The following is a 56564-nucleotide window of genomic DNA, read 5'->3' on the forward strand; positions in this document are numbered from 1 at the left end:
TCTCGATGTGTTTGGCTCCGCCAAACGGCGCTGCGCGCCCACCCCCGGATGAATCCCTCCACTCAGCCTGCCGAAGGGGCCGGCACGTCAAGAGCGGTACTCGAGCTAACGCTCATTGTGTTGAGTGGTGGAAAGCCAAAGCAGAAGCGGATGTGTGCTTTTTTAAAACTTGAGTTCACCTTGGTATTTCACGTCGGCGTACCTCTCCCAAACAACTCGGTCAGTTCCCTCTCCCTCTGGGAGAGGGCTAGGGTGAGGGGGTTGGCGCCCTCCGCATCACCCCATTTTTCAGGCCGGCCAATTCAATTCGCCACTCGAACCCCCGCCAGACTCCCGCTCATCTCATAAGCCGCCAATTCCGCCTGATGCCCTGCCAGAATCTCCGGCAACGAACCACGCAGATATTCAACCCAGGTCTTGATCTTCGCATCCAGATACTGCCGCGACGGGTAGATCGCATACAGGTTCAGTTCCTGCGAGCGGTAGTTCGGCATCACCCGCACCAGCGAACCGTTGCGCAAGCCTTCAATCGCGGCATACACCGGCAATACACCGACACCCATCCCACTGGTGATCGCGGTTTTCATCGCGTCGGCGGAGTTCACCAGAAAGGGCGAGCTGTTGATGGTGACCATTTCCTGGCCTTCCGGGCCGTCGAAGGCCCATTTTTCCAAGGGGATCACCGGGCTCACCAGGCGCAGGCAGGCGTGGTTCAGCAGGTCGCTGGGTTTTTGTGCGCAGCCGTTGGCTTTCACGTAGGCCGGGGAGGCGCAGACGATGCTGTAGGTGATGCCCAGGCGTTGCGAGACGAAACCCGAATCCGGCAGTTCGCGGGCGAGGACGATGGACACGTCATAGCCTTCGTCGAGCAGGTCCGGTACGCGGTTGGCCATGGTCAGGTCGAAGGTCACGTCCGGGTGGGTCTTGCGGTAGCGGGCGATGGCGTCGATCACGAAGTGCTGGCCGATACCGGTCATGGTGTGCACTTTCAGTTGTCCGGCCGGGCGGGCGTGGGCTTCGCTGGCTTCGGCTTCGGCCTCTTCGACGTAGGCGAGGATCTGCTCGCAGCGCAGCAGGTAGCGTTTACCGGCTTCTGTGAGCGCGATGCGCCGGGTCGTGCGGTTGAGCAGGCGGGTTTGCAGATGGGCCTCAAGGTTGGAGACCGCGCGCGAGACGTTGGCGGTGGTGGTGTCGAGTTGCACGGCGGCGGCGGTGAAGCTGCCCGCTTCGGCCACACAACTGAAGGCGCGCATGTTTTGCAAAGTGTCCATGGGGTGCTCTCAAGGGAGATGGCAAATTGTGACACGAAGTTTCAGGGGCTGAGACCCCCGACCAAGGGATTATCTCGTTAACGGTAACAAAGATTCACAGGAATCCCAGCTTATCGCCGTAAGGGCGCCCCCCTAGAATTGCGCCCACCTCGAAACATCCCCCACCTCAGGAATTCGCAGCAGTGCCGCGTCGCATCAACAGAGCGCTTTTGCCGCTCAGTGTTCTGGCTTTTACGTTAGGTCTCAGCGGCTGCATCGGAACCGGAGGGATTGCCCCGCAGGGCAAGGCTCTGGAGGCCAATGAACTGGCCACCGACGAAGCCATCGCCCACGCCGCCCGTGACGCAAACTGGCCCACCGCCCAATGGTGGCAAGCCTACGGCGACCCGCAACTCAATCGCTGGATCGACCTTGCCGTGCAAGGCAGCCCGACCCTGGCCATGGCCGCCGCGCGAGTGCGTCAGGCCAGGTCGATGGCCGGCGCTGCCGAAGCCGCCGAGTCGTTGCAGATCAATGGCGAGTCGACCCTCAAGCGCCACAACTGGCCGACTGACCAGTTCTACGGTCCCGGTGAGCTGGCCAACAGCACCACCTGGGACAACAACGCCGCGCTGGGTTTCAGTTACGCCCTCGACCTCTGGGGCCGTGAAAGCAACAGCACCGAGCGGGCCGTCGATCTGGCGCACATGAGCGCTGCCGAGGCGCGGCAGGCGCAGCTCGAGTTGCAGAACAACATCGTGCGCGCCTACATCGAACTCTCGCTGCATTACGCCCAGCGCGACATCGTCGCGGCGACGCTCAAGCAGCAACAGCAGATTCTCGAGCTGGCGCAGAAACGCCTGAACGGTGGGATCGGCACGCACTTCGAAGTCAGCCAGGCCGAAACGCCGCTGCCGGAAACCCATCGGCAACTGGATGCGCTGGACGAAGAAATCGCCCTGAGCCGCAACCAGATCGCTGCACTGGCCGGCAAAGGCCCAGGCGCCGGCGCGCAATTGCAGCGTCCGACCCTGTCCCTCGGCGCGGCGCTGAAACTGCCGTCGGCATTGCCCGCCGAATTGCTCGGTCAGCGTCCGGACGTGGTCGCCAGTCGCTGGCAAGTGGCGGCGCAGGCGCGCGGGATCGATGTCGCGCATGCCGGGTTCTACCCCAACGTCGATCTGGTCGGCAGCCTCGGCTACATGGCCACCGGTGGCGGGGCGCTGGAGTTCCTGACCGGCAAGAAGCTCAACTACAACGTCGGGCCGGCGATTTCGCTGCCGATTTTCGACGGCGGGCGACTGCGCGCTGAACTGGGTGAAGCCTCGGCGGGTTATGACATCGCCATCGCGCATTACAACCAGACCCTGGTCAATGCGCTGAAGAACATCTCCGACCAGTTGATCCGCCGCGAGTCGATGGACAAGCAGCAGTCGTTCGCCGCCGAATCGGTGGCCACGGCGCAGAAGACCTACGACATCGCGATGATCGCCTACCAGCGCGGTCTCACCGATTACCTCAACGTGCTCAACGCCCAGACCCTGCTGTTCAAGCAGCAACAGGTTCAGCAGCAGGTGCAGGCGGCGCGGTTGAGTGCCCACGCGGAACTGGTGACGGCATTGGGCGGTGGTCTTGGCGCGGGTAAAGACGTACCGACCGCCGAGCAGACCGCCGCACCGAAAACCCCGGCCCTTCTTCAAGCCCTCGACCACTGAGCAAGATTCAATGACTCCCTTGCCCGCACCTTTGCGCTGGCTCTACTCCCTGGAATGGCGCCGGGGTTTCTTCGACTGGGCACGTAGCGACGGCGTGACCTGGGTCTACATCTTCAAGGTGTTGATTGCCGCGTTCCTGACCCTGTGGCTGGCTATGCGCCTGGAACTGCCGCAACCGCGCACGGCGATGATCACCGTGTTCATCGTCATGCAGCCGCAGAGCGGTCAGGTGTTCGCCAAGAGTTTCTATCGCTTCCTCGGCACCCTGGCCGGGTCGGCGATGATGGTCACGCTGATTTCACTGTTCGCCCAGAACACCGAACTGTTCCTCGGTTCGCTGGCGATCTGGGTCGGCATCTGCTCGGCCGGCGCCGCCCGTTGCCGCAACTTCCGCGCCTACGGTTTTGTGCTGGCCGGCTACACCGCCGCGATGGTCGGTCTGCCGGCGCTCGCCCATCCTGACGGTGCGTTCATGGCGGCGGTGTGGCGAGTGCTGGAAATCTCGCTGGGGATTCTCTGCTCGACGCTGGTCAGCGCCGCGATCCTGCCGCAAACCGCCAGCGCCGCGATGCGCAACGCCTTGTATCAGCGCTTCGGTGTGTTCGCTCTGTTCGTCACTGATGGCCTGCGCGGGCGCAGCAAACCGGAGTCGTTCGAGGCCAGTAACGTACGCTTCATCGCCGAAGCGGTGGGCCTGGAAGGGCTGCGCAGCGTGACCGTGTTCGAAGACCCGCACATGCGTCGACGCAACGGTCGGCTCAGTCGCCTGAACAGCGAGTTCATGGGCATCACCACCCGTTTCAACGCCTTGCACCAGTTGCTTGAACGCCTGCGCCGCAACGGCGCCGATCATGTGGAAGCGGCGATCAAACCGGGCCTGCAGGATCTGGCCGAAGTGCTCGACGGCTTCAGCGGCCGCGCCCTGACCAGCCCGGATGCGGCGCGCCTGGTGCTGGCGCTGACGGCGTACAAGGAAGGCTTGCCGGCGCGGGTGCGCAGCCTGCGGGCGATCTTCCAGGAGAGCGAGCCGAGCGACGCCGAGCAACTGGATTTCCACACCGCGTATGAGCTGCTCTATCGCTTCGTCGATGACCTGCACAGTTATGCACAGACCCACGCCTCGCTGGCCGATCACAGTCACGAACGTGAACGCTGGGACGAGCCGTTTACCCCGCAAACCAGTTGGTGGGCGGCGGCGGCTTCGGGGATTCGTGCCACGTTCATCCTCGTCGTACTCGGCAGTTACTGGGTCGCCACCGCGTGGCCGAGCGGTGCGACCATGACCCTGATCGCTGCCGCCACCGTGGGCTTGTCGGCGGCGACGCCGAACCCGAAACGCATGGCGTTCCAGATGGCATGCGGCACGTTCCTCGGGGCGCTGATCGGCTTCGTCGAGATGTTTTTCATCTTCCCGTGGCTCGACGGTTTTCCGCTGCTGTGCGTGATGCTCGCGCCGGTGATCGTGCTCGGTTCGTTCCTCGCGTCGCGGCCGCAATACGCCGGTGTCGGCCTCGGTCTGCTGATCTTTTTCAGCACCGGTTCGGTGCCGGACAACCTGACGATCTACAACCCCTACACCTTCATCAACGACTACATCGCCATGGTCATGGGCATGCTGGTCTGCGCGGCAGCGGGCGCGATCATTCTGCCGCCGAACAGCCGCTGGTTGTGGCGCCGCCTGGAGCAGGACCTGCGCGGGCAAGTGGTGTACGCGATCAGCGGCAAACTCAAGGGCCTGGCGTCGAGTTTCGAAAGCCGTACGCGCGATTTGATGCATCAGGCTTACGGCCTCGCGGCCGGTCAGCCGCTGGTGCAGAAAAACCTGCTGCGCTGGATGTTCGTGGTGCTGGAAGTCGGCCACGCGATTATCGAGTTGCGCAAGGAACAGGCGATCCTGCCGGTGCACCCGGCGTATGCCGAATCCCAGCCGTGGCGTCAGGCAATCCGGGTCATGGGGCGTTCGCTGGTGCGGCTGTTCCTGCAACCGAACTCGAGCAATCTGGAACGCGCACTGGTTGCGGTCGATCACGCGATCAGCCGTGTCGCCGCCACCGACGAGCCGTTCGCGCCGCACTTCGATACCTCGGCACTGCGTCGGGTGAAAAGCTACCTGCACTTCATCCGCACCTCGCTGCTCGACCCGCAATCGCCACTCGCTGCCTACGCCATCGCCAAGCCCGAAGGACTTGCCCATGCCTCGTGAAATCGCCTTCCACGGCGTGTACATGCCGACCATGACCCTGATGTTTTTTGTCGCCGCAGCACTGGCCTGGGCGCTGGACCGGTTTCTGTCGGGGTTCGATCTGTACCGCTTCTTCTGGCACCCGGCGCTGCTGCGCCTGAGCCTGTTTACCTGTCTGTTCGGCGCGATGGCGCTGACTGTTTACCGTTGAGTCTGAGAATTGTCCCGATGAAAAAGTTTTTCAGCCTGCTCGCGACCCTGCTGGTGTTGGCCCTGGCGCTGTGGATCGGCCGCACGTTGTGGGAGCACTACATGAACACCCCGTGGACCCGCGACGGTCGGGTGCGCGCCGACATCATCAACGTCGCTGCCGACGTCACCGGTGAAGTGGTCGACGTGCCAGTGCGTGACAACCAATTGGTGAAGAAGGGTGATCTGCTGATGCAGATCGACCCCGAGCACTATCGCCTGGCGGTGAAGCAGGCGCAGTCGCTGGTCGCATCGCGCAAGGCCACGTGGGAGATGCGCAGGGTCAACGCCCATCGCCGCGCTGATATGGACGCATTGGTGATCTCCAAGGAAAACCGCGACGACGCCAGCAACATCGCCGACTCGGCACTGGCCGATTACCAACAGGCCCAGGCGCAACTGGAAGCCGCCGAACTCAACCTCAAACGCACTGAAGTGCGCGCAGCGGTGGATGGCTACGTGACCAACCTCAATGTGCATCGCGGCGACTATGCGCGCATCGGCGAAGCGAAAATGGCTGTGGTCGACATGAACTCGTTCTGGGTCTACGGCTTCTTCGAAGAAACCAAGCTGCCCCACGTGCGCGTCGGTGACAAAGCCGACATGCAGCTGATGAGCGGCGAAGTCCTCAAGGGCCACGTGGAGAGCATTTCCCGCGGCATCTACGACCGTGACAACCCGGAAAGCCGCGAGCTGATCGCCGATGTGAACCCGACCTTCAACTGGGTGCGTCTGGCTCAACGGGTACCGGTGCGGATTCACATCGATGAAGTGCCGGAGGGTGTGCTGCTGGCGGCGGGGATTACCTGCACCGTGGTGGTGAAGCAGGACGCTGTCGAGTAACCCCTGTGGCGAGGGAGCATGCTCCCTCGCCGGATTGGCTCGTTGTCAGCCTTGGCAAAACGTCTCGTGCAGATGCCGCCAGATCACCCGCCCGGATTCGGTTTTTTCAAACACCACAGTCGAACGTCGATCCGTGTGCAACCCGCTCGCATCGGTCTGCTGTTCGCGGTAACTCACCGTTGCACCCCGCTCATGCAGGGCAATCCCACAAAGCTCGCGGAGCTCGATCCTGAACCCGCTCTTCTTCCCGCCCGCCATTTGAAACAGCGCACGCAACGCCTCGAAATCCAGCACGCGCCCCAACGGCGTCACCATGGAGAACCGTGGCGAAAAACGCGTCAGCAATCGTTCCAGCGCAGCCTCGTCTTCCTCCACGGCAAACCATCGTTCGATGGCCTCATGGGCCTGGATCACTTCGTCAAAGTAGTCGGTGTAGTCAGTCATGTGGATTTTTCCTGAAGGTGAGGTGAGTGCAAAAGGGCGAGCACGTTCGATGAGTCGAAACGCAGCACGGCGGCCATCGGCAACAGCGTCAGCAACGCGGCGGCGAGAAAGCAGTATTTGAAACCGTTGGCGCCCAACGCGCCCAGCAATGAACTGAGCAACGCCGCGCCGAGGCAGAAGCCGAGTTGCCGGTTGATGTTCCACAGGGCGCTGGAGTGGCCCATTTTCTCTGGCGTGATGCCGACAAATGCCAGCGTCTGCGCGGTGACGCTGCACAGACTGCCGCCCAGCCCCATCAAGGCGTAAGCGAGGATCAACGGGACGCTTGCGGGCTGGTCGATCTGCATCAGCACGACGATGCCAAGGCATTGCAACAGCATGCCGGCGATCAGCAATGGCTTGGGACCGGTCCGGTTGAAACGGCGTTTGCCAAGCATGATCGCCACGCCCGAAGCCGCCGCCCAGGACAGCATCAGCGCCCCGGTGTGTGCTGCGCCGAAACCGAGGTCATGCAGGTACAACACGGCAATCATGTTGGTGCCGGTGAAGATGCCGGGCACAAACAGGTAGATCAGCATTGCCAGGCGCAGGGACGGGTTTCTGATCAGTTGCAGATCCAGGACGGCACCCGGTTTGCCCCAGCCATCGCGCAGGTAGATCCACAGGGTCACGGCGCTGAGCAACAACACACCGCCTGCGAGGTGACGGGTTTCGGGTTCACTCGCCAGGCTGACGGCAATCAACAACAGACTCAGGGCCGACACCGCCAGCAGCAGGCCACGTACGTCCAGTGTCGGGCGTTCGCTCGTTGCCTGATCCGGTTTCAACCAGAGCAGGCCCAATCCGAAAGCGAAAAGCGCCACCGGCAGGTTCAGGTAGAAAATCCAGCGCCACGACAACGCTTCTACGATCAAACCGCCCGCCGCCGGCGACAGGGCCGGCACCATTAGCGCCACCAGCAAAACCACACCCGTGAAGTGCGCGCGCTGAGTCGCTGGAAACTCTCGATAGGCCAGCGCCTGACCGACCGGCAGCAACAATCCGCCACCCAGCCCTTGTAGCAGTCGCCAGCCGATCAGGCTTTCAATCGAACTGGCCTGAGCGATGAGCCCGGAGGCGATCCCGAACACCAGCAACGAACCGAGGATCAACCGCCGCTCGCCCATCCGTGCCGCCAGCCACACGCTCATCGGAATGATCAGCGTCAGTCCGAGCATGTAGGCGTTGGTGATCCACGCCAGTTGCGTCACCGAGGCGTGCAACTGCGCGGCGATGTCCGGGTAGGCGATGCTCGCGGCGAACATGTTCAGCAGGTCGAGGGCGAACCCCAACAGATACACCAGCGCGACTTTCGAGCGATAGGCCATGGCAGCTTCCCTGTGATGAGGCGTGCAGGGTAGGGCGCTTGTGGCGATAGAAATACGCTGGTTTGGCTGCTAGTTTGTCAAAATTATTTTGACAGTGGGCGCAGCGAATATGGTCAGCCTGGATCGATTCGATACTTTCAAAGCTGTGGTCGAGGCCGGCTCTCTGACTGCGGCCGCCGATACGCTGGGACAGACGCGGGCGGTGGTGAGCTTCAATCTCAAGCGGCTGGAAGAAGAGTTGGGCGTCACTTTGCTCACCCGCAACACCCGGCAATTGGCCCTGACCGATGCCGGCGAGCGTTTTTACCGACGCTGTCTGCGCACCCTGGACGAAGCGCGGTTGGCGATCGAGGAAGCGCGTTCGGAGCATTCACAGCTCAAGGGCACGCTCCGCATCACCACGACCGTGGAGTTCGCGCTGGCTCAGGTGGTGCCGGCGCTGGAAGTGTTTCGACAACAGCAGCCGCAACTGAATATCCACCTGTCCACGTCCTCGACCCATGCCGATCTGATCTCCGAACGGTTCGACCTGGCGATCCGCCTGGGCCGCATGCACGACTCCAATCTGCGCGCGGTGCAGTTGTCGACGTTCGAGGTGTTTGCCGTGGCGGCGCCGGGGCTGGTCGAGGGTTTTACTCCGGTAAACACCTTGGCGGTGCTGGAGTCGATGCCGACACTGGGACATGGGCGAGTGCCGGAAATGACGGTCACCGACCCGGCCGGCACCGAGCATCTCTACCAGCCGAAACCGGGAACCACAGCCATTGTTGCCGACAACTCGGCAACCCTGCGTGCCTTTGCGTTGACCGGGCAAGGCGTGGCGATTCTGCCGCAATGGTTGATTCAGGAAGACCTCGACGCCGGGCGATTACAGCGTCTGTTGCCGGATTACCGTTTCGCCCAACAAGGCGTGTACGCACTGTACCCGGACACCCGGCACCTGCCATTGAAGGTGCGGGCGTTCATTGATTTCATGAAGGGCTGGGGCTGAGATTTTGTGTTGGCCGTTCTGGCCCTTTCGCGGACAAACCCGCTCCCAAAGAGAACCTCTGCCGTTGCGAGGATTCCTGTGTAAGCGGGTCCGTCATGGAAAGCATCGACGCAATCTGTTTCGCGAGAGACCTCAGCGCCCTTGATTGCAAAGTGCAAGTGACGCTTTATTTGTAAAACTTGCTGACCACCAACAGGCCGGACTCGATGGTTTCGTCGACCGATAACTCTTCATCTTCCATGAGGGTAACAATGCGCTGGTCATTCGCGATATTCGCATCAGGTTTTTTCAGCAGCGCGGCGCGATTGATCACGATGTAGCTCATCACATCCCCACGACTTTTGGTGAACGGCTGCTCGATAGCGGTAAGCATGGTTTGCTTCACGTAGTCGTAGCGCTCTGCTGACGACAGACCTTTGAAGGTATCCGGATAGTGCTGATAGATATCGGCGGAATAACGGCCGACATCTTCTTCACGCGCTTCATCTCGCAAAGTTTTCTTGCTGGTGACCTGTGTGAGGAGTTCGCTGTAGAGCTTGTCGCCCTCAGCGATCTGTGCAGCGGTCATCTTCGCTTTCAGGTCATCGCCAGACGTGGCGTCTTCGGCCTTGGCCATGATTCTGGTCCAGGCGTAGGCGGCGCTCAGGTTGTCCTGCTGTGTGTATTGCTCGATCAATATCTGCTGGGATTCGGCATAGCCGTGCAGCGAGGATCGCTCCAGCCAGCGAGTGGCGAGTGCAGTATCTTGCTTGGCCCCGACCCTGCCGTATTTGTAGCTTTCATACATACCGTATTCCGCGCACCAGTCATTCTGCAGCGCCGCGTAAGCCATGTAGTTGAAGGCTTCGCTGTTACGTTGATCGACGGTCAGGGTTTCGTCATAACGGGCAATCATCGACAGGTAGCAAAATGCGCGCGTGTGTTTCGGGGCTGCCATGACCATGCAGGTTTTGGCGTCCTTGAACTCTCCCTCCTCGTACAACTGGTAGCCGATGCCATACACAATGTCGCTGTCTATCTGTGCGTTGCAGTGCTCGTTGGCAGTGACGGTCGGCAATACGCTTTGCAGGGTCAGTTTGGGCAGCGTGTCATTTAGAGAAGGGGCTTGAGATGCGCAGCCTGCCAGCAAAGTGAACAGTGCCAGTGGCAGTACGTTGAAGACTTTCAAAAGGTGTTTCCTGATCTGAATTGAAGCGTGTGAGCAGGGCTCGCGTCAGGCAGGTCAACAAAGCAGCGATGGCTCCGGGCGGGAACAATCGAGAGAGGGGAGATAAAAGTTCAGCAAATCCCTTGCTTGGAAGCTTGCCCCGGCGACTCCATGCGCTAGCGGGCTCACTTGAAGCGTCGGACGCTTTAAGTGCGGGGCATTCTACGTGGATCGACCGAATTGGCAATTTCACCGCTTGTAATCAAAGTTGCCCGCGCAACCCGAACCGCTTCATCAACGTCGACTCCAGCAACCCTTTCGGCAGCAAGGTCGCCAGCAATGGCAACGCCCGGCTGCCATTGCCGATGCGGATCAGTCGTGGCGGCTTGCTGTGTTGCACAGCCTTGAGCAACTCGGCGGCAAATTCGCTGGCCGGTGTGGGTTTGTCCTGGGACGCCTTGGCCCGTGCTCGAATGCCTTCGCGCAGGGGAAACCACGGCGATTGTTCGTTGATCAGTTGTTCGGCCTCATGGCCGGCATTCTTGGCGAAGCTCGATTGAATCGCCCCCGGCTGCACTTCCATCACGCGAATCCCGAATGGCGCCAGCTCCATGCGCAACGCATCACTCAGCGCGTGCACCGCCGCTTTCGACGCACAATAGGCGCCGGCAAATGGCGTGACCAGAACCCCGGAAACACTGCCGACATTCACCACCAGGCCTTTCGCCCGGCGCAGCACCGGGAACAGCGCGCGGGTCACGCCGACAATCGAAAAGACGTTGGTTTCGAACTGGCGCTGCATGGCCGGAACACCGCCGTCGAGCAGCGGGCCCATGGCGCCGTAACCGGCGTTGTTGATCAGCACGTCGAGGCCGCCATGTTGCTGGTTGATACGCTCGGCGAGTTGTTCCAGCGCTGCGTTGTCATTGACGTCGAGCTGCACGGCGGTGAATCCGGCGATGGCGAGTGCGGTGACATCTTCAGCCCTGCGCGCACTGGCCCAGACCTCAAAACCGGCCGACTTGAATGCATCGGCGAGGGCGCGGCCGATGCCGCTGGAACAACCGGTAATCAACGCAACGGGCATGGCGCATTCCTTGTGCAAAAGAGTGGAAGAGGGGATCAGTCGGAGAAACTACCCTGCAATCGCTCGGCGCGAAACTCCAGGGTTTGCGGGCGATATCCGGGACGTAGCGGCGGCATCGGCAAGCAGTCTTCCCAATTGCCGCCGGCCTGCAGTTCGCCGGGGCCGCGATAGCGTGGGGCGGCGTATTGATTGTCGGCCAGATTCACGGTGTCGCCCGGCGCGTACGCCGCAATGCGCCAGCGCAGTTCGGTCAGCGGCACGTCGTTGCCGTTGTTCATCTTCAGCTGCAACGGGCGATCCGCCGGGCACTGTTCAGGCGCATACGTGATACGCAACTCAAGCCGCGCCAGTTGCTTGATCTCGCGGTTGTCCAACCACACCACCCACATCGCCACCAGCCCGAGCCCGACAGCGGCGGCCATGGACACCGGCAAGGCCTTGGCCGGGTAGCGCAACAGCAGGATCAGCCAGGTGATGACCAGCAAGACGCCGATGAACATGTTCGAACGCTCCTTGAACTCGTGATGACCATCCTACCGAAGGGGCGCGGGAATGGACATTCGCGGATTGAGCGAAGGTGCCGTTGGTCGGGACTGTAATTTCTGACAGTAGCCGAATGGACGCTTCACCTGCTCAGATGCCCGGGGCAGAAAAAATGCCGGTCGCGCGGGGAGCGCGCTTCATGAGCTTGCACATCAATACGCCAAGGATGTCTGTGTTCGAGCCGCGCGGCTTGCCGGTTCGCACGGTCGACTATTGTCGAACCGTCGAGGGCGGCCCGGTCGATCTCCGGATTAACCGGACGCTTCACGATCCGGCAGGGAATGCGGTGAAACAGTGGGATCCGCGGCTTTGGCTGTCGCAAGCCGGCGACCCGCCGACGCCGGCCAACCTGACGCAGGTGTTTGCTTTGGACGCCACGGTCATACGTTCGGACAGCGTTGATGCCGGTACGGAAACCAGAATGATGGGGCTCGCCACGCAAACGGTGTTCAGTTGGGACAGCCGTCAGACGCAGCGCGAGATCAAGCACGACAATTTGCTGCGCCCCGTCGCGATATTCGAAGAAGGAACACGTGAGCCACGGCGTTGTGTCGAGCGCCTGACCTACGGTCATCCAGGCAGCGGGGATCAGTCGCGTAACCAGTACGGTCAGCTGATTCGTCATGACCATCCCGCCGGCAGCGTGCTGTTCAACACGTTTGCAATCAGTGGTCAGTGCACCGAGGACACCCGCCACTTCACGCTGGACCCGCTGACACCCGACTGGCCGGAGCGGGAGGCGGATCGTCAGCGGCTGTTGGAACCCGACGTCGGTGCAACATCGCAGTGGCGCTATGGTGCGCTGGGCGATGTGCTGGAACAGACGGATGCCCGAAACAACCGGCATACATTCGCACTGACCGTCGATGGCCGCTTGCGCGAGCGTCGATTGCAGTTGAGGGGGGAGCCTGAACAGAGCCTGATCAGCGATATTCACTACAACGCTTACGGCAGTATCGAGCAGGAAACCGCCGGCAACGGTGTGCAAACTACCCGCGCATACCGGCCCGAAGACGGTCGCCTGATGGTCCGTCGGGACGAAGACAATCACGGTAGAGTGCTGCAACACCTGAGTTATGAATACGACAGGATGGGCAATGTGCTGAGTATCGAAGACAAGGCATTGCCGATCCGTTACTTCGCCAACACGCGCATCGATCCGGTCAGCCGCTTTGTCTACGACAGCCTTTACCAGTTGATCATGGCGTCCGGCTGGGAAGCCGGCACTGTCAATCAGAGCCCACAATCGATGGGGCGCATCGATCCGATGGCGGTCAGCAACTATCAGCAGACTTACGAATATGATCCCGGTGGCAACCTGCGCAGGCTGACTCATGTCGGCGCACAAAGTCATGGGCGAAAACTGAAACCGGCGAGTTACAGCAACCGCGCTCTGCCCTATGACGACACACCTCCCGACGACGCTCAAATCGAAGCCGCATACGACCGCAGAGGTAACCTGTTGCAGCTGGAACCGGGGCGGCTGCTGAGCTGGAACCTGCGCAACCAACTGCAATCAGTCAGCCCGGTGCAACGCGCCTCCGGGCTCAACGACCAAGAGGTCTATCTCTACGAGTCTGGCGGTCAGCGAGTACGCAAGATCCGCTCATTACGAACCAACGCCCGCACCCTGATTGCCGATGTGCGCTATTTGCCTGGACTGGAATTGCGCACTGACAACGGTACCGGCGAACGGTTGCAGGTCATCATTGCCGACAACGCTCAAGTACAGCATTGGGAAAACCCGCCGCCTTCGGGAATCAACAATCGGTATCGATACCAACATGTCGATCACCTGGGGTCAGTCAGCCTGGAAACCGCCGATGACGGTGCGGTGATCAGCCGCGAAACGTTTCACCCTTTCGGCACCAGCGCCTGGCAGGACGGCGAATTCAGCTACAAATTCGTCCGTTACTCGGGCAAGGAGCGCGATGCCACCGGGCTCGACTACTTCGGGCTGCGTTATTACATCTCGTGGTTGCTGCGCTGGGCCAGTGCCGATCCTGCGGAGTATGCCGACGGGGTGAATCTCTTTCGAATGGTTCACAACAACCCGCTTACCTTCATCGACGACGAGGGAGCGGTTACCCGCAAGAAACTGGCCAACGGTTTATGGCAACCAGTGATCGCCACGGGGACCGCTCGTGAGATTGCTGGCGCTGTGCAAGTCGACCGGGGCAATCCGCTGCGCAGCGTTCCCGCGACAGGCAAGCCCGGCAATATCCAGAAGGCGCTGGAGGTTGGCGAACTCGGCAAGATCGAGATCAGTACTCAGTTTCTCGATCCGGCGCCTGGCCGCTATTCAAACGGCACGGTGGCTCAATTGACGCGTAAGGACGGCAAGGGCGAGTTGATCTTCAGCCTGGACCGAATCGCTTATTCGGGCACCAGCAAAGGCGAGTTCAATGCATTGAGAATTGTCGACATCGGCAAGGGCGAGATGCCCGACAAGCACAATGCAGTCTCGGGGTTCTGGGCGCCTCAGGGTGGCTATGTCGATATCCCGCTGCATCCGTCGGGAACGCAACCGGACCATGTATTTACCCCCGGTTTCAGTGGTTGCTCACTGACGGTGGATCAACTGAACGACAACGTGCTTCGTGTCCGGCATGTGGAGGGCGGAAAGGAAAATGCGCAATACAACGACCTTTCCGAAGGCCACGGGATGGGCCAGGCCGCTGCCATGGAGTATCAGGATTACGGCTATGCACCCGACGATCAGGGTCGTCAGGAAAACCTCACGACCGGTTTCGCCTTCATGAAATACGACCGCAAGCAGCAACACTGGAACATCCATTACCAGACCATTCAGGGCGCCAGCGGGATCGAGCGTTACAGCCCGGGCAGCACCGGTTTTTTCAAGAAAACCAATGCAACGGTTTCGGTTTATCCACAGACGCGCGTCAGGAAAACCATGAGCCGGGCGGTCATACCGAGCAACGGGCGAAAGACCGGTTAAAAAAAGCCCCCGCCCAACCCGTTGCGGATAGGGGACGCAGCGGGCCGGGCGGGGGCTTTTAATTACAGAGCGATCACTGCGCGATGGTTTTCACCGACACGCCGCGTTCGATCGGGGTGGAGCGACCGTAGATATCTTCAAAGCGCTCGATATCGTCTTCACCGAGGTACGAACCCGACTGCACTTCGATGATTTCCAGCGGGATCTTGCCCGGGTTGCGCAGGCGATGCACCGAGGCGATCGGGATGTAGGTCGACTGGTTTTCGCAGAGCAGGAACACGTTCTCGTCGCAGGTCACTTCGGCGGTACCGCTGACCACGATCCAGTGTTCGGCGCGGTGGTGGTGCATCTGCAGCGACAGGCATGCGCCCGGTTTGACCGAGATGTGCTTGACCTGGAAGCGCCCGCCCATGTCCACCGAGTCGTAGGAGCCCCACGGACGGTAGACCTCGCAGTGGTTCTGGGTTTCGCTGCGGCCCTGCTCGTTGAGGGTGTTGACCATCTGCTTGACGCCCTGAACCTTGTCCTTGTGGGCGATCATCATGGCGTCCTTGGTTTCGACCACCACGATGTTTTCCAGACCGATCACCGACACCAGTTTGCCGTTGCCGTGGATCATGCAGTTCTTGCTGTCCTGGATCACCACATCGCCCTTGCTGACGTTGCCGTTGGCGTCCTTCTCGTTGACTTCCCACAGCGACGACCAGCAACCGACATCGCTCCAGCCAGCGGTCAGCGGCACCACGCAGGCGCGCTGGGTCTTTTCCATCACGGAGTAGTCGATGGAGTTGTCCGGGCAGCAGGCGAAGGTGGCTTCGTCGAAGGTGATGGTGTCGGCGTCCTGCTGGCTGCGCTCGAGGGTCAGCAGGCAGGTGTCGTAGATGTCCGGATCGTGCTTTTTCAGCTCTTCGAGGAAGCGGCTGGCGCGGAACAGGAACATGCCGCTGTTCCAGTAGTAACCGCCGGATTCGACGTACTCGGTGGCGCGTTTGACGTCGGGTTTTTCCACGAAGTGCGAAACACGGCTCACGCCTTCCGGCAGCAGCGAGTCGCCGGTGGACTTGATGTAGCCGTAGCCGGTTTCCGGTTTGGTCGCCGGTACGCCGAACAGCACCATTTCGCCGTTTTCGGCGGCGACGGTGGCCAGGGCCAGCGCACGTTGCAGGGCTTTCTGGTCTTCGAGGACGTGGTCGGCCGGCAGCACCAGCATCAGTTCGTCGCGACCTTCATTGACCAGCATCATCGCGGTCAGCGCCACGGCCGGCGCGGTGTTGCGGCCGAACGGTTCCATCAGGATGCGCTGGCATTCCAGCTTGCGATTGGCCAACTGCTCGTTGACGATGAAGCGGTGATCCTTGTTGCAGACCACGATCGGGGTGTCCATGCCTTCGAACACCAGACGCTCGAGGGTTTGCTGGAACAGCGTGTGTTCGCCGGTCAGGGCGAGGAACTGCTTGGGAAACTGCTTGCGCGAAAGCGGCCAAAGACGTGAGCCGCTACCACCTGACAAGATCACCGGAATCATATTGTTTACTCCATAAAATCGATTGGGTCAGAGCCACGAACGTTGTGTCGTTTCACTCTTGTTGTTATTCCGTACCGGGCAGCGACGGCTGCCCGGTTTCATGTGCTTAGCGGGTCGATACCGGGCGTTTCACCCAGACTGGCGACAGGTTGCTGCCGTTGCCGGTGACGTACAGCACTGCGGCTTCACCGCGTTCCAGGGCGACCGGTTTCACGTCGCCGACTTTCTTGTCGCCTTCGTACAGCGCGAGGCTGACTTTCACCGGGTTGATTTCACGCTCGCCACGGCCCTTGGCGGCCACGTTCGGCACCACGTCGGTCTTGCCGTCGGCGGTCTTCAGGGTCAGCGGCTTGTCGCTGAGGTTCTGCACGCGCACCAGGGATTTCTGCTTGTTCTTGAACGGCGGTTCTTCGATCAGTTGCGGCGCGCCGGAAGCGTTGTTGACCAGGGTGTAGTAGTGATCACCGGCGAGTTTCACCGGCAGGGTCTGGCTGCCGACCTTGGCGCTGTAGTCGCCGCCCGGCATGAAGCTGAAGTCGCTGCTGGCCAGCGGCGCGACGTCGGCAAGGTTGGTGCTGCCGACGGTGGCGCTGACTTCAGCGTTGCTGGCGTTGTAGATGCGCACGAAGGTCGAGCCTTTCGGTGCGGTCGGGCCGTACAGTGCAGCGTCGCCACCGGCAAACGCCTGGACCGACAGCACGCTGAGGCCAGCGACCAGTGCGAAGCGTTTAGCGAGACGACGAGGAGTTGTAGTGAAAGTCATGGTGTACCTCTCTTTCAGTTTTGCGCCCGATCGGGCGTCTCGGATTTAGTGTTGATTGCTACGTTTTGTTGGCGCGCGCCGGCTTGTTTAAGCTCTGCGACCCACTGCGGGTCGGCGTCGCCGATTTCGTTGTTCACAGGCAGATATCGTTCAGGAAACTCCCAGATCAGCACCTGTGGCGGGCTGTTCTTGAAGTCATCGCTTTTCAGGTAGCTGAGCATCGGCAGGATCGGGCCGTGGCCGTCCTCGGCGTAGTTGACGACGTCGCTGTGCAGCGCTTGCTTGAGCGCACCGACGAAGTTCCAGTTGGGGTTGGCGCTGTAGCTGGTGCCGATCAGCGCGACCGGCACTTCGCTGTTGGCGAACAGCGCGTCGTCACCGGCAGGCTGCTCGGTGGCGGCCACGGTGTTGCGCTTTTGCAGCGGCTCTTGCGCCGGCATCAGGTTTTCGAACAGCGGATCCAGCGGCAGGAACAGACGCAGGTCGCCCTTGTGCGTGACCTTCTCGGCAGGCGTGGTGACGAAACGCTGCGGCTCGCCGCTGAGCGGGAACTTGTCGGCGATGGTCTTGGCCAGGGTGTTGGCGGCGATTTCCGCGCCTTCCGGGGTCCAGTGGGTGTCAGTGCGCAGGAACACTTGCTGACCGTTCTGCTTGGCCTTTTGCAGCGGGCCGAGCAGGTCCGGGGCGAGGATCTTGTCCGCCGCGACACGGGCGTGGAAGTCCTGATAGAGGTTGGCGTGGATGCTCGCCGGTTTCACTTCACCCAGGTGTTCCGGGTACAGGCGAACCTTGGCCGGCACGATCGCCATCACCAGTTTCACGCCTTTCTCCTTCAGGGTCTGGCGCACGCCTTCGACCAGCGCGTAGTTGCCTTGCAGGTTCAGCTCTTCGTTGACGATCGGGTTGAATTCCTCATCGCTGTACAACCACTGATCACGACCGAGCACCACGCCCGGACGACCTTCGTTGAACAGTTTGAAATCCAGCGCGGCCCAGAGGTTGGTGCCCAGACGCTTGATCGGGAATTCATCGTCGTAGTGGGTTTCCACGGCTTTGGTCCAGCGGCCGTTGAGCACCGTCGCGTCGGCGTTGGTGCTGAAACCGAAGAAGCTGCGTACCGACCACAGACCGAGCACCAGCAGGGTCACCAGAAACAGCGCGATATAGAAGATGCGTAATGAGCGGGTCATGTCAGATCCCTCAGAACTGGAAGTAAAGGAACGGCGAGAAGCTTTGCGCCGAGAGTTTGAGAATCGAGGCGATGAACAGCAGCAGGATCAGCCCGCGCATCACGTAGCGCGACCAGTCCGCCGTCCAGTACGCCGGTTGCACCTGGGCGTCGACGCCGACGGTGTAGCCATGTTCGTGGATGCTGGCCGGGTTTTCTCCCGGAGCAGCCTTGATCAGACCCGGTTGTGCGCCGGCAGGGCCGTCGCTTTCGACGTTCACTACAGGTTTGGTCTTGGCTGGAGGCTGATGGGTGTACAGATCACGCAGGCCGAAGAACGCCAGGGTCACGTAAGCCACCACCAGAGTCGCGACTTGCAGACCGGTGAGGCTGGCCTGGTTGAGTTCCGACAGCGACCAGTCGCCGAAGCTGAACATCGCACCGTACATGCGACCGGCAACGTGCAGGTTCTCGGCGCGGAAGATCACCCAGCCCATGACCACCAGCAGGAAGGTCAGCGCCCAGCGGATCGGATTGAGGCTGCGCGGCGAGGTATTGAGGCCGAGCATTTTCTCGATCGCCAGCCACATGCCGTGCCACGCACCCCAGACGATGTAGGTGATGTTCGCGCCGTGCCACAGACCACCGAGCAGCATGGTCAGGAACAGGTTGCGATAGGTCATCAGCGTGCCTTTGCGGTTGCCGCCGAGGGTGATGTAGAGGTAGTCACGCAACCAGGTCGACAGGCTGATGTGCCAGCGGCGCCAGAACTCGGTGATCGACTGGCTGATGTAAGGCTGCTTGAAGTTTTCCATGAAACGGAAACCCATCATCAGGCCCAGGCCGATGGCCATGTCGCTGTAACCGGAGAAGTCGAAATACAGCTGCGCGGTGTAAGCCAGCGCGCCGAGCCAGGCATCGCCCGTGGTCGGGTTTTGCAGGGCGAAGCAATGGTCGGCCACAACAGCGAGGGTGTCGGCGATGAAGACTTTCTTGATGAAACCCTGCATGAACCGCGTACAGCCCTCGGAGAACTTGTCGAGGGTGTGGGTGCGGTTGTTGAACTGGTCGGCCAAGTCGCGGAAGCGCAGCACGGGACCGGCGATCAGGTGCGGGAAGATCGCCACGAACGCCGCGAAGTCGATCAGGTTGCGGGTGGCCGGGGTGTCGCCGCGGTAGACGTCGATGATGTAGCTGATCGACTCGAAGATGTAGAACGAGATACCGATCGGCAGCAGTACGTGGGTCAGGATGAACGGCTCAAGACCGACCGACGTCATCATCGCGTTGATGCTGTCGACGCCGAAGTTGGCGTACTTGAAGTAGCCGAGGATGCACAGATCCACCGCCACGCCGAGCAGCAGCCAGCGCTGGGCCGGTTGGGTCCGCACACCGGCGGCGCCGACTTTCAGGCCGATCCAGTAGTTCCACAGGGTGACGCCAGCGAACAGCGCCAGGAAGTCCACCCGCCACCACGCGTAGAACACGTAGCTGGCGATCAGCAGCAGCAGATTGCGATAGCGTTGCCCGCTCAGGTAGTACAAGCCGAGAAAGATCGGCAAGAACAGAAACAGGAACACGTTGGATGAAAATACCATCCCGATCTCTCCATGTTTGAACCAACAGTCAAGGGCCAAAGCCCCCCCAAACCCCCCGTGGAATTGGAGGGGTGAAACGATCAGCGACTAACTGCCCTTGTTGCCTTTCTCGTGGGACGGGTCGTAGACCTTGGTCAGGTCGCCGCCGAGGCGGAAGGTCTTGAACGGCTGCATGCCGTGCTTCTTCTCCAGCACATCCGGCGAACAGGTGTAGAGGCTACAGAACGGCTCAAGCCAGGCGAATTTCATGTCCTCTTTCAGATCGGTCATGTCCTGTTCCTTGCCATTCTTCTTCTCGAAGTCCTCGGGATCTTTCACCCCGGCCAGCACCCGATCACCCAGGCGTTTCAGCGCGCCGTTGTTTTCCTGACGCAAGTCGACACCGTTGACCTGCGCAAAACTGGCGATCATCGCCAGCGGCGGCAGGGCGTAGTTGTGGTAGGCGAGGGCGCGTTGCTGGCGCTTGAGTTCGTTCGGCAGGTAGCCGTCGGCGTCGATCTGATTGGCGCCGACCTTGTATTCCTTGACCGCCCAATCGAACAGGTCGCGGCGGTTGGTGGCGATGGACGTCGCCATCACCGACCAGGCGGCCCAGTACGAGTGGTTGTTGGTTTTTTCCAGCGGCAGGTTGTCCCAGTCGCTGACCACTTGGTCGGCCATCTTGCTGAACCAGGCTTCGATCAACTGCGCTTCCTGTTGATGCTGGGCCAGTGGATGCGAGTCGGAGAACTTCAGGCGAATGTACGAAGAGGCCATGCTGCCCAGCGCCCATTTGCGCATCGACTTGCCGGTGTGGTTGAAGTCTTTCGACATCAATGCATCCGCCCGAGCCCAAGTAGCCAGCCAGTTCAGTGTGCAGTCGAGCTGTTCCGGACGACCGTCGCGCATGAACTGCATTACCCGTTTGGCGGTGCCGCGCTCCAGCGTGGTGATGTCTTTGGTGGTATCGCGAAAGGCTTTTTCCGACTGCACGTTCAGCGTCGCGCGGGCCTTGTCCGAGCCTTCGTACTTGCTGCGAAATTGCAGCGGCCCGGTGTACGGCGCCGGCATCGCATCGCAGCCTTCGCTCTTGTCGCCGGTCTTGAATTTATCCACAGGTGCAAAGTAGCCCTGAGGGGGACGCAGTGGTGCGGCAGCCTGCGCGGTGCCGGCGAAGATCGCCAGCCCGAGCAGCGTCGGCGCTAACAGAGTTTTCAGTTTCGGATTTCGCATAGCAGACCTCATTGCCCGACCTGAGCGGTTTGTTGCCCCGCGCCCGGGAATACGTTGCGTTTGCAGATTTTCGCTTCGACTTTCTGTGGCGCGGTGCCCGCTTCCGGGCCCTGGACTTCGACGGCCAGCAGGTTTTGCGAGGCCCAGTCTTCGTCCGTGCGCAGCTCAAAGGCGAAACGACCGTCGGTGTCGGAGGTTTCCGGTTTCTCGATCTTGATGTCCTCGTGGCGACCGTTCATGTACCAGAGGGTGGCTTGCAGGGTTTTCACCGAGGGATCGGCGAAGCGGATGTCGACCTGATGGCTGCTGTTCTGCAGGTTCAGGTTCTTGCTGTTGACCAGCAGTTCCTGTTTGCCGCCAGGCTTGAGTGTGGTGCTGGCGGACATTTGGGTTTCCTTGCCTTCGCAACCGTTATCCAGCAGCGCCATCATCTGGCGGTAGATGGTTTCCTGGTCGAGGCGGTACAGCGGCGAGAATTCCCAGATGAGAATCTTCGGCGGCGTCTTCTGGAATTCGTCGCTGCCCAGGTACTGCAACATCGAGCCTTCCAGACCGCCGCCGGGGAAGGCGACGTTGAGGATGTCGGCGCCGATGGCTTCTTCGAGGAACCCGGCGAAGTTGTAGTTCTTGCCGCTGTGCGAAGTACCCACAAGGGTGATCTGCGGATTGCCGGAATCGCCGAACAGGTCGCCGTCACCGGCCTCGCCTTTCGGCTCGGTGGTGAACTGGTCCATGTACTGGATCGCGTAACTGGTGCCGCACAGTTGCCCGGCCATGTTGTGCAGGGTGCCGGTCTTGCCCATGCGCCCGGAGCGTTTGGTTTCGAATTCACGCTTGGGAATGTCGGCGAAGGCCGGGATCTGCTTGACCTTCTCGGCGACGATTTTCGCCGTGCGCTGCGCACCGTAAGGCGTCCAGTGCTGGTCGCCACGGAAGTAGAAATCGTGAGCGGGCAGGGTGTCGGGCAGCGATTCGTTGGTCAGCGGTGACAGGTCCGGCACCACGTAACCCATCTGCGCGAAACGGCCGAGCATGGTCTTGTAGTTGCCCAGCGCTTTCTCGTAATCGAACGCGGCTTTTTCCTGCGGGTTGAGCTTGTTGCGGTTCACCAGACCACGGGTGGGCTGGTAGACAATCACCAGTTCGACACCTTTGGCCTTGAACGCATCGTGCAGCTGTTGCAGGCGTTTGTAACCGGCCGGGGTGGTGTTGAACTCGGTGCGCAAATCTTCCTGGGTCCGGAACAACCAGTCGCCCTGCGCCTGCACCAGGGTGGTGAAGTTCTGCTGGTAGCGGGTGGTGTAGTTCTTCGCGTCGTGGGCGGCGGGGCACAGGCTGCAGCACGGTTCGGCGCTGAACTTCGGCGGTGTGGCGCCGGCAGTTTCATCGGCGCGCGCACCATTGCTGGCCGCCAGAATGCCCACGGTCAGGGCCGACAGGCTGAGTAACTTGATCAGGTGTGGGTGCATAAAATTGTCCTCAGTCCCGCATTTCGGTCTGGCGTTCGACAGGGTCGATCAGCACGGCTTTCTGCTGGCGCACCAGCAGGTCGAGAATTTCATCCTGACGCTCGCCAAGGATGCCGTTGAAGCTGATGCCGCTGGATTTGGTCGGCGCCAGCATCGACACGCGATACAGCTCGACACTCAAGGGCGAATCGATCGACAGCGGGCCGCTGCCGTTGGCGGCCAGCTCACCGCCGACCACGATCAGCGAAACCTGAGCGTCGAACGGGTCGAGCTTGATGTCACGGTCGGTGTCGGTCAGGTCCTTGATGTGGCCGTAGACGCCGGTCAGGCCGTTGGCCATGGCGACGTTTTCGTAGAGGCGGATGTTCACGCTGTTACGAATGCGGATGCCGTGGCGCTTGTTGCTGATGACCTTGTTGCCCCACAGCAGGTTGTCGGCGGACTCGTAGAGGGTGATGCCGTCGGTGTGGTTCTTGTAGATCTCGTTGTAGGCAATGATGTTGTTGACGCTGTTACGGTCGATCACCAGGCCCGAGAGGTGGTTGTCGAAACTCTTGTTGTTGAAGATGAAGCTGTCGTTCACCTCACGGGAAATGATGATCCCGTGCTTCTTCTTCGTGCCGTACACCGTGTTCTCGGCAATGATCAGACCGTGGGAACGGTCGTGGGGGTCGATGCCGTAGACGATGTTGTCCTTGTAGGTGTTGCCCTTGACCACGAAGTCGCGGGTCTCGTAGCAGTAGAAGCCGTACCACATGTCCGAGAACTCGGAGCCGACGATCCAGCCGGTCGGCTCGGGGCGCTTGAGCACCTTGGCCATGTTCGGCGTGTACTGGGAAATACTCACGCCGTAGGACTTACTGTTGGCGTAGCCGAAGCTGGCCATCTTGCTGTTGACGATATAGGTCTCGGTGCCACCCCAGGCCAGCAGGAACGGGCGGAATTCTTTCGGCGAACGGAACGTCGCCGGGCCGTTTTCCTTCTCGCGCCAGCCGGTGACTTTGGTGTCACGCACGAACAACTGACCGTCGTTGACCAGGAACGAACCGGCCTCCTGGGACAGGCGCAATTCCTGGGTCTGGCCATCGATTTCGAGGATGCCTTTGCGGCCGACCACGATCGGCAGCTTGGCCAGGTAAACGCCCGGCGAGGTTTCGCTGAAATACTGCTTGGGCAGTTTCTGCGCCAGCTCTTTCAGGTTCAGGTAGCCGTCGTCGACGAAGATCGCCTGTGGGATGCCGTGCTGACGCACCACCCATTCGGCCATCTTGTTGTCGCCGCCGATGAAGTCCTTCAGGGCGTCTTCCTGCATCATCCGGCGCACGCTGATCTTGCCCGGTTTACTACGCACGATTTTCGCGGCAGCGGCTTCGGCGGTGAAACCGGAGAGGTCGGGCAATTTCGGCTTGGCCAGTTCCAGCGCTTCGGTAGGGGCGCTGCTGACGGTGTAGGTCTTGGCCTGTTGCAGCTCTTTCGCCGTGGTCACAGGTTTGCCTTGTTGAGGGGCAACCGGCTCCACGTTGGCGAAGGCCCCGGCCGAGGCCAGCAGCATCGCGCCGGCCAACAGGCTGAGCGAGCCTTTCCTTGGGTTGTTCATGTCGGGCACTCCCTTCGCGGTTTGCATCAGAAGCGCCAGATCACGTCGATGAACGCGCGGTGCATGTACGAATCGACCTGGCTGCCATAGGCATCACCCGGCTTGAACACGCCGCCACGGAACCGCACCAGGGCCGAAGGCTCGTCGATCGACTGGCTCAGCGCCGCTGGCAGCAGGCCTTGCTTGAAGTACTTGGTGACCACCAGATCCATTTCCTGGCCGAGGTCTTTCTTGCCATCGTCCAGTGGCAGGGAGGTGCTGGAAAGGATCGCGCCGGTGACGTCGTCGGTGTTGTTTTCCACGGCGTTGATGCCGTTGCTGCCCACCGGTTTGTTGCCGTCCACACGCCAGAACTTGTGGTAGATCAGACTGGCGTCGTACTGGTCGTTGAGCATCCACGAACCGAACAGCGTGGCGGTCTGCATGTTGTTCATTTCGCCACGGAAGGCCTCGCCGAAACGGTGAACGCGGGAGCGAGTACCGGTGTAGTTCGAGCGGTTGCTTTCCAGGCCGTTCTGTTCGTAATCGGCGCTGGCACGGGCATACGCCGCACCGACCTGCCACTGCGGATCGAGGCGCAGACGCACGCCGATGTCGGTGGCCCAGCCGTTGATGTCTTCACTGCGCTTGGCTTGTGCCGGACGGCTGCCATCGGCGTTCAGCGGGTTGACCGTGTCGCGGTCGCCGCTCATGCCGGTGATGCTGCCCCAGTAGTTGACGGTGTTGGTGTTGCGCCAGTTGTACGCGTCGCTGTCGGCGGTCAGGCCGAGCCAGCTGATGTCGCCGTTCTGGGTTTTGTCGAGGGTGTCGCGGGGCACACCCGGTTCGGCGTAATCGAGCTTGCCGTCATCATGGGTGTGGTGACCACGGATGCCGACCCAGTTGCCCGGCGTCCACTGGTAGGAGGCGTCGGCGTAGGCGTGCAGGCGGTCCTTGTCTTTCGGCGCCAGCTCTTTGAGGTCGGTGCGGTATTCGCTGAAGCGTTCGGCAACACCGGCGTTGGCGCGCAGCAGGGTGGTGTCGAAGGTCCAGTTCAGTGCTTCGATGTTGGTGTCGCGCCACTGGCCGTCGTCGTTGCGCAGGCGCTGGCGACCGAACTTGAGGATCTCGCCGGGGTAGGGCGTGAAGCCGCTGTAGCCGACCCAGAACTCGCGCATCGCCAGGTAGTTCTTCTTGGTCTTGCGATCACCGCTGTCGGTGTTTTCGGCACCGTCGGACTGCTGCAGGGTGTCGGTTTCGATGATGTCGCTCGAGGCGACCGCCTGACCCATGGCGTAGGCGCTCCACGCACCACTTTCGCCGTAGACCCACGGGCGCAGGTCGAGGCCGACGCCGTTGACGTCGCCACCCTTGGCAGTGCCAAGGTCGCGGTCGTCTTCGGACTGGCCGGTGATTTTCACTTCGAGGCCGAAGTTCTTGGTTTCAGTGATCGCGGCCAGTGTCGGGCAAGACCAGATCAGCGCGAACGAAAGGCCAAGGCCGGCCTTTACGAATGGATTCAACTTCATAATTTTTCCTCGCCGTCTTCTTCTTGCAGGGCGTGCAGTTGCAGCGTGTTCTGGTTCAGGGCGCCTCGGCTGGCCTGTTCCTGTTGCAACAGACGCTGGGCTTCGGCCAGGCGCTCGGGCGGCAATTGCGCCGCGAGGGTGGTCGCCAGCTCATCGGCTTGCGGGGTGTTCTGCGCCTTGGCCAACTGGCTGAATACGTAGGCGTTGAGCGGGTCGGGTTTGGTGCCCTTGCCTTGGGAGAACAGCTGGGCGATGGCGAAGTCGGCACTGTTCTGGCCGTTGCGCGCAGCAGTCAGCAGATGGTCGAGAGCCTTCTGCGGATAGACTTTGCCGAGATAGCCACGGCGGTAGATCTGGCCGAGGTAGTAGTCGGCGGCGACTTCGCGGCCGACGGCTTTCTGGAAATGTTCCTCGGCGACTTTCGCATCGGCCGGCACCAGTTTGCCTTCGTAGTAGAGCTTGCCCAGCAACAGTTCGGCGCGCGGCTGGTCAGCGGCGCGGCCGTTGTCCAGGTACTTCATCATCTGGTCGGTGTCGCCGAGTTCCGGGAAGTCGTAGAGCAATTGCGCAAGGGTGACCCACGACGCCGGGTAGCCCGGAGCGATCGGCTCGAGCAGCGACTGCGCGGTTTTTTCGTCGGTCTTGCCCAGGGTCCAATCGGCGAGCACACGGGCAACGGAATCCACGCGCTGGGCGCTGACGCTGCCACGGCTGTGAGCAGCCTGCAGTTGTTTGATCAGCTCGGCCTGTTGCTCCGGCGCACCACGTTTCTGATAGACCGTGGCCAGTTCGACGTAGCAGATGTCGGTGGTGTTGAGCGCGGCCTTGCAGATCTTTTCCACTTCATCCAGATGCTGGTCGTAAGTACCCTGGGTGCGATACAGCAGCACCTGCGCCAGGCCGGCTTCCGGGTAGCCGGATTTGCGCCACTGGTCGATCTGCTGCTGGGCGTTGATGTTCGGGAAACTGTGCGGGTATTGCAGGTACAGCATCGCCAGCGGGATCAGCGTGTTGCCTTCGCCATGGGCGGCGGCTTTCTTCAGCAGGGTTTCGGCTTCCTGATGCTCGGCCTCGGTGGCGCCGGGCTTGGCCACCAGCAAGCGACCGAGACGGGCCTGGGCGCGCGGCGAAACATCGGCCGCTGCGCGGTAGGTCGCCTCAGCCTGTTTGATCTGCGCGGGGTCACGGCTGTCGACCTGAATGTCGGCCAACCCGACCTGAGCTTCGCTGTAACCCAGGTCGGCCAGTGCACGGTAGTTCTGCGCGGCGGTCGCGGTGTCACCGCGCTTGAGCGCTTCGTTGGCCAGACGCTGGTCGGGCAGGCCGGCGCAACCGGCCAGGGCGATTGCCATGGCCATGGCCAGGCTCAGCGGGGCCGGCGGGATTCTGATAGGGCTCGTCATAGGCATGTCCTCGACTTAAAGACCGGCAGCCATGGCTTTGTCGATCAGCCAGTTCAGGTTCGGACCACGGTCGCTGTTCACTTCCACCGGGCGGCCGGCGAAGCTGCTGTCCAGCGGCTCGTCAGGCTGGATTTGCACGCGGATGTCGGAGGACAGGTCGGCGCTTTTCAGGCTGGTGCTGCTGACGATCTTGCCGGTGCGGGTCTTGTCTTCGCCGGCGATCTGGAAGCTCACCGGGGTGCCCGGGCGCACGTCGCCGAACTGGCGATAGGAGAAGCGTGCATCGACGGTGGCCTGGGTGTTGCGCGGCACCAGCGAGAAGATCACATCACCTTTGCTCGCGTATTGACCGTCAGCCACCAGTTGCTGGGCCACGGTGCAATCGCAAGGGGAGGTGAGCGTGCCGGTCATTTGCTTGCCGAACAGTTCTTCAACCTTGGCCGGTTGCAGTTGATCTTCGTCCAGATGGCCCTTGAGCACGTCGAGCATGCTGGTGCTGAACGTCGCCAGCGGTGCGCCCTTGGCGGCGACGCCGTCGGATTTCACCAGGCTCTGTACGGTGCCGTCGCGCGGCATGGTGATGTTCATGCCCGGCACGCTGACCAGACCGGCCTGTGCGTGGCTGACGAAATACATGCTGTACACCGATTTGAAGACGAAACCCGCTGCCACGAGGCCGATCGCGAAAATGCCGGCGCTGAAGGTCACGGCTTTCAGGCGCCCGAACGGGGTCATGCCGTGGCCGCCGTCCTTGACCTTGCGCGCCTTGGTGAAGTTGTCGCGCTGCAGGGTTGCCAGCACTTCGCCGATGCTGACGATGTCGCCGGCCAGGTGCGAAGTGATCAGGTGACGCAGGGTTGAGATGTCCTGCGGTTCGAGGTTCTGAAACTGGCAGCCGGCGCGACCGGTCTGGCGGTCGTAGGAGCGCACTTGCAGTTCAACGTCCATGGCGATGCCGAGGTTGTCGATGACGAATTGCAGGCGCGCCTTGCGCACCTCGCCAATCGTCAGCGGCAACTGACCGGCATTGAACGCCAGACCACCGGCAGACAGGTCGATGACCCGTGCTTCGACCGGTGTCCGGTCGGGACCGAAGAACCGCAGCTTAGCCGGGATTTTCACCCGGGCGTGCTGACGCTGGGCTTCGGATTCATGCACTACGTTGGCGTTGACGGCGGTATTCATAGGGGCGATTTCCTTGTTAATTCAAGAGGGGCGGGTCAGACCATCATCAGCAGCACGGCGACGAAAATGCTGCCGGCGGAGAAGGTCATGGTCCGAGACGACCAGGTGTTGAACCAACGTTGAAAGCTGGCGAGGTCACGGGTCAGGGAAGTGGGCTGGCGAGTCCAGGATTGTTGGTCGAGGCGGAAGAACACGTAGATCTTCACCAGCGCACCGACGATCTGGTTGTAATAGAGAATCACCGGGTACGCCGGGCCGATGCGGTGGCCGGAGCAGGACAGCAGCAGCGTCAGAATCAGGCGGGTGATGCCGATCCACAGCAGGTACGCGAGGATGAACGCGCCGCCGTATTTGAAGCTGGCGATGAGCGCCACGGTCAGTCCGAGCAGCGAGGTCCACATCGACACGCGCTGGTCGAACAGCACCACCGAGGTGAAGGCGCCGAGGCGTTTCACGCCCAGGCCCAGCGCCCGGGAGTTCTGCCGCAGGTTGTTGCCGTACCAGCGGAACATCAGTTTGCGACTGGCCTTGATGAAGCTCTTTTCCGGCGGATGTTCAACGGTGTTGATCGCGGCGTCCGGCACGTAGAAGGTGTCGTAGCCCAGACGCATCAGGCTGAACCAGCTCGACTTGTCGTCGCCAGTCAAGAACTTGAAACGGCCCAGACGCCAGTGTTGCAGTGAGTCGCTTTCAACGTCGGCGATAAATTCCGGGTTGGTGACCACGGTGGCGCGGAACACCGACATCCGGCCGGTCATGGTCAGCACGCGCTTGGACAGGGCCATCGAGCACATGTTGATGTGGCGCTGGGCGAAGCGCAGTTTGTGCCACTCGCTCATGATGTAGCCGCCGCGCACTTCGCAGAATTCGTTGGTGGTCAGGCCGCCGACGTTGCCGAACAGTTGGAACCACGGCACGGTCTTGCGCACGGTGCCTTCGCCGAGCACGGTGTCGCCGTCGATCACGGCGACCACGGCACGGTCGTCCGGCAGGTGACGGGAGATCGCGCGGAAACCATAAGCCAGGCCGTCGCGCTTGCCGGTGCCGGGAATGCGCACGAAGTCGAGCTTCACCCGCTCTGGCGGATTCATTCGCGCCCACAGCGCCTTGACCAGCAGCTCATCGGACATTTCGACGATGGAGCAGACCACGGTGGTCGGCAGTTCGCAGTCGATGGCTTCGCTGATCACCGAGCTGTAGACCTGCGCGGTGGTCAACGCGTCGATGCGAAAACTGGTGACCATCAGAAACACATGCGACGGGTTCGCCGCTTTACCCAGCTTGCGCACTTTGCGGCGCATGTGCGGGTAGACGATGTAGAGAAAAATCATGCCGCGCACAAAGTGCGTGGCACCCATCGAGTAGCGCCAGATACCCACGGCGCCAATCAGGAAAATGAAGTCCTTCGACTCGGAGTCGAACGTGGACGTGGGCAGCATCAGGGCCAGGCCCATCAGCAGGCTCAGAAACAAAAGCCAGCCGGCGGATTGCAGAAAAAAATGTTTGAGCTTGGACATGACCGTCATCCGAAGGTGATGGGGGCTTCAAGCCGCCTGCCGATTCACGGCGTGCGGCTTGAAGCTCGGGGCTTGCTGCTGCGTTACCAGCAGATGCCTTCGGTGCGGGTGCCGGCATCGGTGGCCTTGGCCATGAAGCCGACCAGGTCGATGACCTGTTTGCCGTGCGGGGCCTGCTGGGCCAGCGCGCGGAACTTCTCGTCGCGGTTGCCGAGGATGATCACGTCGGAGTTGTCGATCACCGAGTCGAAATCCGCATTGAGCAGCGACGACACGTGGGGGATCTTCGACTCGATGTAATCCTTGTTCGCGCCGTGGACACGGGCGTACTGGACGTTGCTGTCGTAGATGCTCAAGTCGTAACCCTTGCCGATCAGCATTTCGGCCAGTTCCACCAGCGGACTTTCGCGCAGGTCATCGGTGCCGGCCTTGAAGCTCAGGCCGAGCAGGGCGACTTTGCGTTTGTCGTGGCTTTCAACGATGTCGAAGGCGTTCTGCACTTGCGATTCGTTGCTGCGCATCAGCGAGTTGAGCAGCGGCGCTTCGACGTCCAGGGAACCGGCGCGGTAGGTTAGGGCGCGCACGTCTTTCGGCAGGCACGAACCGCCGAAGGCGAAGCCCGGGCGCATGTAGTACTGGGACAGGTTGAGGGTCTTGTCCTGGCAGACCACGTCCATCACTTCGCGGCCATCGACGCCCACCGCTTTGGCGATGTTGCCGATCTCGTTGGCGAAGGTCACTTTGGTCGCGTGCCAGACGTTGCAGGTGTACTTGATCATCTCGGCGACGGCGATGTCCTTGCGGATGATCGGGGCGTCGAGTTCTTCGTAGAGCGATTGCAGAACGTCACCCGAAGCCTTGTCGAATTCGCCGATGACGGTCATCGGTGGCAGGTCGTAGTCGGCGATCGCGGTGGATTCACGCAGGAACTCAGGGTTCACGGCTACACCGAAATCAACGCCGGCCTTCTTGCCGGAGCAGTCTTCGAGGATCGGGATCACCACGTTGGCCACGGTGCCCGGCAGCACGGTGCTGCGCACGACGATGGTGTGGCGGGTGGATTTTTCACGCAGGACAAAACCGATCTCGCGGCACACGGCTTCGATGTAGTTCAGTTCCAGGTCGCCGTTCTTCTTGCTCGGCGTGCCGACGCAAATCATCGACAAATCGGTGTCACGAATCGCCTCGGCGAAGTTGGTCGTACCGCGCAGACGACCGGTCTCGATTCCTTGCGCCAGCAACTCGCCCAGGCCCGGTTCGACAATGGGGGATTTGCCCGCGTTGATCATATCGATCTTGTCTTTGGCAACATCGACGCCAACCACGTCATGGCCCCGTGCAGACAGGCAACCGGCACACACTGCGCCGACGTAACCCAAACCAAATATGCTGATGCGCATCGCAATTACCTCTGTATATATCAGGCCGTTAAAGGGCCGGAGTTAATGGTGTTCAGCGGTCTTAGTGCACTCGAAAGTGTGACTTGCAGGCGCCACAATGCCGTGTGCAGGCATACTAAGTTTCGAGTGTCTAAATAAGTGCACTCAAGATGTGCGCAACCAGGCCTTATTGTTGTGACGTGCCCTGTTATGCAGCTGATCCTCTGGCAAGAGGACTCTTGTGCAATCTCGTATTGCGCGCTCGATGTCAGGCGCAGGCCTGTGGATCGGGCGGTTGGGTGCTCAGGCGAGCACGTTTATAAGGGCGCGGCCTTGGCCTTGTAGGGGATATTGATGGTGCGTATCTCCTGTCCTTCGATAGTTGTCCAGAGTTGTTATCCATTCAGGCAAGTTGCTGTGACAACTTGGTTACATGGTTTTGATCTCTGCGTAAGTTATCTCGTACATGTTCGGCGAGAATCGTTACCGGTGGTATGAGCTATGCATTTGGACATAGTTCCAGTCCGCCCATCGCCAAATCTGAAATTTCTTGAAATATTGAGAAAGATGGCACTGCTCTCATATTGATAGCACTTTCGATTTCGCCCTTTATTGATAGGCAGATAATCGCGTTAGATGGTTTTGTGCCACTACCGGTAAAAAATTTACGTGCCACTACTGAAAAAAATGACAACTGTCGAGTGAAAGAAAAGATAGAAATCGAGGCGATGTTTTTATGGCGCCAATAAATCGGCGAAAAGAGGGGAGGTTTTTTTGACGTCGTGCGAGCTGCACGACTCTCACTATTAAGAGTCGTGCAATGAGCATGCTTTATTCCGGGGCGTGGTCGCGCAGAAACACCAGATTGTCCGGTTTCGACTGTTCGGCACTGTAGCGATAACCCTGAGCATCGAACTGTTTGAGAGCGGCCGGATCGTTGATGCGCTCCTGGATCACGAAGCGACTCATCAGGCCGCGGGCCTTCTTGGCGTAGAAGCTGATGATCTTGTACTGGCCGTTCTTCAGGTCCTTGAACTCGGTGTTGATGATCCGCGCGTTCAGGGCTGAGCGTTTGACCGCCGAGAAGTACTCGTTGGAGGCCAGGTTCAGCAGCACGTCATCGCCTTGCTCGGCCAGTGCTTCGTTCAGCCATTCGCTGATGCGCGTGCCCCAGAATGCGTACAAGTCCTTGCCCCGGGCATTGGCCAGTTTGGTGCCCATTTCCAGACGATAAGGTTGCATCAGGTCGAGCGGGCGCAGCAGGCCGTAGAGACCGGAGAGCATGCGCAGGTGCTGTTGCGCGTAATCGAAATCGGCTTCGCTGAAGGACTGGGCGTCGAGCCCGGTGTAGACGTCGCCCTTGAAGGCCAGCAGCGCCTGTTTGGCATTCTCGGGGGTGAACGCCGGTGTCCAGCTGCCGAAACGCGCGGCGTTGAGGCCGCCGATCTTGTCGGAGACGTGCATCAGTTCGCTGATCTGCGCAGGTGTCAGCTCGCGCAATTGCTGGATCAGCTCCTGGGAATGGTCGAGGTATTGCGGCTGGGTAAAGCGCTGGGTCGCCGGCGGTGTTTCGTAATCGAGAGTCTTGGCGGGGGAAATCACCATCAGCATGAAGTCGTCTCCTTTAATCGTGGGGGCGATTCTAGGGGGTTGAGGCGGATGACTCCAGCTATCAGGTCCATAGGTGATCGGCGGTTTGCGAGCCGGATCGGCTATAGTGCCGCGCGGGTTTTGTTATGGAGACACCCCTTTGCGCATTGTTCTTTTATTCACGGTGTGGCTGTTGAGCTTCGGGGCCGTTGCGGCGCCGGGCGATATTGCCACGCTCGATCGCAGCACCTGGCCGGAGAAACTCGACAACCCGACCCTGTTCGACGTCGCCTCGCGGGCAGAAATCCTGATGTTCGCCCGGGGCCTGCTGGGCAGCGAGTCGCTGGATGAGGCCGCTCTGGCCCAGCGTCTGGGGCTGCGCACGGTCAATCTGGAGGCGATCAACAGCCTGCGTGAGCGTCTGTGGCAGCGGCTGCTCGCCAATTACAACTTCGCCCAACAGAGCTGCGATCAGGACGCCTCGTTCTGCTTCCTCGTCGAAGACCTGCCGACCCTGCGCGAGCAGGCGACCAAGTTCGTGGTCAGCGACGAAAGCTATTACACCCAATGGGCCGAGCCGAGCCGGATCTTCCATCTGCAATACCTGGACGAACTGATGCGCAAGGCGGCGCTGTCGCCGCAGACCACCAGCGAAGTCGATCATTTCGGCGACTACGAGCGCAACGGCGACGAGATGCATGACCGATTGTTCCTGCTCAGTTTCGACAGCGCTGCGAACCTGCAGCCGGACAATACCGACTGGATCGCCGACTACCTGCGCAAATCCAGTCTGAGCGGCACCTTCTTTTTGCTCGGCAAGGATGTGCAGGCGCGGCTGGCGGATCGCTCGGTGAATAACCTGCAATCGGAATTCTCGAAACTCTGCGTGGGCGTGCAGGGCTGGGAGTTCCGCTCCCACAGCCACTGGCAGGACTGGCAGGACTCGGTGCGCCGCAGCAGCGATCTGGTGAAGAACAAGCTGCCGGAGAACTACGTGCCGCTGTTCCGTCCACCAGAGGGGCAGCGCCGCAGTGATGCCGGCAGTTTCTTGCGCAATCAGGGCCTGCAAGTGGCGCTGTGGGACATCGACGCCCAGGACGGTGCTGGCAAGCTCAAGGGCAATCCGAGCGCACAGCGGGTGCTGACCCTGATGCTGTTGTGGCGCCACGGGGTGATCAATTTCAACATGAAGCAGGATGCGGTGAAGACGGCGTTGCCGTGGCTGATCACGCAAACCGCGCAAAGCGGCATCGGCTGGGAAGACTGTCAGGACGCTTTTCGCTGACAAGCGGCGAGAGCCCGGAAACATTGGGCTTGGGGTGAATTTTTTGCAAAATTCGATGCAGGCGGACTTCCGACTCTAACGGGGGCGGGGCGGTCCGCCAAGGGCTTTTCGTCACTTTGCAAAATAAACTTCAAAAAAGCGTCAAAGTGCTTTTTTCTGTCACGGGTTTTGGAGTATTACGAAGTCAGACCGCCGAAACCTGCAACACAGGTGGCGTCTTCCAAGACCCATTTTGTGTGCGGTTCACCTGCTATCCCGACAAAAGCTGTGCAGGTGGATTCGGCAGTCACTTCGAGGCGCAGCACCGTCCAGGTATTGCGTCGAATGGCTCCCACAAAGGTGACCGAGTATGGATGATCACGGACGTAGCCCTTCCTCCAACCAGCCAATCCTTTATGTACTCGATACCAACGTACTGATTCACGATCCAAACGCCCTGCTGAATTTCGAAGAACACCACGTCGCGATCCCGATGACCGTGCTTGAAGAGCTGGACAAGCTCAAGAGCGGGCATCACAGCGTGGCCGCCGAATGCCGCCAGGCCATCCGGCTGATCGACAAGACGCTGGGCGATGCCTCGCCCGAAGACGTCGAGCAAGGGGTGCCGATCCAGCGCGGAAAGAGCGGGCCGAAGGGGTTGCTGTCAATTCTGATGAGCAAGCAGGCGGAGTCGAACCTGATTCTGCCCGAGCACCTGAACGACAACAAAATCATCAACCAGTTGATCGATCTGCACACCCGCGATCCGAAGAAACCGGTGGTGCTGGTCACCAAAGACATCAACATGCGCCTCAAGGCGCGCGCCTGCGGGATTGCGGCCGAGGACTACAGCACCGACCAGTTGGTCGACGACGTGTCCCTGCTGCCCAACGGCTACCACAACATGACCGGCTCCTTCTGGGACCGCGTGAGCAAGGTCGAAACCCGTCAGGACCATGGCCGCACCTGGCACCAGGTGCAATTGATCGACAACCTGCCGGCCGTGCACATCAACGAGTTCATCATCGATGAACAGGGGTTCGTCGGCTGGATCAAGGAGATTGAAGAAGACCGGCTGCTGATTCTCGATCTGCACCAGGAACCGCTGCTGCATCAGGAAGCCTGGGGCCTCAAGCCGCGTGACATCTATCAGAGCCTGGCGCTGTACGCCTTGCTCGACCCTGACATTCATCTGGTCAACCTGTCCGGCGCCGCCGGTTCCGGCAAGACCATCCTGGCGCTGGCCGCTGCGATCGAGCAGACCATGGTCAGCAAGCGTTATCGCCGCATCATCGCCACCCGCAGCGTGCAGGGCCTGGACCAGGAAATCGGCTTCCTGCCCGGCACCGAAGCGGAAAAAATGGAGCCCTGGCTGGGGGCCATCACCGACAACCTCGAAGCCTTGCACATGGATGACGAAAACACCCATGGCAGCGTCGACTACATCCTCAGCAAAGTGCCGCTGCAGTTCAAATCGCTCAACTACATTCGCGGTCGCAGCTTCCAGCAAAGCCTGATCCTGATCGACGAATGCCAGAACCTCACGCCGCACCAGATGAAAACCATCATCACCCGGGCCGGCGCCGGTTCCAAAGTGGTGTGCCTGGGCAACCTGGCACAGATCGACACCCCTTACCTGTCCGCGACCAGTTCCGGGCTGACCTACCTGACCGAACGTTTCAAAGACTTCCCCAACGGTGTGCACATCACCCTGCAAGGGGTGCCGCGTTCGATTCTGGCCGAATACGCCGAATCGCATCTGTAACCCTTACAAAGGAACCGGGCGACTGCAAAGTCGCCCGGTTTTTTATGTGCGGAAATTTGACCCGCAGGTTTACAATCGGTGCTCCTGATCAGGAGTAATCCCGTGCTGACTCATCTCGATTCCCAAGGTCGCGCCAACATGGTCGACGTCACCGAAAAAGCCGTGACGTTCCGCGAGGCGACGGCCCAAGCGCTGGTGCGCATGCTGCCCGACACTCTGCAGATGATCGTCAGCGGCGGCCATCCCAAGGGCGACGTGTTCGCCGTGGCGCGCATTGCCGGCATTCAGGCAGCGAAGAAAACCAGTGATCTGATTCCCCTGTGCCATCCGCTGATGTTGACCGGCGTCAAGGTCGAACTCAGCGCCGAAGGTGACGACGCCGTGCGCATCGTGGCTCGCTGCAAACTGTCCGGGCAGACCGGCGTCGAGATGGAAGCGCTGACCGCCGCCAGCGTCGCCGCCCTGACCATCTACGACATGTGCAAGGCCGTGGATCGCGGCATGACCATCGAAAGCGTGCGTCTGCTGGAGAAAGTCGGCGGCAAGAGCGGGCATTTCCAGGCGGAGCAGCCATGAACCTGACCGTGAAGTTTTTTGCCCGTTACCGTGAGGCGCTGGGCGTGGATTCGGTGAAGGTCGAGGGCGATTTCGCGACGGTCGACGATGTACGTGCGTTGCTCGCCAAGCGTGATGGCGCCGAGGTGCTGAGCGAGCAAAATCTGATGTGTGCGCGCAACGAAGACCTTTGCCAGCTAGACGAGCCAGTGGTCGATGGCGACGAAGTGGCGTTTTTCCCCACCGTGACCGGAGGCTGAGACATGGCGATTCGTGTGCAGTCCACGGCGTTCGATCCCGGCGCTGAAGTCAACGCGATGCACGCGGCCAATGTCGGCGTCGGGGCGGTGGTGAGTTTTGTCGGCTACGTGCGCGACTTCAACGATGGCCTCGATGTTGCCGGAATGTTTCTGGAGCACTATCCGGGCATGACCGAAAAGGCCCTGGGCAAGATTGCCGTCGAGGCCGAACAGCGCTGGCCATTGTTGAAGCTGGAAGTGCTGCACCGCATCGGCGCGCTGGAGCCGGGTGAGCCGATCGTGTTCGTCGGCGCCGCCAGTGCCCATCGTCAGGCGGCATTCGACGCCTGCGCCTTCGTCATGGATTACCTGAAAACCCGCGCGCCGTTCTGGAAGAAAGAGAACACCAGCGACGGCCCGCGTTGGGTCGAAGGTCGTGACAGCGATCATGCGGCGGCGGATCGCTGGAAGCAGTAATTCCTCTCCTCAATCAATCTCCCCTCGACTCCCGACCATCGGCTGACGCCGATGGCGTTTGTCCAATTGACGGCATGTACGTAAAAGTCCAGTATGGATTTACAAGTACAAATAAAGCTTTTCCCTGTTTCAGCTCTTTCTTCTGTCTTGCCAAACCAACAACAACCCGCGAGAGAACGAACATGAAGAAATTCCCCCTCATCACCGGTCTGGCGCTGAGCCTGTTGGCGTGCAGTAGCGTGTTTGCCGCCGAGAAAACCCTGCGTATCGGTATCGAAGCGGCGTATCCGCCCTTCGCCTCAAAGACCGACCAGGGTGAAATCGTCGGTTTCGACTACGACATCGGCAACGCTCTGTGCGCGCAGATGCAGGTCAAGTGTGTGTGGGTCGAGGGCGAGTTCGACGGTCTGATTCCTTCCCTGAAAGTGAAGAAAATCGACATGGCGCTGTCGTCCATGACCATCAACGAAGATCGCAAGAAGTCGGTGGACTTCACCCACAAGTACTATTTCACCTCGTCGCGGCTGGTGATGAAGGAAGGCGCGAACGTCGATGACCAGTACGCCAGCCTCAAGGGCAAGACGGTCGGTGTGCAGCGCGCCACCACCACCGATCGCTACGCCACCGAGGTGTTCGAGCCCAAGGGCATCAACGTCAAGCGCTATGGCAACAACGAAGAAATCTACATGGACCTGGCGGCCGGGCGTCTCGACGCGATTTTTGCCGACACCATTCCACTGACCGACTTCCTGTCGATGCCGCGCGGCAAGGGTTACGCGTTTGTCGGGCCGGAACTGAAGGATCCGAAGTACGTGGGCGAGGGCGCCGGGATTGCGGTGCGCAAGGGCAACGCTGAACTGGTCAGCCAGTTGAATACCGCCATCGACGGCATTCGTGCCAGTGGTGAGTACCAGAAGATTTCCGAGAAGTACTTCAAGTCGGACATCTACGGCGACTGATGTTGAAAAGCGTGCAGCCTTCGCAGGCTGCACGGTTTCAGCCCTTCAATTCCTTCAAATGTTTGTACACCGTCGCCCGCCCCATGTTCAGCACATTGGCCACATAGTTCGAGGCACTCTTGCCCTTGAACGCCCCCTCGGCGTGCAGCGCCAGTACCAGTTCACGTTTGTGGTCGCGGGTCAGCAGATTCAGGCTCAGTTGCCGCTCGCGCAGCCAGGCATGCAGGAAGGTGTTGATGCGCTCTTGCCAGTCATCGCGAAACAGTGAGTCCGGTTGCGGGATCAGCTTGCTCGGCGAGAGGAACAGGTCCAGCGCAGCCTTGGCGTTCTCGAACAGCGAAATATTCAGGTTGATGCACAGCACCGCCAGCGGATGCCCTTCGCTGTCCCGCAGCACAGTGCTCAGGCTGCGAATCTTCTGACCGTCCCAGTTGAGCTTTTCGTACGGGCCTATGTTCCGTTCGCTGACGTCTTCGCTGAGCATATCTTCCAGCGACGATTCATCACCGACCACCCGTTTCGACAGGTTGTTGGCGATGTAGTCGACCTTCTGTGTGCGCAGGTCATGCAACACCACTTCGGCATGTGGAAAGAACAGCGTGGCAATGGCGTCGGCGATGGCGTGGTAGTTATCCAGCGCGGCGTCATTCAGCTCGGGAGATTGTTCGGGGGCGGTCATAACTGTGGAGCTCCAGGCAACGTCAACGCCCCCGTGGTCCGGGGGCGTTGCGAGTGTGCCGCAATCCGTTGGGCGCGTCATCCGGGGGCGGTCAGGCCAGGCGGGCGGGGGAGAGCATGGCGGCGGACAGACCGAACTGCTTGAGGTGCTCGGGCAGCGACTCACCGCGCACCAGCGCCGCGCTGGCCTGGCCCATCGCCGGCGAAGTCTGGATGCCGTAACCGCCCTGGGCCGCGACCCAGAACAGTCCTGGCACCTGCGGATCGAACCCGGACAACAAATCACCGTCGGCGACGAAACTGCGCAGACCGGCCCAAGTGCGCGTCGGGCGGCGGATGGTCAGGGTCGTCGCTTCTTCGATCTGGTAGATGCCCATGGCGATATCCAGTTCTTCCGGCTGCACGTCGTGCGGTTCGACGGGGTCGGCGTTGGCCGGGGAGCCGAGGAACATGCCGGCATCAGGCTTCATGTAGAACGATTCGTCGAGGCTGACCAGCATTGGCCAGTGGTGAATGTCCACGCCTTCGGGGCCGGCGAAGATGAACGCGGCACGGCGTTTCGGTTGCAGGCCCAGCGGCCGGGCGCCGGCCAGGGCACCGATCTTGTCGGCCCAGGCGCCTGCTGCGTTGATCACGATGGGCGCGCTGAAGGTCTGGCCGTTGGTCTGCACTTGCCAGACGCCGTCGGCATCACGGCTAAGCCCGAGCACTTCGCAATCGGTCAGGACTTGCCCATTGTTGCGACGGATACCACGCAGATAACCCTGGTGCAGGGCATCGGTGTCGATGTCGCTGGCGGTCGGGTCGTAGATTGCGCCGTGGACCCTTTCCTGGCGCAGGATCGGCAGTCGCACGCAGGCTTCTTCCGCGCTGAGCAGTTGCATCTCCGGCACCGTGGCCTTGGCGCTGAGGTATTGATTGTTCAGTTCGGCGGCGTCGCCGGTGAAATCCACAGTCATTTCGCCACGCGGAGTCAGTAGCGGGTGTTCACAGAAGCCGCTGGGCGGGTGATCGAAAAACGCTCGGCTGGCCTGGGTCAGCGCCCGAACCTGCGGGGTTCCATAAGCGGCGGTGAACAGCGCGGCCGAACGTCCCGTTGAGTGATAGGCAGGGTGCGACTCGCGCTCCAGCACCACGACCTTGCCATGTTGCGACAGCCAGAAACCGGTGGAAGCGCCGGCAATCCCGCCGCCGATGATGATGAAATCTGCATGACTCATGAAAATCTCCGGTGTCAGCGCTGCAATTGATAGACGGCGTTGGCCAGGGCGATGTCTTCCAGGCCCAGACCGATGGAGCGGAAGAACACGTGACGGTCGTAACCCGGACGCTGCACTTTCTCGCTGAGCAGATCCGCGAGGTCACCGATGATCGCGCTGTTGTCCCAGCCATGCTGTTCGGTGGCGATCAGCATCTCGCCGGCCGAACCCGGTGTGGTCAGACGATAGTCGCAGAACACCTGCATGTCGTTGAGGCTCTGCGGCGGCACTTCGTGGGCGCGCGGTGCGTTGGTGCTGATCGAGGTGATCAGCGCCGGTTTGTTCAAGGTTGCCGGGTCGATCACAGGTCCTGCGGACGAGGTGCAGAGCATGATCACGTCTGCGTCGGCAATGGCGGCTTCGCGGCTGTCAGCGATGCTCACGCGCGGATCGAGGGTTTGCAGCAGGCGGGCGGTTGCCGGGTCTTCATTCAACGTGGGCGAATACACGCGGATGCTCTGCCATTCGCGCAACGTCTTGACGTAATGCAGGTGCGTCTGGGCGACCTTGCCGCTGCCGATGATCGCCAGGCGCGAGGCTTTCAAAGGGGCGAGGGCGTCGACGGCGACAGCTGTGGTTGCCGCCGTGCGTGCGGTGGTCAGTTCGCCGGCATCGCAGAGCAACAGCGGCTGGCCGGTCTGCATCGACATCAGCAGCGTCCACGCCGTCACCAGCGGGCCCTGTTCGCGAACGATGTACGGCGAGGTCTTGACCCCGTACACGCCGTCTTCGGCCAGCACGCCCAGATAGTTGATGAAGTCCCCGGCGCCCTGGGGGAATTCCACCAGTTGCTGCGCCGGTTGCACCGCGTGCCCGGCCGCCAGATCGCGGAACAGCTTGCGCAGGATCTGCGGCACATCGATCCGGGCCAGAAGCTCACGGGCCTGGGTTTGGTCGATCACGTAAGGCGTACTGGACATGTCGGACTCCGGAGACTGTATCTAAACTAATTTGTCCATTATGGACTTTTAGTTTTATTGAACAATATCCGGGCGAAAAAAAAGCGCAGTCCGTTGCCGGCTGCGCTTCTCTTTATGGCGTCGCTTACTGTGGGCGCTTGCGCTCAACCGCCCGCAACAGATGGGTCGGTGGTGTTTCACAGCTGATCTTGCGACCGAGTTTTTCTTCGATGGACGGCAACTGATAGGAGTCGTCTTCACCGGCAAAGCTGATCGACACGCCATCGGCGCCGGCCCGACCGGTACGGCCGATGCGGTGCACGTAGTCGTCCGGGACTTCCGGCAGGGTGAAGTTGATCACGTGGCTGATGCCGTCGATGTGAATGCCGCGACCGGCCACGTCGGTGGCGACCAGTACGCGGATCTTGCCTTCGCGGAAGCCTTCCAGCGTCTTGATCCGCTTGTGCTGCGGCACGTCGCCGGACAGTTGCGCGGCGTTGATGCCGTCGCGTACCAGGCGTTCCTCGATGCGCCGCACTTCATCCTTGCGGTTGGCGAACACGATGACCCGCTCCCAGCCGTTGTCGTTGACCAGGTTGAAGAGCAGTTTGTATTTGTCGGCACCGGCCACCGCGTAGATGTGCTGTTCGACGTTCTCGTTGGCCACGTTGGTGACTTCGATTTCGACGATGGCAGGGTCGGTGGTCCACTGCTTGGCGAGGTTCATCACGTCTTCGGTGAAGGTCGCGGAGAACAGCAGGGTCTGGCGTTCGCTTTTCGGCGGGGTCTGGCGAATGATCTGACGCACTTGCGGGATGAAGCCCATGTCGAGCATGCGGTCGGCTTCGTCCAGCACCATCACTTCGACCATGTCCAGGTGCACGTCGCCACGCTGGTTGAAGTCGAGCAGACGGCCCGGGGTGGCGACGAGGATGTCACAGTGGCGGGCTTCGAGGTGCTTGAGCTGCTTGTCGAAGTCCATGCCGCCGACGAACGTCATGACGTTGAGGCCGGTGTACTTGGTCAGGTCGGCGGCGTCTTTGGCGATCTGCACTACCAGTTCACGGGTCGGCGCGATGATCAGCGCCCGTGGCTCGCCCATGTAGCGCTCTTTCGGCGGCGGGGTCTGCAACAGCTGGGTGATGATCGAGATCAGGAACGCGGCCGTCTTGCCGGTACCTGTCTGGGCGCGGCCGATGGCGTCTTTGCCGGCGAGGGTGAAACCCAGCACCTGCGCCTGGATCGGCGTGCAATACGGGAAACCCAGGTCCTGGATGGCGTGCATCAGTTCCGGGGCGAGTTTGAAATCGTGGAAACGGGTCTTGCCTTCCTGTGGCTCGACGACGAAGTCTTCGAGTTTCCAGGGAATGACCGGGGCCTTGGGCTTCGGTTCGCGGCGTGGTTTGGCCGGTTTGGGTGTTTCGCTGCGGGCGCTTTCTGGAGCGGGAGCGGAAACAGCAGCGGGTGCCGGTTCGCGTTTCGGTGTGGCTACGGGAGCCTGGCGGTCCGCCGGTTTGGCATCGCTGCGATGACCGGGGGCGTGCGACGGCGCACTGGGAGCTGGCGCGAGCTGCTCAGCCTCGCTTTTTCCGAACATCTTCTTGAGTGCTTTGAGCACGGTCATCTCATCAATTGGTTAAGGAATGTACGCCGGCCAGTGTAATGCAAGAAACGGGCGCGGCGTAGTGGGATGATCAAAGGGGCCCGACCACTGGAAAATCGAGCCCCGGACGATCAGCGCAGGCGTTTGCTCAGCCACACGCCGATGTCGCGAATTTCTTCGGGTAACACTTCGTGCTCCATTGGGTATTCCTGCCATGTCACGGTGACACCATGGGCCTTGAGATACTCATACGCCGTGCGGCCCATCGAGTTTTGCACCACGTTGTCGAACTGGCCGTGCAGCGCCAGCACCGGAATCCGTTGCTGGCTGGCGGACAGCTCCAGTTCGTCGCTGAACGTCGGCGCGTAGGTCGACAACGCCAACACGCCGCCCAACGGCCCCTGCCATTTCAGAAACGCGGTGTGATAGACCACGGCGCCGCCCTGGGAAAATCCGGCAAGGAAAATCCGCGAAGCGTCTATTCCGCTGGCGCGCTGTTGTTCGATCAATTCGATGACGTGATCGGCGGACGCTTCCAGCTCATCGCGGTCGATGGCACGAGCTGGGCTCATCGCCTTGATGTCGTACCAGCTCGGCATGGCATAACCGCCATTTATTGTCACCGGGCGGGTCGGTGCCTGGGGCAAAACGAAGCGCGTGCTCAGCAGGCTTTCCTGCAAGGCCTCGGCCACCGGCAGAAAGTCATAGCGGTCGGCGCCGAGGCCGTGCAGCCAGATCACGCAGGCGTCGGCTGCCTTAACAGGCTGAAGAATCAAGGGCTCGGTCATGGCTGCTCCAAAAATGTGCGGGCGCTCTCATTAAGTGCGTGATGGGGGTGCGCGCCCGGTTGATCCGTTAAGAAGATGTCGCAAGGCTACAAGTTTTGCTATTGACCTGTCGCTCAATCGCTTCAGCGAGCGGTGTGGTACGGGCTTTGCTATGAGGTAGTCGTGCAATCGATCTCGCGCCTGGCGGTAACACTATCAGTGAACGCCCGGCGACGGGATAGCAAAGAATCCGGTGATGGATGTTCGCCAATGGCCGCAATGGGCTTCGCGAACGTGAAAGGGCTACAGCCCGTTCGGCCGACTGGTGAGAAGTGAGTTGTCCATGATGTGGATTTTCTCCTACTAGACTCATAGCGAAGGTCCTGCGTCGGTTGACCCCATAAAAAGCCAACACGGGTCAACAACGCCTCAAAAGGGTGCGACTGGACTCAAGCTCCGACACAACAAGAGCAAAACTGGAGGTTTGAATGAAGATGTTGAAATCCACTCTGGCGGTCGTGACTGCTGCAGCAGTCCTCGGCGTCAGCGGGTTCGCTCAGGCGGGTGCAACCCTGGATGCGGTACAGAAGAAAGGTTTCGTGCAGTGTGGCGTCAGCGACGGTCTGCCGGGCTTCTCCGTACCGGATTCGACCGGCAAGATCCTCGGCATCGACGCCGACGTCTGCCGTGCCGTGGCCGCTGCCGTGTTCGGCGATGCGACCAAGGTCAAGTTCAGTCAGTTGAACGCCAAGGAGCGTTTCACTGCTCTGCAGTCCGGCGAGATCGACATCCTGTCGCGCAACACCACCATGACCAGCTCCCGTGACGCGGGCATGGGCCTGAAATTCCCTGGCTTCATCACTTACTACGACGGCGTGGGCTTCCTGGCCAACAACAAGCTGGGCGTGAAAAGTGCCAAGGAACTCGACGGCGCGACCATCTGCATTCAAGCCGGTACCACCACCGAGCTGAACGTCTCCGACTACTTCCGCGCCAACGGCCTGAAGTACACCCCGATCACTTTCGACACCTCCGATGAAAGCGCCAAGTCGCTGGAATCCGGTCGTTGCGACGTGCTGACCTCCGACAAGTCCCAACTGTTCGCCCAGCGCAGCAAGCTGGCCTCGCCGAAGGACTACGTGGTTCTGCCGGAAACCATTTCCAAGGAACCTCTGGGCCCGGTCGTGCGTAACGGCGACGACGAGTGGCTGGCGATCGTTCGTTGGGTTGGCTACGCGCTGCTCAACGCTGAAGAAGCCGGCATCACTTCGAAAAACGTACTCGAAGAAGCCAAGTCCACCAAGAACCCGGACGTTGCCCGTCTGCTGGGTGGCGACGGCGAGTACGGCAAGGATCTGAAACTGCCGAAGGACTGGGTCGTGAAAATCGTTTCCCAGGTGGGTAACTACGGCGAAATCTTCGAGAAAAACCTCGGCAAGAGCACTCCGCTGGAAATCGACCGTGGCCTGAACGCGCTGTGGAACAACGGCGGCATTCAGTACGCACCACCAGTGCGCTAATGGTTCTATCACCCGGCGGGCCAACCGCCGGGTGATGTTCTGTTCCATTTCTTGCGGGGCACTTCATGCAAAATTCAATCGGCGCACCAAAGCAGAGGTTCAGCCTCAGCGATCCACGTGTGCGTGCGTGGCTATTCCAGATCATCACCGTTGTGGCGGTGGTCGCCATGGGCTGGTATCTGTTTGACAACACCCAGACCAACCTTCAGCACCGGGGCATCACGTCCGGGTTCAGCTTTCTGGAGCGCAGTGCCGGGTTCGGCATCGCTCAACACCTGATCTCCTACACCGAAGCGGACAGCTATGCCCGCGTGTTCGTGATCGGCCTGCTCAACACCTTGCTGGTGACCTTCATCGGCGTGATCCTGGCGACCCTGCTGGGCTTCATCATCGGTGTGGCGCGGCTGTCGCCGAACTGGATCATCAGCAAGCTGGCGACCGTGTATGTGGAAGTCTTCCGCAACATTCCGCCGCTGCTGCAAATCCTGTTCTGGTATTTCGCGGTGTTCCTGACCATGCCGGGGCCGCGCAACAGCCATAACTTCGGCGACACTTTCTTCGTCAGCAGCCGTGGCCTGAACATGCCGGCCGCGCAGATGGCCGACGGTTTCTGGGCGTTCGTGGTCAGTGTCGTGGTGGCCATCGTCGGCATCGTGCTGATGAGCCGCTGGGCCAACAAGCGTTTCGAGGAAACCGGCGAGCCGTTCCACAAGTTCTGGGTCGGCCTGGGAATCCTGCTGGTCATTCCGACGCTGTGTGCGCTGATCTTCGGCGCGCCGCTGCATTGGGAAATGCCGAAGCTGCAAGGCTTCAACTTCGTCGGCGGCTGGGTGCTGATCCCGGAACTGCTGGCCCTGACCCTGGCCCTGACCGTGTACACCGCGGCGTTCATCGCCGAGATCGTGCGTTCGGGGATCAAGTCGGTCAGCCACGGCCAGACCGAAGCGGCCCGTTCCCTTGGCCTGCGCAACGGCCCGACCTTGCGCAAGGTGATCATTCCGCAAGCGCTGCGCGTGATCATTCCGCCGCTGACCAGCCAATACCTGAACCTGGCGAAGAACTCCTCGCTGGCGGCCGGTATCGGTTACCCGGAAATGGTTTCACTGTTCGCCGGCACCGTGCTGAACCAGACCGGTCAGGCGATCGAAGTCATTGCCATCACCATGAGCGTGTACCTGGCGATCAGTATCAGCATTTCCCTGCTGATGAACTGGTACAACAAGCGCATTGCGCTGATCGAGCGGTAAGGAATAGCGCATGAGTACTCATACTTTCAAACCCGACATGCCACCGCCGGCCAAGGTCTTCGGCCCGATGGCGTGGATACGCGCGAACATGTTCTCCAGCTGGCTCAACACCCTGCTGACCCTGTTTGCGTTCTACCTGATCTACCTGGTGATTCCGCCACTGCTCAGCTGGGCGATCTTCGATGCCAACTGGGTCGGCACTACCCGCGCCGACTGCACCAAGGCGGGCGCTTGCTGGGTATTCATCGAGCAACGTTTCGGTCAGTTCATGTACGGCTACTATCCGGCGGATCTGCGCTGGCGCGTGGACCTGACCGTGTGGCTGGCGGTCATCGGTGTGGCTCCGCTGTTCATCAAGCGCGTGCCGCGTAAAGCGGTATACGGGCTGAGCTTTCTGGTGGTGTATCCGATTGTTGCCTGGTGCCTGCTGCATGGCGGCGTGTTCGGCCTGAGCGCCGTTGCCACCAGCCAGTGGGGCGGCCTGATGCTGACCCTGGTGATTGCCACCGTCGGCATCGCCGGCGCGTTGCCGCTGGGGATCATGCTGGCGCTGGGACGGCGTTCGAACATGCCGGCCATTCGTGTGGTCTGCGTGACGTTCATCGAGTTCTGGCGCGGCGTGCCGCTGATCACTGTGCTGTTCATGTCTTCGGTGATGCTGCCGCTGTTCCTGCCTGAAGGCATGAACTTCGACAAGCTGCTGCGGGCGCTGATCGGCGTGATCCTGTTCCAGTCGGCCTACGTCGCCGAAGTGGTGCGCGGCGGTCTGCAAGCGATCCCCAAAGGTCAGTACGAAGCCGCTGCCGCGATGGGCCTCGGTTACTGGCGCGCCATGGGCCTGGTGATTCTGCCGCAAGCCCTGAAGCTGGTGATTCCCGGCATCGTCAACACCTTCATCGCGCTGTTCAAGGACACCAGCCTGGTGATCATCATCGGCCTCTTTGACCTGCTCAACAGCGTCAAGCAAGCTGCTGCCGATCCGAAATGGCTGGGCATGGCCACCGAAGGCTACGTGTTCGCCGCCCTGGTGTTCTGGATTTTCTGTTTTGGTATGTCGCGCTATTCCATGCATCTGGAACGCAAGCTCGACACTGGCCACAAGCGTTAGGAGTTTTTTCGATGAGCGAAGCAATCAAAAAGCCAGTGGGCCCTGAAGGCATCATTCAGATGCAGGGCGTGAACAAGTGGTACGGCCAGTTCCACGTGCTGAAAGACATCAACCTCAACGTCAAGCAAGGCGAGCGTATCGTGCTGTGCGGCCCGTCGGGTTCCGGCAAGTCCACCACCATCCGCTGCCTGAACCGTCTGGAAGAACACCAGCAGGGCCGCATCGTGGTCGATGGCGTGGAGCTGACCAACGACCTCAAGCAGATCGAAGCGATCCGTCGTGAAGTCGGCATGGTGTTCCAGCACTTCAACCTGTTCCCGCACCTGACCATTCTGCAGAACTGCACCCTGGCGCCGATGTGGGTGCGCAAGATGCCCAAGCGCAAGGCCGAGGAAATCGCCATGCACTATCTGGAACGCGTACGCATTCCGGAGCAGGCGCACAAGTTCCCCGGGCAACTGTCCGGCGGTCAGCAACAGCGTGTGGCGATTGCTCGCGCGCTGTGCATGAAACCGAAAATCATGCTGTTCGACGAACCGACCTCGGCGCTCGACCCGGAGATGGTGAAAGAAGTTCTGGACACCATGATCGGCCTGGCCGAAGACGGCATGACGATGCTCTGCGTGACCCACGAAATGGGCTTCGCCCGCACCGTGGCCAACCGCGTGATCTTCATGGACAAAGGCGAAATCGTCGAGCAGGCGGCACCAAACGACTTCTTCGACAATCCGCAGAATGAGCGGACCAAGTTGTTCCTGAGTCAGATTCTGCATTGATATCAGATGGGTCAAACAAACCCGGCCTTGTGCCGGGTTTGTTTTTTGGGGATCAGGACACGGTGAGGGTTTCGTGTTCTTTGTGGACGGTGTGCGTGAAGCCTCTCAAGTCTGCCCCTTCACCGAGAGACTTTGCATCGGTCAGCAAGTACGGGTAACGATCCAACAGTCGCATCAGCAGTATCAGTGCTTTGGGCGGCAATATTTCGCCGCGCTCGTAGCGAGAGAAAGCGTTATGTCCACCACCCGACAATAATTGCACCGTCTCTTTTTGCGTAAGGTGCAATTTTCGACGGATACGCCTCATCTCGTCACCGATCATTTGCCTGGCAGCGAATACCAGTTCATCCCCTGCTTCCCCAAAACGTTCTGCGCTGTCAGTGTCGAAGTCCCACTCAACCTCACCGCACTTCTGGCACTCCCAGCCAGAAAGATTATCTACACGGCGCTCCATGCCTTTGACACTCAAGGTTTCGGCGCGACCCTCGAAATGCCTCATTCCCTCACGTGCACCGCAGCTGACACATTGCTGGGTTTTCATGGGTTTTTCTCCTTGAAGGAAATTACCGGTGGGCCGCCTGGGCGGTAGGTCACCTTGATGTAAATCTCCTGATCTTGTGAAGTGATGTGATACACGTCCTGCCAGACTCGATGATCGTCATAAGTGGTCATGGATTTGTACAACATCCTGTTCTGTAACTCGAAAACGATCTCTTGCATCTCTCTGAAGCTAAAGCCGAGCTTCTCACCGGATTTTGCCGAAGACCTGGTGAAGGCTTTTTTGCCAAGTCGCCTGACCTCAGCCTTGATCACCACCAAGTCGTAATGGGGTGTGTTCTTTTCCATAAGAAACCAAAACCCTATCCTTGAAATTACCCTTAAAGGGTAATTTTGACCAATCGAAAATCCCGCTTCATTTGCCTCCTGATCAACCTAGGTGGTTGCCGTCCTACACGGAGCTGACTAACATGTCAGAAAATTCATCCCATGATTGGATGAAAGGGCGAATCCTATGTCAGACATTTCTCCACTTATTAAGCGATCCCTGGTCGATCAGGCCCTGGATCTATTACGACAGCGCATCACCGACGGCACCTGGCAGGTCGGTCAGCGCTTGCCGACCGAGCCCGAGCTGTGTGCCGAACTCGGTATCAGCCGTAACACCGTGCGCGAGGCGATGCGGGTGCTGGCGTTTTCCGGATTGATCGAGATCCGTCAGGGCGATGGCAGTTATCTGCGGGCGGTGGTCGATCCGATGGACACGCTCAAGGCGCTGTCCAAGTGCTCACTGGATCAGGCTCGGGAAACCCGGCACATCCTTGAAGTCGAAGCCATCGGTCTGGCGGCGTTGCGCCGCACCGATGAGGATCTGGCGGGCCTGCGCGAGGCGCTTGGCGTTGCCGGCAGCCATTATCACGGTGACCTCGACAGCTACATCGCCTGTGACCTGGTGTTTCACCGCCGCCTGGTGGACGCCGCGCACAACCCGACGCTCAGCGAGCTGTATCGCTATTTCTCCAGCATCGTCGGCGCGCAATTGCGCCAGACCCTGAACATCGTCCCTCGTCGACAGGAAGTCTTCGATTTGCACATCGCCCTGTTCGAAGCCGTCGAACAGCGTGATCCGGAACGGGCCAAAGCCCTGTCGAGGCAACTGATCAATGAACCCTGATACCGAGAAAACCATGTCCCGCCCTGAAGCCGTCAACGCCCCGAAGCGCACCGCCGAACTGGAGGAGTTGCTGATCGATGCCGAGGCCGACGACGAGCAGGTGCAGCAAAGTCATCCGCTGGTACGTCGCCCATGGCTGTTGCTGTTGGGCCTGATTCTGGTGGCGCTGAACTTGCGTCCGGCGCTGTCGAGCATGGCGCCGCTGCTCAGTGACGTGTCGAAAAGCCTTGGCCTGTCTGCTGCGCAGGCAGGGCTGCTGACGACGTTGCCGGTGTTGTGCCTCGGTCTGTTCGCCCCGTTGGCTCCGGTGCTGGCGCGACGTTTCGGTGCCGAGCGGGTGGTCTTGGGGATTCTTCTGACACTGGCCGGCGGCATCATCCTGCGCAGCAACTTCGGTGAAATCGGTCTGTTCGCCGGCAGCGTTCTGGGTGGCGCGAGTATCGGCATCATCGGTGTCTTGCTGCCCGGCATCGTCAAACGCGACTTCGCCAAACACGCCGGCACCATGACCGGTGTCTACACCATGGCCCTGTGCCTGGGCGCGGCGATGGCGGCGGGTTCGAGCGTGCCGTTGAGCGAACATTTCGATCACAGCTGGGCTATGGGGCTGGGGTTTTGGGTGATTCCGGCGCTGGTGGCGGCGGTGTTCTGGCTGCCGCAGATCGGCCAGAAGCACGGTGCACATAACGTTGCGTATCGAGTGCGCGGCTTGCTGCGTGATCCGCTGGCCTGGCAGGTGACCTTGTACATGGGCCTGCAATCGTCGCTGGCCTACATTGTGTTTGGCTGGTTGCCGTCGATTCTGATTGGACGCGGGCTGACGCCGACCCAGGCCGGTCTGGTGCTGTCCGGTTCGGTGATCATCCAGCTTGCCAGTTCCCTGGCAGCTCCGTGGCTGGCCACGCGCGGCAAGGATCAGCGACTGGCGATCGTGGTGGTGATGGCACTGACCCTCGGCGGACTGTTCGGTTGCCTGTATGCGCCGATCGAAGGGCTGTGGGGCTGGGCGATTCTGCTGGGCCTGGGGCAGGGCGGGACGTTCAGTCTGGCGTTGACCCTGATCGTGCTGCGCTCGCGCGATTCCCATGTCGCGGCGAACCTGTCGAGCATGTCCCAGGGTTTTGGCTACACCCTCGCGTCCATGGGGCCGTTCGCGGTCGGCGTGGTGCATGACTGGACCGGCGGCTGGAACGCCGTGGGCTGGATCTTCGGCATCGTCGGTGCGGGTGCGATCCTTGCCGGCCTCGGTGCCGGGCGCGCGCTTTACGTGCAGGTCGAAAGCGAAAAGGTCTGACGCGCACACACTGTCGGTATTCGGAATGCGAATGCCGATAGTGTTTCGGGCGTTTGCGGATTATCGTGCTGGCAATCTGTACCTTTCCTGGAGATTGCCCATGAGTGAAGAAGCCCACAGCGCGTTGATCACCCGTTTCTATCAGGCTTTCCAACGCCTCGACGCCGAGGCCATGGCCGCCTGCTACACCGACGACGTGGTGTTCAGCGATCCGGCCTTCGGCGAACTGCGCGGCCGCGATGCCGGCGACATGTGGCGCATGCTCACCACTCGGGCCAAGGACTTCTCCCTGACTTTCGATAACGTCCGCGCCGACGAGCGCAGCGGCGGCGCCCACTGGGTGGCGACTTACCTGTTCAGTCAGACCGGCAACATCGTGATCAACGACATCCAGGCACGCTTCGTCTTTCGCGACGGCAAGATCTGCGAACATCACGACCACTTTGATCTGTGGCGCTGGTCCCGTCAGGCTTTGGGTTTCAAAGGCCTGCTACTGGGCTGGACGCCACTGGTGCGCAACGCAGTCCGCGCCCAGGCGCTGAAAGGGCTGAAGGCATTTCAGGCGAGTCGCTGATAAGATCGCAGCCTGTTCCTCACGCGCCTTTATTTTCCCGTGATCAGCCTCAGCGAAAATCCTCTCGAAGTCGACGTTCCAGTGAGCAAATCCTGGTTCGTCTACCTCGTGCGCGCCGCCAACGGTTCGCTGTACTGCGGGATCAGCGATGATCCCGTGCGCCGCTTCGCCAAGCACCAGAGCGGCAAGGGCGCGCGGTTCTTTCTTTCAAGCCCGGCGATGGCGCTGGTTTACACCGAGCTGTGCCGCGACAAGAGTGATGCGTTGCGTCAGGAGCGGTTGATCAAGAAGCTGCGCAAGAGCGCGAAGGAATGCCTGGTGGCGTCTTATCGGCCTGATTGATCAGGTGTTTGCGAGCGGTAGAAATCACTGCACGTTGAAGCGGTGTCCTCAGACAAACGACAGGCGAAAAAAAACCGCCTTTGCGGGGCGGTTTTTTCTGTAAGCCTCGGTTTGCGGCCGGGTTTACTGCGTCTCACTGGACACACTAGCGTGGACGAAGATTATTCGTCTTTATGCCATCGAGCAAGTCTAAAAGCACTCGTTCAGAAAAATGCGGTTTTTGATTCATTTGTTTAAGCAGTGTGTCAGAAACCCGATTACGATCTGTCCGCTCGCATGACAGTGCAACTAATGAGGTCTGGCCGATTGGCGTAACGGTTTAATGCCCTCTGACACGGAGTTGCTCCCGTGCCGGAATGATTTTTCAGAGGGTGTCACAACCGGCCGCCTCACTGGACACACTAGCGTGTATTCCGAAGGCGTACGTGGTCCGGTAAGCACGCTGGAGGTTTGGCCCCCAACCGGAGGCCAAAACGTATGAAGCTTTTGCTACGTACTCTGAGCCTCGTATGGAGGTCGTTCAAAGCGTTTCGCTTTTACGAGTTCCTGCGAGATCACTTCGATGACCTGATGTAAGGATTGTCGATGTGAGAACAACCGTCTCGGTTTCGGCTGAGGCGGTTTTTTCATCCTGGAGTTTTCGGTCGTCTTATCAACCTGACTGATCGGTTCCCATCAGCCGGATCCGTAGGCCGCCAACGAATTGCGCGCTAAGCTGCTGATTCACTTTCTGTGCGGCGGAGCCGAGCATGTCCGAGTTGATTCTGCATCATTACCCGACCTCTCCATTCGCCGAAAAGGCCCGGCTGCTGTTGGGTTTCAAGGGTTTGTCCTGGCGTTCGGTGCACATCTCGCCGGTGATGCCGAAACCGGACCTGACCGCCCTGACCGGGGGCTACCGCAAGACCCCGGTGCTGCAGATCGGCGCCGACATCTATTGCGACACGGCGCTGATCGCCCGTCGCCTTGAGCAGGAGAAGGCCCAGCCTTCGTTCTTCCCGGAAGGTCAGGAGATGATTGCCGCCAGTTTCGCCGCCTGGGCCGATTCGGTGGTGTTCCAGCATGCGGTGAGCCTGGTGTTTCAGCCGGAGTCGGTAGCGGTGCGTTTCGGCAAGTTGCCGCCGGAAGCGATCAAGGCGTTTCTGGCCGATCGTGCCGGGCTGTTCAGCGGTGGCAGCGCGACCAGACTGTCGGCCGAGCAGGCCAAACATCAATGGCCGACCATCATGGCGCGCCTGGAGCAGCAGTTGCAGCGCGAGGACGGAGACTTCCTGTTCGGCGAGCCATCGATTGCCGACTTCGCCATGGCGCATCCGCTGTGGTTCCTCAAGGCTACGCACGTCACCGCACCGCTGGTGGATGACTACCCTGCAGTGTCCGCGTGGCTCGGGCGGGTGCTGGGCTTCGGTCACGGTGCGGCCAGCGCCATGAGTTCCGAAGAAGCGCTGGAGGTTGCTCGCCATTCGATGCCGGCGACTTTGCCTGATGAGCAGTTTGTCGATCCGAACGGATTTGCAGCGGGTCAGCAGGTCGTGATCGCGGCTACTGATTACGGCGTTGATCCGGTCGCCGGGGAACTGGTATTTGCCGGTCGTGAAGAGCTGATCCTGCGCCGTGAAGATGAACGCGGTGGTGTGGTGCATGTGCACTTCCCGCGTTTCGGTTTCCGTATCGAGAAACGCTGAAACAAATGAGGGAGCTCAATGGCTCCCTCGTTCATTTCAGTGCAGCAAGAATTTCGTCCGGATCAAACCCGCGAATCAACGTGCCATTGACGTCGATCAGCGGAATCCCGCGCCCGCCCAGCGCTTCGTACGCCTTGCGCGCCTCGGCGTCCTTCTCGATATCGAATTCCTGGAACGCAATCCCTTTCTGATCGAGAAAGCGCTTGGTCTGCTTGCAGTAGCCGCACCAGTCCGTGGTGTACAGCACGACTTTGGCGTTGGCGCGGACCTGCTCGGACGCCATCTGCGACGTGTTGAACACCCGCTCGATCTTGCCCCAGTTCTGATAGACCACGACCACCAGCAGAACCAGTGCGACCTTTTTCAGCACATTGCCCAGCATCAGTTGCGGCGCTTCAGCTGATCGGTGAGCGAGGTTGGCAGGCCTTTGATGACCAGCGTGCCGGCTTCTTCGTCGTATTCGATCTTCGAGCCCAGCAGGTGCGCCTCGAAGCTGATCGACAGGCCTTCGGCGCGGCCGGTGAAGCGCCGGAACTGGTTGAGCGTGCGCTTATCCGCCGGGATCTCCGGCGACAGGCCGTAATCCTTGTTGCGGATGTGGTCGTAGAAGGCCTTCGGGCGTTCTTCGTCGATCAGCTCCGAGAGTTCCTCCAGGCCCACCGGTTCGCCGAGCTTGGCCTGGCTGCTGGCGTAGTCGACCAGGGTCTTGGTCTTCTCGCGGGCGGAATCTTCCGGCAGGTCTTCGCTCTCGACGAAGTCGCTGAAAGCCTTGAGCAGCGTACGGGTCTCGCCCGGGCCGTCGACGCCTTCCTGGCAGCCGATGAAGTCGCGGAAGTATTCCGAGACCTTCTTGCCGTTCTTGCCCTTGATGAACGAAATGTACTGCTTGGACTGCTTGTTGTTCTGCCACTCGGAGACGTTGATCCGCGCCGCCAGGTGCAGTTGACCGAGGTCGAGGTGGCGCGACGGGGTCACGTCCAGTTGATCGGTCACCGCCACGCCTTCGCTGTGGTGCAGCAGGGCGATGGCCAGGTAATCGGTCATGCCTTGCTGGTAGTGGGCGAACAGCACGTGACCGCCGACGGAGAGGTTCGACTCTTCCATCAGCTTTTGCAGATGCTCGACCGCGACTTTGCTGAACGCGGTGAAGTCCTTGCCGCCTTCCATGTATTCCTTCAGCCAGCCGCTGAACGGAAACGCACCGGACTCCGGATGAAACAACCCCCAGGCTTTGCCCTGTTTGGCGTTATAGCTCTCGTTGAGGTCGGCGAGCATGTTCTCGATGGCGGCGGATTCGGCCAGTTCAGAGTCACGGGCGTGCAGAACGGCGGGCGTGCCATCGGGTTTTTTGTCGATCAGGTGGACGATGCAATGACGGATCGGCATGGGCTTCTCGGCAAGTGGAAGGGAGGAGGGCGGGCTCCCCCGAAAAAGCGCCCAGTGTACCGCAACCACTGGTTTTGGCGCGGGCTGAAGGGCAATTCGGGGTCATGGGGTGGCGCTTATGCATTTATTTACCGATTTAGCGCAATAAACCTGACCATTTGGCTAGCTAGAGGCGGATATTTCCTTGTCTCTGTGCTAGTTTTGCCCGGTCTTACGCGTAGTCACTGCGTTAAGCGTGCATTCAGCATTTGTCAGGTCGAACCAAACCCTGATTTCGGCATCTATAACCCCGACTCGTCGTGGTTATCGCCGAGGGTGCCAGATCCAGAAGATCGGGCTCGATGGCTGACACTGCACTCTGCAATCCATATGAATTTGATAGGGAAGGAACACTACATGGCTCTTACTAAAGACCAACTGATCGCCGACATCGCTGAAGCTATCGACGCGCCGAAAACCACCGCGCGTAACGCTCTGGACCAACTGGGCCAAATCGTTGCTGATCAGCTGGAAAACGGCGGCGAAATCACCTTGCCAGGTATCGGCAAGCTGAAAGTGACCGAGCGTCCTGCCCGCACTGGCCGTAACCCATCGACTGGCGCTGCCATCGAAATCCCTGCCAAGAAAGTGATCAAGCTGGTTGTGGCCAAAGGCCTGACCGACGCTGTGAACAAGTAAGACGCAGCGATAAAAAAAACCGTGCGTCGGAGTGATCCGGGCACGGTTTTTTTGTGCCTGCCGATTGAGTTTCAGCAGTAGTGGCGGCTGCTTTGCGATCAAGCGCCGCCCCAGTTGAAACGTATTACTTGCGAACCCAGCGTTCGCGACGCCAGATCTGCTGCTCGGACTTGGTCTGGAAGGTCCAGGCGACGAAGCGGCTCTGCTTCTGGCCCTGGGACATTTCCACTACCTGGCTTTCCAGCGCGCCGACCTTTTTCAGCGCGGTTTCGATGGCAGGCAGGTTCGAGGCTTTCGAAACCAGGGTGCTGAACCACAATACCTTGTGCGCAAAGTTCGCACTTTCGGCGATCAGTTGCGTCACGAAGCGCGCTTCGCCGCCTTCACACCACAGTTCGGCCGACTGGCCGCCGAAGTTCAGCACCGGCAGTTTGCGTTTCGGGTCGGCCTTGCCCAGGGCTCGCCATTTACGCTCGCTGCCTTTGGTCGCTTCGTCCATCGAGGCGTGGAACGGCGGGTTGCACATGGTCAGGTCAAAACGTTCGCCAGGTTCCAGCAGGCCGATCAGGATGTGCTTGCGGTTCTCTTGCTGGCGCAGCTTGATGACCTTGTTCAGATCGTTGGACTGGACGATGGCTGTTGCGGCAGCCACGGCCGTCGGGTCGATTTCCGAGCCCAGGAAGTGCCAGCGGTATTCGCTGTTACCGATCAGCGGATACACGCAGTTGGCACCCATGCCGATGTCCAGCACGTTGACGATGGCGCCGCGCGGAACCACGCCGTCGTTGTTGCTGGCCAGCAGATCAGCCAGGAAGTGCACGTAATCGGCACGACCCGGTACTGGCGGGCAAAGGTAATCGGCCGGGATGTCCCAATGCTGGATGCCGTAGAACGACTTGAGCAACGCCCGGTTGAACACACGCACCGCGTCGGGGCTGGCGAAGTCGATGCTTTCCTTGCCGTACGGGTTGGTGATCACGAACTTCGCCAGCTCCGGCGTAGTCTTGATCAGCGCCGGGAAGTCGTAACGACCCTGATGGCGATTGCGCGGGTGCAGGCTGGCCTCTTTGCGCGGCTCCACGGGCTTGGCCGGGGTAGCGGAGTCAGGCTTCTTGCGCGCGGGGCG

At 60.5% G+C, this 56564-nt stretch carries 51 protein-coding genes (1 of these 51 only partly in view); 22 read left to right on the top strand and 29 right to left on the bottom strand.

The features are described 5' to 3' along the window. Positions 1-302: 302 nt before the first annotated feature. Positions 303-1271 carry a LysR family transcriptional regulator gene (locus tag AC3WRD_RS06220; RefSeq protein ID WP_085711718.1) on the bottom strand — a complete coding sequence of 323 codons (969 nt, stop codon included), beginning with the start codon at positions 1269-1271 and terminating at the stop codon, positions 303-305. A 182-nt stretch (positions 1272-1453) separates the two neighbouring features. On the opposite strand from AC3WRD_RS06220, the gene AC3WRD_RS06225 reads away from it, so the two are divergent. Genes AC3WRD_RS06225 through AC3WRD_RS06240 form a run of 4 tightly spaced genes read left to right on the top strand, consistent with a single transcriptional unit; the run spans position 1454 to position 6239 of the window. Then, on the top strand, positions 1454-2965 hold the full coding sequence (locus tag AC3WRD_RS06225; RefSeq protein ID WP_102619486.1) for an efflux transporter outer membrane subunit: 1512 nt from the start codon (positions 1454-1456) through the stop codon (positions 2963-2965). 10 nt (positions 2966-2975) lie between these two features. Next, positions 2976-5168, top strand: coding sequence for an FUSC family protein (locus AC3WRD_RS06230; protein WP_102619487.1), 2193 nt, complete (start codon positions 2976-2978; stop codon positions 5166-5168). Next, positions 5158-5358: a DUF1656 domain-containing protein gene (locus AC3WRD_RS06235; RefSeq protein ID WP_003221811.1), complete on the top strand. Its 201-nt coding sequence runs from the start codon at positions 5158-5160 to the stop codon at positions 5356-5358. Before AC3WRD_RS06230 ends, AC3WRD_RS06235 begins: the two co-directional genes overlap by 11 nt. 17 nt (positions 5359-5375) lie before the next feature. Then, on the top strand, positions 5376-6239 hold the full coding sequence (locus AC3WRD_RS06240) for an efflux RND transporter periplasmic adaptor subunit (protein ID WP_096819130.1): 864 nt from the start codon (positions 5376-5378) through the stop codon (positions 6237-6239). Positions 6240-6284: 45 nt separating this feature from the next. Here AC3WRD_RS06240 and AC3WRD_RS06245 read toward each other — a convergent pair whose 3' ends face one another. Beyond that, on the bottom strand, positions 6285-6683 hold the full coding sequence (locus AC3WRD_RS06245; RefSeq protein WP_102619488.1) for a DUF4440 domain-containing protein: 399 nt from the start codon (positions 6681-6683) through the stop codon (positions 6285-6287). Further along, a complete protein-coding gene (locus tag AC3WRD_RS06250; RefSeq protein WP_102619489.1) occupies positions 6680-8050 on the bottom strand; it encodes an MFS transporter in 1371 nt (456 codons plus the stop codon). The genes AC3WRD_RS06245 and AC3WRD_RS06250 overlap by 4 nt, the downstream gene beginning before the upstream one ends. 109 nt (positions 8051-8159) lie before the next feature. Between AC3WRD_RS06250 and AC3WRD_RS06255 the strand changes: the two genes are divergently transcribed. Continuing rightward, positions 8160-9041 (top strand): LysR family transcriptional regulator, encoded by an 882-nt coding sequence (locus AC3WRD_RS06255; protein WP_102619490.1) that lies wholly within the window; start codon positions 8160-8162, stop codon positions 9039-9041. A 166-nt stretch (positions 9042-9207) separates the two neighbouring features. Here the strand turns inward: AC3WRD_RS06255 and AC3WRD_RS06260 are convergent, their stop codons facing one another. The 3 genes from AC3WRD_RS06260 to AC3WRD_RS06270 all read right to left on the bottom strand — a co-directional run bounded on the left by AC3WRD_RS06260 (position 9208) and on the right by AC3WRD_RS06270 (position 11775). Continuing rightward, positions 9208-10209: an SEL1-like repeat protein gene (locus AC3WRD_RS06260; protein WP_102619491.1), complete on the bottom strand. Its 1002-nt coding sequence runs from the start codon at positions 10207-10209 to the stop codon at positions 9208-9210. 241 nt (positions 10210-10450) lie between these two features. Then, positions 10451-11275 (bottom strand): SDR family oxidoreductase, encoded by an 825-nt coding sequence (locus tag AC3WRD_RS06265; protein WP_102619492.1) that lies wholly within the window; start codon positions 11273-11275, stop codon positions 10451-10453. Positions 11276-11310: 35 nt separating this feature from the next. After that, on the bottom strand, positions 11311-11775 hold the full coding sequence (locus tag AC3WRD_RS06270; protein WP_096819139.1) for a multidrug transporter: 465 nt from the start codon (positions 11773-11775) through the stop codon (positions 11311-11313). 182 nt (positions 11776-11957) lie between these two features. On the opposite strand from AC3WRD_RS06270, the gene AC3WRD_RS06275 reads away from it, so the two are divergent. Then, positions 11958-14777: an RHS repeat domain-containing protein gene (locus tag AC3WRD_RS06275; protein WP_256580588.1), complete on the top strand. Its 2820-nt coding sequence runs from the start codon at positions 11958-11960 to the stop codon at positions 14775-14777. Between the two features lie 73 nt (positions 14778-14850). Here AC3WRD_RS06275 and AC3WRD_RS06280 read toward each other — a convergent pair whose 3' ends face one another. The 13 genes from AC3WRD_RS06280 to yaaA form a co-directional block, all read right to left on the bottom strand. Further along, a complete protein-coding gene (locus AC3WRD_RS06280) occupies positions 14851-16302 on the bottom strand; it encodes a mannose-1-phosphate guanylyltransferase/mannose-6-phosphate isomerase (RefSeq protein ID WP_096819141.1) in 1452 nt (483 codons plus the stop codon). A 106-nt stretch (positions 16303-16408) separates the two neighbouring features. Then, a complete protein-coding gene (locus AC3WRD_RS06285) occupies positions 16409-17065 on the bottom strand; it encodes an alginate O-acetyltransferase AlgF (protein ID WP_102619493.1) in 657 nt (218 codons plus the stop codon). A 14-nt stretch (positions 17066-17079) separates the two neighbouring features. Next, positions 17080-18255 carry an alginate O-acetyltransferase gene (locus AC3WRD_RS06290; protein ID WP_102619494.1) on the bottom strand — a complete coding sequence of 392 codons (1176 nt, stop codon included), beginning with the start codon at positions 18253-18255 and terminating at the stop codon, positions 17080-17082. A 10-nt stretch (positions 18256-18265) separates the two neighbouring features. Beyond that, positions 18266-19831: an MBOAT family O-acyltransferase gene (locus AC3WRD_RS06295; protein ID WP_102619495.1), complete on the bottom strand. Its 1566-nt coding sequence runs from the start codon at positions 19829-19831 to the stop codon at positions 18266-18268. Between the two features lie 87 nt (positions 19832-19918). Then, entirely contained in the window at positions 19919-21043 is a 1125-nt protein-coding gene (locus tag AC3WRD_RS06300) for a mannuronate-specific alginate lyase (protein ID WP_102619496.1), read from the bottom strand. An 8-nt stretch (positions 21044-21051) separates the two neighbouring features. Continuing rightward, positions 21052-22512 (bottom strand): alginate O-acetyltransferase, encoded by a 1461-nt coding sequence (locus AC3WRD_RS06305; RefSeq protein WP_102619497.1) that lies wholly within the window; start codon positions 22510-22512, stop codon positions 21052-21054. Positions 22513-22522: 10 nt separating this feature from the next. Beyond that, on the bottom strand, positions 22523-24109 hold the full coding sequence (gene algG / locus AC3WRD_RS06310; protein ID WP_102619498.1) for a mannuronan 5-epimerase AlgG: 1587 nt from the start codon (positions 24107-24109) through the stop codon (positions 22523-22525). Between the two features lie 26 nt (positions 24110-24135). Then, positions 24136-25617 (bottom strand): alginate export family protein, encoded by a 1482-nt coding sequence (locus tag AC3WRD_RS06315; protein WP_102619499.1) that lies wholly within the window; start codon positions 25615-25617, stop codon positions 24136-24138. Further along, positions 25614-27026 carry an alginate biosynthesis TPR repeat lipoprotein AlgK gene (gene algK / locus AC3WRD_RS06320; RefSeq protein ID WP_102619500.1) on the bottom strand — a complete coding sequence of 471 codons (1413 nt, stop codon included), beginning with the start codon at positions 27024-27026 and terminating at the stop codon, positions 25614-25616. Before algK ends, AC3WRD_RS06315 begins: the two co-directional genes overlap by 4 nt. Before the next feature lie 9 nt (positions 27027-27035). Next, positions 27036-28205 carry an alginate biosynthesis protein Alg44 gene (locus tag AC3WRD_RS06325; protein ID WP_102619501.1) on the bottom strand — a complete coding sequence of 390 codons (1170 nt, stop codon included), beginning with the start codon at positions 28203-28205 and terminating at the stop codon, positions 27036-27038. 35 nt (positions 28206-28240) lie between these two features. Next, on the bottom strand, positions 28241-29722 hold the full coding sequence (alg8, locus tag AC3WRD_RS06330) for a mannuronan synthase (protein WP_173861318.1): 1482 nt from the start codon (positions 29720-29722) through the stop codon (positions 28241-28243). An 83-nt stretch (positions 29723-29805) separates the two neighbouring features. Next, positions 29806-31122, bottom strand: coding sequence for a nucleotide sugar dehydrogenase (locus AC3WRD_RS06335; RefSeq protein WP_096819160.1), 1317 nt, complete (start codon positions 31120-31122; stop codon positions 29806-29808). Positions 31123-31932: 810 nt separating this feature from the next. Then, the gene (gene yaaA / locus AC3WRD_RS06340) at positions 31933-32712 is read right to left on the bottom strand and encodes a peroxide stress protein YaaA (RefSeq protein WP_102619503.1); all 780 of its coding nucleotides are present in this window, start codon (positions 32710-32712) and stop codon (positions 31933-31935) included. Positions 32713-32851: 139 nt separating this feature from the next. Between yaaA and AC3WRD_RS06345 the strand changes: the two genes are divergently transcribed. From AC3WRD_RS06345 to AC3WRD_RS06370, 6 genes are all read left to right on the top strand, one after another. Then, the gene (locus tag AC3WRD_RS06345; RefSeq protein WP_102619504.1) at positions 32852-33976 is read left to right on the top strand and encodes a polysaccharide deacetylase family protein; all 1125 of its coding nucleotides are present in this window, start codon (positions 32852-32854) and stop codon (positions 33974-33976) included. Between the two features lie 349 nt (positions 33977-34325). After that, positions 34326-35720: a PhoH family protein gene (locus AC3WRD_RS06350; RefSeq protein WP_096819166.1), complete on the top strand. Its 1395-nt coding sequence runs from the start codon at positions 34326-34328 to the stop codon at positions 35718-35720. Positions 35721-35822: 102 nt separating this feature from the next. Then, on the top strand, positions 35823-36296 hold the full coding sequence (gene moaC, locus AC3WRD_RS06355) for a cyclic pyranopterin monophosphate synthase MoaC (protein ID WP_007957321.1): 474 nt from the start codon (positions 35823-35825) through the stop codon (positions 36294-36296). Next, on the top strand, positions 36293-36535 hold the full coding sequence (gene moaD, locus AC3WRD_RS06360; RefSeq protein WP_096819168.1) for a molybdopterin converting factor subunit 1: 243 nt from the start codon (positions 36293-36295) through the stop codon (positions 36533-36535). Before moaC ends, moaD begins: the two co-directional genes overlap by 4 nt. A 3-nt stretch (positions 36536-36538) precedes the next feature. After that, complete coding sequence (gene moaE, locus AC3WRD_RS06365; protein WP_085711692.1) at positions 36539-36991, top strand: molybdopterin synthase catalytic subunit MoaE; 453 nt, start codon at positions 36539-36541, stop codon at positions 36989-36991. A gap of 182 nt (positions 36992-37173) precedes the next feature. Further along, positions 37174-37950, top strand: coding sequence for an ABC transporter substrate-binding protein (locus tag AC3WRD_RS06370; RefSeq protein ID WP_102619505.1), 777 nt, complete (start codon positions 37174-37176; stop codon positions 37948-37950). A 37-nt stretch (positions 37951-37987) separates the two neighbouring features. On the opposite strand, the gene AC3WRD_RS06375 is transcribed toward AC3WRD_RS06370, so the two are convergent. From AC3WRD_RS06375 to AC3WRD_RS06395, 5 genes are all read right to left on the bottom strand, one after another. Next, positions 37988-38629, bottom strand: a complete 642-nt coding sequence (locus tag AC3WRD_RS06375) for a helix-turn-helix transcriptional regulator (protein ID WP_102619506.1) — start codon at positions 38627-38629, stop codon at positions 37988-37990. Positions 38630-38720: 91 nt separating this feature from the next. Further along, the gene (locus AC3WRD_RS06380; protein ID WP_102619507.1) at positions 38721-39848 is read right to left on the bottom strand and encodes an NAD(P)/FAD-dependent oxidoreductase; all 1128 of its coding nucleotides are present in this window, start codon (positions 39846-39848) and stop codon (positions 38721-38723) included. 14 nt (positions 39849-39862) lie between these two features. Continuing rightward, complete coding sequence (locus AC3WRD_RS06385) at positions 39863-40807, bottom strand: ornithine cyclodeaminase family protein (protein WP_102619508.1); 945 nt, start codon at positions 40805-40807, stop codon at positions 39863-39865. Between the two features lie 124 nt (positions 40808-40931). Then, a complete protein-coding gene (rhlB, locus tag AC3WRD_RS06390) occupies positions 40932-42410 on the bottom strand; it encodes an ATP-dependent RNA helicase RhlB (RefSeq protein ID WP_096819178.1) in 1479 nt (492 codons plus the stop codon). A gap of 110 nt (positions 42411-42520) precedes the next feature. Next, positions 42521-43177 (bottom strand): alpha/beta hydrolase, encoded by a 657-nt coding sequence (locus AC3WRD_RS06395; RefSeq protein WP_102619509.1) that lies wholly within the window; start codon positions 43175-43177, stop codon positions 42521-42523. A 467-nt stretch (positions 43178-43644) separates the two neighbouring features. Between AC3WRD_RS06395 and AC3WRD_RS06400 the strand changes: the two genes are divergently transcribed. The 4 genes from AC3WRD_RS06400 (at position 43645) to AC3WRD_RS06415 (ending at position 47807) form a co-directional block, all read left to right on the top strand. Next, entirely contained in the window at positions 43645-44676 is a 1032-nt protein-coding gene (locus AC3WRD_RS06400; protein WP_096819182.1) for an amino acid ABC transporter substrate-binding protein, read from the top strand. Positions 44677-44741: 65 nt separating this feature from the next. Next, positions 44742-45923: an amino acid ABC transporter permease gene (locus tag AC3WRD_RS06405; RefSeq protein WP_102619510.1), complete on the top strand. Its 1182-nt coding sequence runs from the start codon at positions 44742-44744 to the stop codon at positions 45921-45923. 10 nt (positions 45924-45933) lie between these two features. After that, positions 45934-47031 carry an amino acid ABC transporter permease gene (locus AC3WRD_RS06410; RefSeq protein ID WP_096819186.1) on the top strand — a complete coding sequence of 366 codons (1098 nt, stop codon included), beginning with the start codon at positions 45934-45936 and terminating at the stop codon, positions 47029-47031. A gap of 11 nt (positions 47032-47042) precedes the next feature. Further along, a complete protein-coding gene (locus tag AC3WRD_RS06415) occupies positions 47043-47807 on the top strand; it encodes an amino acid ABC transporter ATP-binding protein (protein WP_008080191.1) in 765 nt (254 codons plus the stop codon). A gap of 52 nt (positions 47808-47859) precedes the next feature. Here AC3WRD_RS06415 and AC3WRD_RS06420 read toward each other — a convergent pair whose 3' ends face one another. Beyond that, positions 47860-48348: a type II toxin-antitoxin system MqsA family antitoxin gene (locus AC3WRD_RS06420; RefSeq protein WP_085711682.1), complete on the bottom strand. Its 489-nt coding sequence runs from the start codon at positions 48346-48348 to the stop codon at positions 47860-47862. Next, entirely contained in the window at positions 48345-48653 is a 309-nt protein-coding gene (locus tag AC3WRD_RS06425) for a type II toxin-antitoxin system MqsR family toxin (RefSeq protein ID WP_085711681.1), read from the bottom strand. Before AC3WRD_RS06425 ends, AC3WRD_RS06420 begins: the two co-directional genes overlap by 4 nt. A 166-nt stretch (positions 48654-48819) precedes the next feature. On the opposite strand from AC3WRD_RS06425, the gene AC3WRD_RS06430 reads away from it, so the two are divergent. The 5 genes from AC3WRD_RS06430 (at position 48820) to AC3WRD_RS06450 (ending at position 53374) form a co-directional block, all read left to right on the top strand. Further along, complete coding sequence (locus AC3WRD_RS06430; protein ID WP_096819192.1) at positions 48820-49479, top strand: FadR/GntR family transcriptional regulator; 660 nt, start codon at positions 48820-48822, stop codon at positions 49477-49479. Then, entirely contained in the window at positions 49469-50773 is a 1305-nt protein-coding gene (locus AC3WRD_RS06435) for a CynX/NimT family MFS transporter (protein ID WP_102619511.1), read from the top strand. The genes AC3WRD_RS06430 and AC3WRD_RS06435 overlap by 11 nt, the downstream gene beginning before the upstream one ends. Positions 50774-50873: 100 nt before the next feature. Continuing rightward, positions 50874-51347 (top strand): nuclear transport factor 2 family protein, encoded by a 474-nt coding sequence (locus AC3WRD_RS06440; RefSeq protein WP_085608154.1) that lies wholly within the window; start codon positions 50874-50876, stop codon positions 51345-51347. Positions 51348-51386: 39 nt separating this feature from the next. Continuing rightward, a complete protein-coding gene (locus AC3WRD_RS06445) occupies positions 51387-51689 on the top strand; it encodes a GIY-YIG nuclease family protein (protein ID WP_102619512.1) in 303 nt (100 codons plus the stop codon). A 749-nt stretch (positions 51690-52438) separates the two neighbouring features. Then, positions 52439-53374 (top strand): glutathione S-transferase family protein, encoded by a 936-nt coding sequence (locus AC3WRD_RS06450; RefSeq protein WP_102619513.1) that lies wholly within the window; start codon positions 52439-52441, stop codon positions 53372-53374. 31 nt (positions 53375-53405) lie between these two features. On the opposite strand, the gene AC3WRD_RS06455 is transcribed toward AC3WRD_RS06450, so the two are convergent. Both AC3WRD_RS06455 and yejK read right to left on the bottom strand, forming a co-directional pair. Further along, a complete protein-coding gene (locus AC3WRD_RS06455) occupies positions 53406-53756 on the bottom strand; it encodes a glutaredoxin family protein (RefSeq protein WP_102619514.1) in 351 nt (116 codons plus the stop codon). Beyond that, complete coding sequence (gene yejK / locus AC3WRD_RS06460) at positions 53756-54760, bottom strand: nucleoid-associated protein YejK (RefSeq protein ID WP_102619515.1); 1005 nt, start codon at positions 54758-54760, stop codon at positions 53756-53758. Before yejK ends, AC3WRD_RS06455 begins: the two co-directional genes overlap by 1 nt. Before the next feature lie 396 nt (positions 54761-55156). Here yejK and AC3WRD_RS06465 point away from each other — a divergent pair, with 396 nt between their 5' ends. Further along, positions 55157-55438: an HU family DNA-binding protein gene (locus AC3WRD_RS06465; RefSeq protein WP_003221909.1), complete on the top strand. Its 282-nt coding sequence runs from the start codon at positions 55157-55159 to the stop codon at positions 55436-55438. A gap of 124 nt (positions 55439-55562) precedes the next feature. Here AC3WRD_RS06465 and rlmF read toward each other — a convergent pair whose 3' ends face one another. Next, on the bottom strand, positions 55563-56564 hold the 3' portion of the coding sequence (gene rlmF / locus AC3WRD_RS06470; RefSeq protein WP_102619516.1) for a 23S rRNA (adenine(1618)-N(6))-methyltransferase RlmF. 21 nt of this gene lie beyond the right edge of the window; only the last 1002 of its 1023 coding nucleotides appear in the window; the start codon falls outside the window, past its right edge — the gene reads right to left on this strand; the stop codon is at positions 55563-55565.

The organism is Pseudomonas sp. FW215-R2 (genome assembly GCF_058789255.1).

Bases quoted from the DNA above. Each gene is read 5' to 3' on its own strand.
- AC3WRD_RS06285 (WP_102619493.1), bottom strand. From the start codon at position 17,065: ATGACTTTCACTACAACTCCTCGTCGTCTCGCTAAACGCTTCGCACTG.
- AC3WRD_RS06385 (WP_102619508.1), bottom strand. From the start codon at position 40,807: ATGTCCAGTACGCCTTACGTGATCGACCAAACCCAGGCCCGTGAGCTT.
- AC3WRD_RS06240 (WP_096819130.1), top strand. From the start codon at position 5,376: ATGAAAAAGTTTTTCAGCCTGCTCGCGACCCTGCTGGTGTTGGCCCTG.
- AC3WRD_RS06235 (WP_003221811.1), top strand. From the start codon at position 5,158: ATGCCTCGTGAAATCGCCTTCCACGGCGTGTACATGCCGACCATGACC.
- AC3WRD_RS06405 (WP_102619510.1), top strand. From the start codon at position 44,742: ATGCAAAATTCAATCGGCGCACCAAAGCAGAGGTTCAGCCTCAGCGAT.
- AC3WRD_RS06275 (WP_256580588.1), top strand. From the start codon at position 11,958: ATGAGCTTGCACATCAATACGCCAAGGATGTCTGTGTTCGAGCCGCGC.
- moaD (WP_096819168.1), top strand. From the start codon at position 36,293: ATGAACCTGACCGTGAAGTTTTTTGCCCGTTACCGTGAGGCGCTGGGC.
- AC3WRD_RS06255 (WP_102619490.1), top strand. From the start codon at position 8,160: ATGGTCAGCCTGGATCGATTCGATACTTTCAAAGCTGTGGTCGAGGCC.
- AC3WRD_RS06375 (WP_102619506.1), bottom strand. From the start codon at position 38,629: ATGACCGCCCCCGAACAATCTCCCGAGCTGAATGACGCCGCGCTGGAT.
- yaaA (WP_102619503.1), bottom strand. From the start codon at position 32,712: ATGCTGATGGTGATTTCCCCCGCCAAGACTCTCGATTACGAAACACCG.
- AC3WRD_RS06430 (WP_096819192.1), top strand. From the start codon at position 48,820: ATGTCAGACATTTCTCCACTTATTAAGCGATCCCTGGTCGATCAGGCC.
- algG (WP_102619498.1), bottom strand. From the start codon at position 24,109: ATGAACAACCCAAGGAAAGGCTCGCTCAGCCTGTTGGCCGGCGCGATG.
- AC3WRD_RS06315 (WP_102619499.1), bottom strand. From the start codon at position 25,617: ATGAAGTTGAATCCATTCGTAAAGGCCGGCCTTGGCCTTTCGTTCGCG.
- AC3WRD_RS06290 (WP_102619494.1), bottom strand. From the start codon at position 18,255: ATGACCCGCTCATTACGCATCTTCTATATCGCGCTGTTTCTGGTGACC.
- AC3WRD_RS06380 (WP_102619507.1), bottom strand. From the start codon at position 39,848: ATGAGTCATGCAGATTTCATCATCATCGGCGGCGGGATTGCCGGCGCT.
- AC3WRD_RS06250 (WP_102619489.1), bottom strand. From the start codon at position 8,050: ATGGCCTATCGCTCGAAAGTCGCGCTGGTGTATCTGTTGGGGTTCGCC.
- AC3WRD_RS06410 (WP_096819186.1), top strand. From the start codon at position 45,934: ATGAGTACTCATACTTTCAAACCCGACATGCCACCGCCGGCCAAGGTC.
- AC3WRD_RS06465 (WP_003221909.1), top strand. From the start codon at position 55,157: ATGGCTCTTACTAAAGACCAACTGATCGCCGACATCGCTGAAGCTATC.
- algK (WP_102619500.1), bottom strand. From the start codon at position 27,026: ATGCCTATGACGAGCCCTATCAGAATCCCGCCGGCCCCGCTGAGCCTG.
- AC3WRD_RS06350 (WP_096819166.1), top strand. From the start codon at position 34,326: ATGGATGATCACGGACGTAGCCCTTCCTCCAACCAGCCAATCCTTTAT.
- AC3WRD_RS06415 (WP_008080191.1), top strand. From the start codon at position 47,043: ATGAGCGAAGCAATCAAAAAGCCAGTGGGCCCTGAAGGCATCATTCAG.
- AC3WRD_RS06305 (WP_102619497.1), bottom strand. From the start codon at position 22,512: ATGCACCCACACCTGATCAAGTTACTCAGCCTGTCGGCCCTGACCGTG.
- AC3WRD_RS06440 (WP_085608154.1), top strand. From the start codon at position 50,874: ATGAGTGAAGAAGCCCACAGCGCGTTGATCACCCGTTTCTATCAGGCT.
- AC3WRD_RS06265 (WP_102619492.1), bottom strand. From the start codon at position 11,275: ATGCCCGTTGCGTTGATTACCGGTTGTTCCAGCGGCATCGGCCGCGCC.
- AC3WRD_RS06270 (WP_096819139.1), bottom strand. From the start codon at position 11,775: ATGTTCATCGGCGTCTTGCTGGTCATCACCTGGCTGATCCTGCTGTTG.
- AC3WRD_RS06245 (WP_102619488.1), bottom strand. From the start codon at position 6,683: ATGACTGACTACACCGACTACTTTGACGAAGTGATCCAGGCCCATGAG.
- AC3WRD_RS06450 (WP_102619513.1), top strand. From the start codon at position 52,439: ATGTCCGAGTTGATTCTGCATCATTACCCGACCTCTCCATTCGCCGAA.
- rhlB (WP_096819178.1), bottom strand. From the start codon at position 42,410: ATGACCGTGCTCAAAGCACTCAAGAAGATGTTCGGAAAAAGCGAGGCT.
- yejK (WP_102619515.1), bottom strand. From the start codon at position 54,760: ATGCCGATCCGTCATTGCATCGTCCACCTGATCGACAAAAAACCCGAT.
- AC3WRD_RS06220 (WP_085711718.1), bottom strand. From the start codon at position 1,271: ATGGACACTTTGCAAAACATGCGCGCCTTCAGTTGTGTGGCCGAAGCG.
- AC3WRD_RS06295 (WP_102619495.1), bottom strand. From the start codon at position 19,831: ATGGTATTTTCATCCAACGTGTTCCTGTTTCTGTTCTTGCCGATCTTT.
- AC3WRD_RS06435 (WP_102619511.1), top strand. From the start codon at position 49,469: ATGAACCCTGATACCGAGAAAACCATGTCCCGCCCTGAAGCCGTCAAC.
- AC3WRD_RS06300 (WP_102619496.1), bottom strand. From the start codon at position 21,043: ATGCGAAATCCGAAACTGAAAACTCTGTTAGCGCCGACGCTGCTCGGG.
- AC3WRD_RS06370 (WP_102619505.1), top strand. From the start codon at position 37,174: ATGAAGAAATTCCCCCTCATCACCGGTCTGGCGCTGAGCCTGTTGGCG.
- alg8 (WP_173861318.1), bottom strand. From the start codon at position 29,722: ATGTCCAAGCTCAAACATTTTTTTCTGCAATCCGCCGGCTGGCTTTTG.
- AC3WRD_RS06335 (WP_096819160.1), bottom strand. From the start codon at position 31,122: ATGCGCATCAGCATATTTGGTTTGGGTTACGTCGGCGCAGTGTGTGCC.
- AC3WRD_RS06395 (WP_102619509.1), bottom strand. From the start codon at position 43,177: ATGACCGAGCCCTTGATTCTTCAGCCTGTTAAGGCAGCCGACGCCTGC.
- AC3WRD_RS06325 (WP_102619501.1), bottom strand. From the start codon at position 28,205: ATGAATACCGCCGTCAACGCCAACGTAGTGCATGAATCCGAAGCCCAG.
- AC3WRD_RS06230 (WP_102619487.1), top strand. From the start codon at position 2,976: ATGACTCCCTTGCCCGCACCTTTGCGCTGGCTCTACTCCCTGGAATGG.
- moaE (WP_085711692.1), top strand. From the start codon at position 36,539: ATGGCGATTCGTGTGCAGTCCACGGCGTTCGATCCCGGCGCTGAAGTC.
- AC3WRD_RS06420 (WP_085711682.1), bottom strand. From the start codon at position 48,348: ATGAAAACCCAGCAATGTGTCAGCTGCGGTGCACGTGAGGGAATGAGG.
- AC3WRD_RS06455 (WP_102619514.1), bottom strand. From the start codon at position 53,756: ATGCTGGGCAATGTGCTGAAAAAGGTCGCACTGGTTCTGCTGGTGGTC.
- AC3WRD_RS06425 (WP_085711681.1), bottom strand. From the start codon at position 48,653: ATGGAAAAGAACACACCCCATTACGACTTGGTGGTGATCAAGGCTGAG.
- AC3WRD_RS06400 (WP_096819182.1), top strand. From the start codon at position 43,645: ATGAAGATGTTGAAATCCACTCTGGCGGTCGTGACTGCTGCAGCAGTC.
- AC3WRD_RS06280 (WP_096819141.1), bottom strand. From the start codon at position 16,302: ATGATTCCGGTGATCTTGTCAGGTGGTAGCGGCTCACGTCTTTGGCCG.